Origin of the sequence: Scytonema millei VB511283, assembly GCF_000817735.3 — a bacterium.
In the GTDB taxonomy this organism is placed as follows: Bacteria; Cyanobacteriota; Cyanobacteriia; order Cyanobacteriales; family Chroococcidiopsidaceae; genus Chroococcidiopsis; species Chroococcidiopsis millei_B.
The window spans coordinates 230,687-288,357 of the sequence record NZ_JTJC03000017.1 but is presented as its reverse complement, the minus strand read 5'-3'; the positions used below and the strand labels follow the sequence as shown (position 1 = coordinate 288,357).

General features: G+C 44.3%; 44 protein-coding genes (2 of these 44 running past the window's edge). 5 read left to right on the top strand and 39 right to left on the bottom strand.

Features of this window, described 5'->3' with window-relative positions:
* The 7 genes from tuf to QH73_RS29275 all read right to left on the bottom strand — a co-directional run.
* On the bottom strand, positions 1–155 hold the 5' portion of the coding sequence (gene tuf / locus QH73_RS26885) for an elongation factor Tu (RefSeq protein ID WP_039713675.1). It extends 1,075 nt beyond the left edge of the window; 155 of the gene's 1,230 nt are visible here — the first part of the coding sequence; its start codon is at positions 153–155; its stop codon lies beyond the left edge, outside the window.
* A gap of 110 nt (positions 156–265) precedes the next feature.
* Positions 266–2,341, bottom strand: coding sequence for an elongation factor G (fusA, locus tag QH73_RS26880; RefSeq protein ID WP_039713676.1), 2,076 nt, complete (start codon positions 2,339–2,341; stop codon positions 266–268).
* Between the two features lie 133 nt (positions 2,342–2,474).
* Positions 2,475–2,945, bottom strand: a complete 471-nt coding sequence (gene rpsG / locus QH73_RS26875) for a 30S ribosomal protein S7 (protein ID WP_015156709.1) — start codon at positions 2,943–2,945, stop codon at positions 2,475–2,477.
* Positions 2,946–3,246: 301 nt separating this feature from the next.
* Entirely contained in the window at positions 3,247–3,621 is a 375-nt protein-coding gene (rpsL, locus tag QH73_RS26870) for a 30S ribosomal protein S12 (protein ID WP_015156710.1), read from the bottom strand.
* A 259-nt stretch (positions 3,622–3,880) separates the two neighbouring features.
* Positions 3,881–4,222 carry a HesB/IscA family protein gene (locus QH73_RS26865; protein ID WP_039713677.1) on the bottom strand — a complete coding sequence of 114 codons (342 nt, stop codon included), beginning with the start codon at positions 4,220–4,222 and terminating at the stop codon, positions 3,881–3,883.
* Between the two features lie 140 nt (positions 4,223–4,362).
* Entirely contained in the window at positions 4,363–4,782 is a 420-nt protein-coding gene (locus QH73_RS26860) for a phosphomannose isomerase type II C-terminal cupin domain (RefSeq protein WP_039713678.1), read from the bottom strand.
* 345 nt (positions 4,783–5,127) lie between these two features.
* Positions 5,128–7,092, bottom strand: a complete 1,965-nt coding sequence (locus tag QH73_RS29275; RefSeq protein WP_201278361.1) for a phosphodiester glycosidase family protein — start codon at positions 7,090–7,092, stop codon at positions 5,128–5,130.
* Positions 7,093–7,760: 668 nt separating this feature from the next.
* Between QH73_RS29275 and QH73_RS26850 the strand changes: the two genes are divergently transcribed.
* Together QH73_RS26850 and QH73_RS26845 are read left to right on the top strand one after the other, a co-directional pair.
* Complete coding sequence (locus tag QH73_RS26850; protein ID WP_236147192.1) at positions 7,761–9,611, top strand: GAF domain-containing protein; 1,851 nt, start codon at positions 7,761–7,763, stop codon at positions 9,609–9,611.
* A 151-nt stretch (positions 9,612–9,762) separates the two neighbouring features.
* Complete coding sequence (locus QH73_RS26845; RefSeq protein WP_132867278.1) at positions 9,763–11,049, top strand: bestrophin family protein; 1,287 nt, start codon at positions 9,763–9,765, stop codon at positions 11,047–11,049.
* A 73-nt stretch (positions 11,050–11,122) separates the two neighbouring features.
* Here the strand turns inward: QH73_RS26845 and QH73_RS26840 are convergent, their stop codons facing one another.
* From QH73_RS26840 to QH73_RS26775, 14 genes are all read right to left on the bottom strand, one after another.
* Complete coding sequence (locus QH73_RS26840) at positions 11,123–13,390, bottom strand: GumC family protein (protein ID WP_236147191.1); 2,268 nt, start codon at positions 13,388–13,390, stop codon at positions 11,123–11,125.
* Positions 13,391–13,511: 121 nt separating this feature from the next.
* Positions 13,512–14,879 carry a glycosyltransferase family 4 protein gene (locus tag QH73_RS26835; RefSeq protein ID WP_039713681.1) on the bottom strand — a complete coding sequence of 456 codons (1,368 nt, stop codon included), beginning with the start codon at positions 14,877–14,879 and terminating at the stop codon, positions 13,512–13,514.
* Positions 14,880–15,392: 513 nt separating this feature from the next.
* Positions 15,393–15,941 carry a WcaF family extracellular polysaccharide biosynthesis acetyltransferase gene (locus QH73_RS26830; RefSeq protein ID WP_039713682.1) on the bottom strand — a complete coding sequence of 183 codons (549 nt, stop codon included), beginning with the start codon at positions 15,939–15,941 and terminating at the stop codon, positions 15,393–15,395.
* A 205-nt stretch (positions 15,942–16,146) separates the two neighbouring features.
* Positions 16,147–16,743 (bottom strand): YdcF family protein, encoded by a 597-nt coding sequence (locus QH73_RS26825; protein ID WP_039713683.1) that lies wholly within the window; start codon positions 16,741–16,743, stop codon positions 16,147–16,149.
* Positions 16,744–16,773: 30 nt separating this feature from the next.
* Positions 16,774–17,994 carry a glycosyltransferase gene (locus QH73_RS26820; protein WP_039713684.1) on the bottom strand — a complete coding sequence of 407 codons (1,221 nt, stop codon included), beginning with the start codon at positions 17,992–17,994 and terminating at the stop codon, positions 16,774–16,776.
* Complete coding sequence (locus QH73_RS26815; RefSeq protein ID WP_039713685.1) at positions 17,991–19,148, bottom strand: glycosyltransferase; 1,158 nt, start codon at positions 19,146–19,148, stop codon at positions 17,991–17,993. Before QH73_RS26815 ends, QH73_RS26820 begins: the two co-directional genes overlap by 4 nt.
* On the bottom strand, positions 19,136–20,392 hold the full coding sequence (locus QH73_RS26810; protein WP_039713686.1) for a glycosyltransferase family 4 protein: 1,257 nt from the start codon (positions 20,390–20,392) through the stop codon (positions 19,136–19,138). Before QH73_RS26810 ends, QH73_RS26815 begins: the two co-directional genes overlap by 13 nt.
* Positions 20,352–21,755 (bottom strand): O-antigen ligase family protein, encoded by a 1,404-nt coding sequence (locus QH73_RS26805; RefSeq protein ID WP_201278375.1) that lies wholly within the window; start codon positions 21,753–21,755, stop codon positions 20,352–20,354. Before QH73_RS26805 ends, QH73_RS26810 begins: the two co-directional genes overlap by 41 nt.
* A gap of 70 nt (positions 21,756–21,825) precedes the next feature.
* Entirely contained in the window at positions 21,826–22,926 is a 1,101-nt protein-coding gene (locus tag QH73_RS26800) for a hypothetical protein (RefSeq protein WP_039713688.1), read from the bottom strand.
* A gap of 26 nt (positions 22,927–22,952) precedes the next feature.
* Positions 22,953–23,756, bottom strand: a complete 804-nt coding sequence (locus tag QH73_RS26795) for a class I SAM-dependent methyltransferase (RefSeq protein WP_039713689.1) — start codon at positions 23,754–23,756, stop codon at positions 22,953–22,955.
* A gap of 23 nt (positions 23,757–23,779) precedes the next feature.
* Complete coding sequence (locus QH73_RS26790; protein ID WP_039713690.1) at positions 23,780–24,652, bottom strand: glycosyltransferase family 2 protein; 873 nt, start codon at positions 24,650–24,652, stop codon at positions 23,780–23,782.
* A gap of 19 nt (positions 24,653–24,671) precedes the next feature.
* Positions 24,672–25,472, bottom strand: a complete 801-nt coding sequence (locus tag QH73_RS26785) for a class I SAM-dependent methyltransferase (RefSeq protein WP_201278360.1) — start codon at positions 25,470–25,472, stop codon at positions 24,672–24,674.
* 95 nt (positions 25,473–25,567) lie between these two features.
* The gene (locus tag QH73_RS29270; RefSeq protein WP_132867276.1) at positions 25,568–27,964 is read right to left on the bottom strand and encodes a glycosyltransferase; all 2,397 of its coding nucleotides are present in this window, start codon (positions 27,962–27,964) and stop codon (positions 25,568–25,570) included.
* A gap of 8 nt (positions 27,965–27,972) precedes the next feature.
* Positions 27,973–29,034, bottom strand: a complete 1,062-nt coding sequence (locus tag QH73_RS26775; RefSeq protein ID WP_039713692.1) for an NAD-dependent epimerase/dehydratase family protein — start codon at positions 29,032–29,034, stop codon at positions 27,973–27,975.
* A 1,501-nt stretch (positions 29,035–30,535) separates the two neighbouring features.
* On the opposite strand from QH73_RS26775, the gene QH73_RS26770 reads away from it, so the two are divergent.
* Both QH73_RS26770 and QH73_RS26765 read left to right on the top strand, forming a co-directional pair.
* Complete coding sequence (locus tag QH73_RS26770; protein WP_039713693.1) at positions 30,536–34,102, top strand: DUF4082 domain-containing protein; 3,567 nt, start codon at positions 30,536–30,538, stop codon at positions 34,100–34,102.
* A 120-nt stretch (positions 34,103–34,222) separates the two neighbouring features.
* Entirely contained in the window at positions 34,223–37,459 is a 3,237-nt protein-coding gene (locus tag QH73_RS26765) for a DUF4082 domain-containing protein (RefSeq protein WP_236147190.1), read from the top strand.
* 127 nt (positions 37,460–37,586) lie between these two features.
* Here QH73_RS26765 and QH73_RS26760 read toward each other — a convergent pair whose 3' ends face one another.
* The 17 genes from QH73_RS26760 to QH73_RS26680 form a co-directional block, all read right to left on the bottom strand.
* Positions 37,587–38,795: a glycosyltransferase gene (locus QH73_RS26760; protein ID WP_039713694.1), complete on the bottom strand. Its 1,209-nt coding sequence runs from the start codon at positions 38,793–38,795 to the stop codon at positions 37,587–37,589.
* A gap of 56 nt (positions 38,796–38,851) precedes the next feature.
* Positions 38,852–40,549 (bottom strand): glycosyltransferase, encoded by a 1,698-nt coding sequence (locus QH73_RS26755; RefSeq protein ID WP_039713695.1) that lies wholly within the window; start codon positions 40,547–40,549, stop codon positions 38,852–38,854.
* A gap of 45 nt (positions 40,550–40,594) precedes the next feature.
* A complete protein-coding gene (locus QH73_RS26750) occupies positions 40,595–41,761 on the bottom strand; it encodes a DegT/DnrJ/EryC1/StrS family aminotransferase (RefSeq protein ID WP_039713696.1) in 1,167 nt (388 codons plus the stop codon).
* Complete coding sequence (locus tag QH73_RS26745; RefSeq protein WP_039713697.1) at positions 41,754–42,728, bottom strand: NAD-dependent epimerase/dehydratase family protein; 975 nt, start codon at positions 42,726–42,728, stop codon at positions 41,754–41,756. Before QH73_RS26745 ends, QH73_RS26750 begins: the two co-directional genes overlap by 8 nt.
* A gap of 305 nt (positions 42,729–43,033) precedes the next feature.
* Complete coding sequence (locus QH73_RS26740) at positions 43,034–43,798, bottom strand: class I SAM-dependent methyltransferase (RefSeq protein ID WP_039713698.1); 765 nt, start codon at positions 43,796–43,798, stop codon at positions 43,034–43,036.
* Between the two features lie 36 nt (positions 43,799–43,834).
* Positions 43,835–44,557, bottom strand: a complete 723-nt coding sequence (locus QH73_RS26735; RefSeq protein WP_039713699.1) for an acyltransferase — start codon at positions 44,555–44,557, stop codon at positions 43,835–43,837.
* Entirely contained in the window at positions 44,550–46,133 is a 1,584-nt protein-coding gene (locus QH73_RS26730) for an MBL fold metallo-hydrolase (RefSeq protein WP_039713700.1), read from the bottom strand. Before QH73_RS26730 ends, QH73_RS26735 begins: the two co-directional genes overlap by 8 nt.
* Positions 46,126–47,223 carry a DegT/DnrJ/EryC1/StrS family aminotransferase gene (locus tag QH73_RS26725; protein WP_039713701.1) on the bottom strand — a complete coding sequence of 366 codons (1,098 nt, stop codon included), beginning with the start codon at positions 47,221–47,223 and terminating at the stop codon, positions 46,126–46,128. Before QH73_RS26725 ends, QH73_RS26730 begins: the two co-directional genes overlap by 8 nt.
* On the bottom strand, positions 47,220–48,260 hold the full coding sequence (locus tag QH73_RS26720; RefSeq protein WP_039713702.1) for a Gfo/Idh/MocA family protein: 1,041 nt from the start codon (positions 48,258–48,260) through the stop codon (positions 47,220–47,222). Before QH73_RS26720 ends, QH73_RS26725 begins: the two co-directional genes overlap by 4 nt.
* A gap of 34 nt (positions 48,261–48,294) precedes the next feature.
* Positions 48,295–48,807, bottom strand: a complete 513-nt coding sequence (locus QH73_RS26715; protein WP_132867272.1) for an acyltransferase — start codon at positions 48,805–48,807, stop codon at positions 48,295–48,297.
* Between the two features lie 38 nt (positions 48,808–48,845).
* Positions 48,846–50,141 carry an ABC transporter ATP-binding protein gene (locus tag QH73_RS26710; RefSeq protein ID WP_039713704.1) on the bottom strand — a complete coding sequence of 432 codons (1,296 nt, stop codon included), beginning with the start codon at positions 50,139–50,141 and terminating at the stop codon, positions 48,846–48,848.
* 16 nt (positions 50,142–50,157) lie between these two features.
* Positions 50,158–50,991, bottom strand: coding sequence for an ABC transporter permease (locus QH73_RS26705; RefSeq protein ID WP_039713705.1), 834 nt, complete (start codon positions 50,989–50,991; stop codon positions 50,158–50,160).
* A 286-nt stretch (positions 50,992–51,277) separates the two neighbouring features.
* Positions 51,278–51,868 (bottom strand): hypothetical protein, encoded by a 591-nt coding sequence (locus QH73_RS26700; protein ID WP_052289781.1) that lies wholly within the window; start codon positions 51,866–51,868, stop codon positions 51,278–51,280.
* 24 nt (positions 51,869–51,892) lie between these two features.
* The gene (locus QH73_RS26695) at positions 51,893–53,491 is read right to left on the bottom strand and encodes an S-layer homology domain-containing protein (RefSeq protein WP_039713706.1); all 1,599 of its coding nucleotides are present in this window, start codon (positions 53,489–53,491) and stop codon (positions 51,893–51,895) included.
* Positions 53,492–53,990: 499 nt separating this feature from the next.
* Positions 53,991–55,220, bottom strand: a complete 1,230-nt coding sequence (locus QH73_RS26690) for a glycosyltransferase family 4 protein (RefSeq protein WP_039713707.1) — start codon at positions 55,218–55,220, stop codon at positions 53,991–53,993.
* Positions 55,221–55,312: 92 nt separating this feature from the next.
* The gene (locus QH73_RS26685; protein ID WP_236147189.1) at positions 55,313–56,455 is read right to left on the bottom strand and encodes a DegT/DnrJ/EryC1/StrS family aminotransferase; all 1,143 of its coding nucleotides are present in this window, start codon (positions 56,453–56,455) and stop codon (positions 55,313–55,315) included.
* Positions 56,456–56,472: 17 nt separating this feature from the next.
* Complete coding sequence (locus QH73_RS26680) at positions 56,473–56,892, bottom strand: cupin domain-containing protein (RefSeq protein WP_236147188.1); 420 nt, start codon at positions 56,890–56,892, stop codon at positions 56,473–56,475.
* A 110-nt stretch (positions 56,893–57,002) separates the two neighbouring features.
* Between QH73_RS26680 and QH73_RS26675 the strand changes: the two genes are divergently transcribed.
* Positions 57,003–57,179 carry a hypothetical protein gene (locus QH73_RS26675; RefSeq protein ID WP_165587792.1) on the top strand — a complete coding sequence of 59 codons (177 nt, stop codon included), beginning with the start codon at positions 57,003–57,005 and terminating at the stop codon, positions 57,177–57,179.
* A gap of 377 nt (positions 57,180–57,556) precedes the next feature.
* On the opposite strand, the gene QH73_RS26670 is transcribed toward QH73_RS26675, so the two are convergent.
* A protein-coding gene (locus tag QH73_RS26670) for a 1-acyl-sn-glycerol-3-phosphate acyltransferase (protein ID WP_039713710.1) crosses the window boundary here: on the bottom strand, positions 57,557–57,671 show its final stretch. The gene runs 1,106 nt beyond the window's last position; the window shows 115 of its 1,221 coding nt (coding positions 1,107–1,221); the start codon falls outside the window, past its right edge; it ends in the stop codon at positions 57,557–57,559.

The window sequence follows — 57,671 nt, the reverse complement described above, 5'->3', positions numbered from 1 at the left end:
GCATCAATATCGTCGTATTTTCTAGCTTTCGCCTGACCCAAAGCTGCTAGGGTCATGGTGATAGCTGCCGTCAACGTGGTTTTGCCGTGATCGACGTGACCAATTGTACCAATGTTGACGTGAGGTTTAGTTCTCTCAAACTTTGCGCGTGCCATGAGTTCTCGGTTCCTTTTTTATTAAAAGCGATTAGCGATTAGCGATTAGCGATTAGCAATTAGCAATTAGAGATTAACTAAAGCTAATAGCTAACAGCTAACAACTCCATCTATGTCCCTTTGCTCTTAGCAATAATTGCTTCAGCTACGTTGCGAGGTACTTCTTCATAATGGCTAAACTCCATTGAGAAGATACCCCGACCTTGGGTTTTCGAGCGGATATCTGTAGCATAACCAAACATTTCTGCCAGCGGAACCTTAGCAGTCACTTTGGATAAGCCTTGATCCGATCCCATCCCTTCGATTTGACCGCGACGAGAGTTAAGGTCGCCCATCACATCCCCTAAGAAGTTTTCAGGGACTTCAACTTCGACTTTCATCATTGGCTCTAGTAGCACTGGCGATGCTTTTGCTACTGCTGCTTTCATTGCCATTGACCCAGCAATTTTGAAAGCCATTTCCGACGAGTCTACTTCGTGGTAAGAGCCATCGGTCAATGTCGCTTTGACATCAATCAGCGGATACCCAGCTAGTACGCCAGATTCGCAAGTTTCCTTCATCCCCTGTTCTACAGGTCCGATGTACTCTTTGGGTACAGAACCACCGACGATCTTGGAGACAAATTCAAACCCACTGCCTGGTTCGCCTGGTTCTAGATCGACGACAACGTGACCATACTGACCTTTACCACCACTCTGACGAATGAATTTCCCTTCTATTTTCGTGACGTGCTTGCGAATGGTCTCGCGATAAGCTACTTGTGGCGCTCCGACGTTTGCTTCCACTTTAAATTCGCGGAGCATTCGGTCTACCAGAATTTCTAGGTGGAGTTCGCCCATCCCAGCAATTACGGTTTGGTTCGTTTCGGGATCGACACTAACCCTGAAAGTAGGATCTTCTTCAGAAAGGGATTGCAGCGCTTTGGACAATTTGTCCATGTCCTGCTTGGTCTTTGGCTCTACTGCTACCGAGATTACTGGCTCTGGGATAAATAGAGATTCCAAAATGACTGGCGCACTGTCGTCACAAAGTGTATCGCCTGTCAAGGTATCTTTTAGTCCCAATGCCGCACCTAAGTCACCTGCACGCAATTCTTCAACGTCAATTCGGTCGTCTGCTCGCAATACTACTAAGCGAGAAATTCGCTCTTTCTTGTTTTTAGTAGCGTTAAGGACATAACTACCTTTTTTCAACACGCCAGAATAGACGCGCACGAAGGTGAGGCGACCGTATGGGTCAGCCATGATCTTGAATGCAAGTGCTGACAGCGGTGCGTTGTCGTCTGCGAAACGCTCGACTGTCTCGCCGTTGACTGTTGTTCCTTGAATTGGCGGAACTTCTGTAGGTGCTGGTAGGTAATCTACAACACCGTCTAGCAAGCGCTGCACGCCTTTATTTTTGAAGGCAGAACCGCATAACACGGGAACGATCGTTCCCGCAATTGTGCCTTGTCGCAGCCCTTTACGGATTTCAGCTTCAGTCAGTTCTTCACCTTCTAGATATTTCTCTAGCAAGGCTTCATCTGTTTCTGCTACTGCTTCAACTAGCTTCGTGCGATACTCTTGTGCTAGCTCTTGCAGATCGGCAGGGATCTCTACTTCTTGAATATCCGTACCTTGATCGTTGCCGTAGATGTAAGCGCACATCTTGACTAGATCGATCAGACCTTTAAAGTCGGTTTCACTACCAATGGGTAGCTGAATCGGTACTGCATTGGTGCGGAGGCGATCGCGCACCTGATTGTATACTCGGTAAAAATCTGCTCCAGTCCGATCCATCTTATTGACAAAGATGATGCGTGGCACCTTATACCGATCTGCTTGTCGCCAAACTGTCTCTGTTTGAGGCTGTACGCCACCTACGGAGCATAAGACTGTGATTACGCCATCTAATACCCGCATGGAGCGTTCCACTTCAATCGTGAAGTCTACGTGACCAGGAGTGTCGATGATATTAATTTGATGGTCTCTCCAGTTGGTGGTGATCGCAGCAGCAGTAATTGTAATGCCGCGCTCCCGCTCTTGAGCCATCCAGTCAGTTACCGCTGTCCCTTCGTGGACTTCACCGATCTTATGGATCATTCCAGAATAGAACAGAATTCGTTCTGTCGTTGTTGTCTTGCCCGCATCAATGTGAGCCGCAATTCCAATATTGCGGATTTTTTCCAGCGGAACGGTACGTGCCACAGCTACCTCCTTGAGTAGTTTTTGCCGCAGGTATCTCTATATTACTCTCTGTTAAGATTCTATACTTTTAGGGAAAGCCGCCACCAAAATAGGGGGATATTGCCTAGTCTTATCACTTTTTCCGAGCAACTTTTTAGTAGCGGTAGTGAGCAAAGGCTTTGTTGGCATCAGCCATCCGGTGAGTCTCTTCCCGTTTGCGGATCGAACTACCCGTCTCATTAGCAGCATCCATCAATTCGTTCGCCAACTTCATAGACATAGAACGACCGGAACGCTGTCTAGAAAATTGGATCAACCAGCGTAATGCTAGTGCCGTTCCCCGTTCTGGTCTGACTTCCATCGGTACTTGGTAGGTTGCTCCTCCCACCCGACGAGCTTTGACTTCTACTAAAGGTGTAGCATTCCGCACGGCTTTCTCGAAAGTTTCCAGCGGATCGTTGCCAGTACGCTCTTCGATTGTTTTCATCGCATCATAAATGATTCTTGCTGCCAGCGATTTCTTGCCACTGCGCATGACGCGGCGCATCATCATACTAATCAGGCGACTGTTGTATACGGAATCGGAAGGGATGGGGCGCTTTTGCGCTACAGCACGACGGGACATAAGTTATTCTTTACGTTTAGTTTGATTGGGGTTGGCAACAACAGAACTAAGTTTTCATGGCATGGTGGCTTTGAGGTAACTAGCACAAGGCAGTTGAAAAATCTAACTCCGTTTATTGCGTTGCCGCGATCGCACTTTTGCTGAGCCGAAGCTTTAGCTATTATGACGACAGGTAAAGTTTACTAGTTAGATATGCCGTTATTTTGCCTGCTAGCGCTGACTTTCATTCCGATTTTAGGCATCTCACCTCAAAAAAAGTAAAAAATCCTATAACCGCAATGATGTCAGCAGCAGAATTACCTTACTGCTTTGGTCTCTTAGTTCCGTACTTCGAGCGTCCTTGTTTGCGGTCTTTTACTCCAGCGGTGTCCAAAGTACCGCGAATGATGTGATACCGCACGCCTGGTAGATCTTTTACCCTACCACCACGAATCATGACGACGGAGTGCTCTTGCAGGTTATGTCCGATACCAGGAATATATGCCGTAACCTCAAAGCCAGAAGTTAGGCGAACCCTAGCAACTTTTCGTAGAGCTGAATTGGGTTTTTTTGGTGTGGTCGTATATACTCTTGTACAAACGCCCCGACGTTGCGGACATTGTTTCAGAGCAGGGGATTTTGTTTTCTTTTTCGCTACTTGACGTTCGTTACGGATGAGCTGCTGTATGGTTGGCATGATTTACAGCGCGTAGTTTTAGCTGCTTAAATTTAACGATCTATGATTATACCGATTTTAGTAAATTTATGTCAAACGCGCCGAGCAGTTATCGGTTATCAGTTGTCAGGGAGTGGCGCGTGGTGTGGGAGGTGTGGGAAGTGTCGGGTGTAGGGAAATTTTGAATGCGTGAATGCGTGAATGCGTGAATTTTGAGTTGCTCCCTCAGCTCCCGATCGCTCCCTCAGCTCCCGATCGCTCCCTCAGCTCTCTTCTCCCCTCACTCCTCACTCCTCACTCCTACATTAAAAGAGTTGCCACAACCACAAGTCGCGATCGCTTGAGAATTAGAGAAGCGAAATCCCCCACCCATTAAGTCTTCGGAATAATCGAGTTTTAAATTTTGAATGTAGTTTAAGCTGTCGGCATCGATCGCTACAACAATACCGTTGCAGTCTAGAATGCAATCGCCCTGCTCTGTTGCCTCGTCAAATCTCAAATCATAAAACAAACCAGAGCAACCCCCAGCTTGCACGCGCAAACGAAAGAAAGCGTCGGTGTTGCTCTGTTTAGATCGAAGTCGTTGAATTTCTTTAGCAGCAGAGGGACTAATTTGAATCATTGAACTAGGGAGCAGGGAGTCGTAGGGGCAGGTTTACTGAAAGACTTAGCTACTAACAGGTATTTCGGGTGAACCCGCCCGTACAGGAATAGGATGATATGAAGAGTATAATACTAAACCTTAATCCCTATCCTTAACCCCTAGCCCCTAGAATAGTCATCTTGAAATCGGACGATATCGTCTTCGCCCAAGTATTCTCCGTTTTGTACTTCAATGAGTATCAGGGGGATTGCGCCGGGATTTTCTAAACGATGGGAGGTACACTGAGGTACGTAGGTAGATTGGTTGTTACAAAGCATAATTTCGCGATCGCCACACAAAACCTTGGCAGTACCAGAAACAACAATCCAGTGTTCGCTACGGTGGTGATGCATTTGCAGGCTGAGGCGATGCCCTGGTTTAACTTCAATTCGCTTAATTTTGTATCCGCGCCCTTCTTCTAATACCGTAAAAGAACCCCAAGGGCGTAATTCCGTAGCGGCAATGCTTTTAGGGGCAACTGCGGCAGGAATCGGTAGAGTAGGTGCGTGAGCCTGGGAAGTTTCTTGAGTTTGAACCATGAACTTTTCTCCTGATAACTGTTATCCACTCTTAAAAATAAAAGGAAGCAAAGCAAACGACAGTGACACTAATAACCACAGCAATAGCAATAATATGTCGAGTATAGCCTTAGCCCAAGATAGCAGACTTCTTCCGAGGAGTGTCATCAGTAAACTTGCCGATTGGTATGGGCTACATCAATTCTTTACTTACTAGTCGTTAAGCTTTAAATAATCTTCATCTAGCAACTTTTTGCTAACTGCGGGAGTCGGAGTCGGGAGTCGGAGGATAAAGGAGACAAGGGGGACAAGGAAGTAATTCTAGTCACCAGTCACTAGCCGCTAGCGACTCATTCTCACCACTCACTACTCACTTTCTAGAAAAATTCCCAACCCGTTGTGAACGCGAGCTGCGGTGACAGGAGAGCGATTGACGAGTTGTCCCCCTAAGTAAAGGCTGGTGGAACTACCTCCGTCGAGATTGAGAGCATCAATACTACCCAATTGCTGCAAGAGCTTGGCAGTTTCCCATAAAGTAGAACCAGTCCCACCAACTCGGTTGTGAACTGTAGCAATGAGCAAGTTACCTGTTGCCGAGACACCAATAGCGCTACGCACGGCGGTTTGACGGCTGAAGGCATCGCTGAATCCTTCCGCTTTGGCGTTGAGAACGATTTGGCGGTTTTGAACTAATAATGGTCCAGCGCCGATTGCATGAGGGTATTGGGCAAACTCGGTCGGAACAGTGCCATCCGTCAAGCGTACCAGCGTGCTAATAGGCAGTAGGTTAGCAGTACTACCAGTCCTGAATGCGAGTAAGTAACCGTTGAGTGGGATGGGAAAGGCTGTTTTTCCGGCTAAACCGCCTGAAAGATTAGCAGTAACTTGATTATTTTGGACGATCGCGATCGCTTCGTTATTCGTCAAGGGCGTATAGGTAGTTCCCCAATCAGAGGTATAACGGGAAATTCCTGCTTGAATATAGCCGCTATTAAGATTGACGATTGGTAAACTTTGCCCCGTAGAAGCGATCGCTGTTTCTTGGCGTTGCAAGCGACCGATTTTAAACTGTCCGGCATCATTCCAAGCGATCGCACCTCGGTTGAGAATTGGACTAGACAGCCAGCGCCCCTCCCGACGAATTGCCCCCAAGGGTAATTTGTTGTTGCGGTTGAAAAATCCGGCGTTAATAGCAGCAGCAGCTGTGTAACGTTGAGCGGTGGTCAAAATCGGGGCAGTCCCAACCAGAGAATTTGCTGCACTCCAAATTGGTCTGAGGGCAAGTCCCCTAGTGCGGGGATTGACCTCTAACCATGTTACGGGAAAGCGATCGCGACCTAAATTAATATACTTTTGTTGCCAACGCAAGCCTCTAGCCCACAGAATATCGCGTTCCACCATCGGATCGGGGCGCAAATCGATAATGATGCGGTTAGGTTGGCTGAGGGTACTGACGCGGGGAAAGATGCCCACAGGTAAGCTGAGATCGATCGTCGTGAGATTCGCACTCGTGCCTAATTTAACTAGGGGAGTCGGTGAAATCTGACTCTGTTTTGGCAATTGGATCGCTAGATTGGCATTTAAGTGCTGGGCTAATTCAGGGTTTGTAGTAGCGTCAATTGCAATTTTCCATTGTTGATATGGAGGTGAGACAGTGGAGACTGCCTGAGATGGTAATTGCTGTTTTGGATCGTCCGGGAGTTCGGCAAGCGGTACTTTTGGTTTAGTGGCTGGACGCTGTTGCGTTAGTTGCCAAGGCGTAGGGCGATCCAAATCTACTACCAAGCGATCGCCCCAAGTTTGTTTACCCTGGCGCAGCGCTGTAATCTTTGCGGCTGGCGTAGTAATTCGCAGAATGTCACCTTCGCTTTGCAGTTGCCAACCTACTTTTGCTGCTAATTGAGATAGATCTAAATAACGATACGCGCCACTGTGCCAGATGCTTGAGACGAGTGGTGGAGTATCAGGAGTCGTGAACCACCGAATCGGTTGTCGATTCACATCCTGAGTATTCAGTAAATCTACCCCCAGTTGCATCAATCCTAGATCGCTAATTGTCGTTTGAATTCTGTTTGTGGCTGGCTGCGCTTCCCACTGTCGCCAAGCTGCGGATAGAATGCGACCGTTTAAGGAGATGCGATCGCCTGCTGCAAGTAGCCCATTTGGTGTAGTGGGGAGGCTAGGGGCATTTTGCGGTACGGATGATGGCGCAACAGGTGGGGTTACAGGCGGTTGAAGTTGAGCATTAGCAGCAGTGAACGTCAGCCACGGTGCTGTAGTTAGCAACCATAATAATGCTGAAGTTGGCAGCAAACAAAATTTTCGTTTCACAGCAGGAGTCAGGATCGAGCAGGGATTCGGGTGCATTAGCACAAGTAGCTATTCCTAACATAAAGATAGCTAACGGTCAATTGTATGACAGTTATCAGTTGTCAGTTATCAGTTATCGCCGATCGCGAGAGATATTAGGGGTTGGGATAGATAACTTTAATTTCTGACAACTCATTGACGACCGATCCAGTGACTGCAAAAGATGAGTGTTTTTTAATACTTAATACCAGTAAAATTTTTTACAGATAAACTTAGCAGCTCTCGCTCGGAGTTTAGTCTTTTTATCAGTTGTATAAATATTTCGATAATTCGAGCTAATAAAAACACTTTTTATACACAAAATTTTACGGAAAATACTGAAATTATTTTAGTTCAACGAAGTTAGTTATTTAACTATATTGTTCTATGCGATCGCAACTTTGTCACGCTGAATATACTAAATAATTAACTCAATCCTGGCTCGATTGAAAGGCTATGCCAACAAAAGCTATACCAAGCTAAGCTTTGTAGTAATATTTATCTACTCGTCAACCTACTAAAAACTGCAAAATTTAGCAGAAATAACACCTAAACTCAGACATTCCCTCAAAAGCGGTGAAATTTAGAATGGTATAGATAGTAGCTAGTAGTAGTAGACAGATTGAACCTAGCGCTTTATCTAACTACTGTTGACGAGAACGTTAAGTTTTGTATTTTCTAGTAATAGAGAAATTCTTGAGGTTGATGAAATGGAGGCAAATTCCTTCGAGTTCGCTCCCAAAACTGCCACGGATAAGTACAGTCTTACCTATCGTAATATCTATCGTAACTTTAGAAAATCATCTATTGATATTGAGATTTCAAATAGTTGCGGAGTGAGCCAAACTCGCAAGCAAACTGACTTGCGAGATCGAGAAATTCTCAACAGAATTTTAGCGATCGCGATTCAATCGCTCAATCGCGAAGATTGTTTAGACAATCTACTGCTAGAAATTAGACAAGCAATCCAAACCGATCGAGTACTCGTCTATCGTTTCGATCGTACTTGGAGTGGCACGATAGTAGCAGAATCGGTGACTGCTCAATTTCCCACCGCTATCGGTTGCCAGATTGACGATCCTTGTTTCCGAGAATATTACGCACAACAATATAGTGACGGACGGATGCGGGCGATCGCTAATATCTATGCTGCGGATTTGACTGATTGTCACATCAAAACCTTGGAACAATTTGCAGTTAAAGCAAGTTTAGTCGTACCAATTACAAGCGACAATGGACTGCTAGGTTTGCTAATTGCCCATCACTGCGATGCACCTCGTCACTGGCAGATAGAAGAGATCGAGTTGTTTAAACAACTTGCTACTTTAGTCAGCTCGATCCTGCAACACAATATCTCAAAACAAGAGCAGCAATCTGCTGTGGAGTATGCCCAGAGATTAAAACAAATGACTCAGATAGTGCAGCAAGCGCACTCATCCTCCGATCTGTTTGATGCTGTCACCACTACAGTGAGACAGGTATTTCAGGCAGACAGGGTATTAGTTTATCGTTTTGTGACAGATGGTAGCGGCATTGTTGTAGCAGAATCAGTTGCTCCTGGTTTGCCTCAAACCCTAAATCACCCTATCGATCGCTTTTATAGGTGCGAAAGTGAGATTCAACAGAGAGACAATCGGGGAGTACGCGCGATCGCCAACATTTACACTGCTGGACTGGCGATGGATCGAATTGATGCCTTAGAACAGTTTGCCATCAAAGCTCAATTAGTTGCGCCAATTGTGAGTAACGGCAAACTCGTAGGTTCGCTAATTGCCCATCAGTGTCATGCACCCCGTACTTGGCAACCAATAGAGAGCGATTTATTCGAGCAGATTGCCATTCAAATTGGCTTGGCACTAGATCGGGTAGCACTGCTAGAGTATCGAGCCGCAGCAGCCAAGCAAGTACAGATGCGGCAACAAATAGCGTTACAGCTGCGACGATCGCGCGTACAGTCCGAGATTTTAACAACTGTGACAGACGAACTCAAATCTGCCCTACAAACCGAGCGCGTGATAGTTTATCGCTGCGATCGCGGTAGCACAGTTATAGCTGAATCAGTTACCCCTGGCTTACCTCAAGCTTTAAATCATCGTCTTGACGATCCTTTGTGGCGGAACAATCGTACTGCATACGAGCAAATTGGTTACGCTCGTGCTATGAACAACATTTACACTGCTGGACTCAGCGATCGCTGCATTCATAATTTAGAACGCTTTGCCGTTAAGAGTAGCCTCATAGCACCTATCCTGATGCAAGATGAGCTATTCGGCTTGTTAGTCGCCCATCAATGCTTTGGTTTCAGGGAATGGCAGCAAACTGAAATCGACTTCTGTACTCAAGTCGCGATCGATGTAGGTTTTGCTTTGGAACAGGCACAATTACAGGAAAAACTAGCTCAAATTGCGCAAATTGTCATGCGCCTCGATGGCAACATTCCAACAACAGCACAACAACCAGCAACAGAAGACAAAGAACATGATGCTACGGTTGCATTCTAGTTATCAGTTATCAGTCAACTGTCAACTGTCAACTGTCAACTGTCAACTGTCAACTGTCAACTGTCTTCACGGAGTGTAGCGTAGCGTTTACCGTTAACCACCCATTACTCATGACCAAAATTATCAACCCATCTACCCTACCGGAAAAGCTATGTCCACACCAGGTAAGCTAGAACTAACTGTCAAGATCGATCGCCTACCAGATAATGTGAGAACTATTGCTAATGGCTGGAAGCAGTTTGAAATCGATCTAGATGGTCAAATAGTTACCCTCACATTAAAGCCCCATGTCTATAAAAAGCTAGAACAAGCTCAGGAAAATTATCATCAGTGGGTGGCGAAAATTATCGGACAAATGGGTGCAAAAACCGAGAAAGGTTTTTTGCTGAAAGATTGTAATATAATAGTTTACTCTCAAACTCAAACTTTGCTATCCAAGTTTAAGCAAAAGCCGCCCGATCGCCGCGATAAACCTAAAAAAGCTAACAGCAAATTTGCGGAAAAGTATCGATTATATACTGGAGAAACCTTAAATCGGTTTCAAATTGTGTTTCGCTTAACTCAAGCCGTTTTTCCTGGTGTCTTGCCTTGGGTACTTGTTTTAGGTAGCTATGGCTTTTTGATATCTGTACTTTATAGTTTTGGGATTCCTGTATCAATACCAGAAGAGAGCGATGCAATTACGCGGGCAGTTTTAATTTTCAATATTGGCTTACCTTTACTATTAGTCTTTCGTACTAATACAGCCCATGAAAAGTTTTGGGAAGGGCGCAAGCTATGGGGAAGTTTAGTAAATACAGTGCGCAACTTAACTCGCGATCTGTGGATTGGAGTCAAAGAGAAGTCAACCCAAGACCGCGTACAGAAAGAGTACACTCTAAGATTAATTGTGGCTTTTGCCGTAGCAATGAAGTTACATTTGAGAGGCGAACACGTCACTGATGAGCTTGGCGTTTTAGTAGCAGAAACTCAGTTTTTTCGATTGAAATATACAAACCATCCGCCCCTACAAATTGCTTTCTGGATTGGAGATTATTTGCAAGAGCAACACGATTGCGAACGCTTGAATATTTATCAGTTAACATCATTGCAAAAATTATTAGACCAGCTAGTAGATATTTTAGGAGGTTGCGAACGTATCTTAAAAACACCCCTGCCTTTAATTTATCCATTGATTTTGAAAAACTTGGTTTTAGTTTATTGCCTTGTTATTCCTCTAGAAATTGTAAAAGAAGTAAATTGGTTTACCAGTAGCATTATTACTTTTGTTAGCTTCGTCTTATTAAGTATTGAACAAATCGGCTCCGAAATTGAAGAACCTTTCGGACACAATGCTTGCGATCTACCACTCGATATTATTTGCAACACTATCCTGCATAACGTGGAAGATCTAATTGCTCTAGCTCCTCATCATGGTAGTAATAGTGGAGTGCGGTAACATAGTCGAGCAAATTCAATTCTGTAGCACACTCCACAAGCCAAAATCTAAAAACGGTGCATCCAAAATGAAACTATTCTGCTACCCGAGTCCGAGGTTGATAGTAGTAGTGATAGTAAGAAGATGTGACTTTATAATCTTTCACCCCGTTACAAATTGCACCTAAAACTTGAGTGCGAGATAGTTTTAATTGGTCGAGGGTCTGCATGAGCATCGCACGGTCAGTTTTATCCATCCGCGTGACGATCGCAATTCCTGCGGTTAGAGGAGCCAGCAAACTCGCATCTGCTAAACCTAATAGTGGTGGAGTGTCGTAAATTACTAAGTCATACTGCTGCCGCAACTGCTCCATGATGTTGCGCATCTTGTGAGAGGATAACAGTTTGGTAGGATCGGGAGGAATTTGCCCTGCGGTTAAAACAAACAAGTTCTCCCAGGCAGGCGATCGCTGAATTAAATCGGCAACTGGTACGTTAGTTGTAATTGCATTACTCAATCCAGTGTCATTGGATAATTGTAGAATGTGATGAATCTGCGGTAGGCGTAGATCTGCATCGACTAGTAACACCCTACGTCCCATTGCTGCTGCTGCTTGGGCTAAGTGAGTTGAGATAGTAGATTTACCGTCAGCATGGACGGAAGAACTGATGACGAGAGAGTGGATCGGTGTATCGGAACCTAAAAAGCCGATGTTAGTATACAGCGATCGGAAAGATTCTATGAAAGGGAAATAGTGGTAGCCATAAGCATTTCTGTTGGAACGCGACCTACTGTTCTCCTGCCTCTGATTCGTTTCTTCACCTGCTAGATTCTTAGCTAGGTTTTTCTGGAAAGGAATTATGCCTAATATTGGTAGCTTTGTCGCTTCTTTCAACTCATCAGGTGAATGAACGACATTATCGAGCCTTTCTACGAGTAGCGCTGCTCCAATTCCAGCTAAGATACTAGCTACCGTACCTAAGATGAGGAATCGTGGAATGTTAGGAAAGATCGGGATAGAAGGTAGCTGAGGTGGTGAAATAAGTTGCCAAGGAGTCTCTTTTTGAGCATTTTCGATTTGTAGCGATTCTCGTCTTTCTAGAAAACGATTCAAACTTTCAGTAGCAATAACTAACTCTCGCTGTAAGTCAGTGTAACGACGTGCCAAATTTGGCATTCCGTCGATTTCTCGATTTAAGCGATCGAGTGCTTGGGTATTCTTCGCTGCTCTAACTTGGAGTATGGAAAGTTGGCTTAATGCTGACTCGCGTTGATTTTCTAGTGCCTGCAAGCCCTCTTTCTGTAATAGTGGCAGCAGACTTTCCCGTTTCTGTTTCAGTGACTGAATGTACGGGCTATCTACTCGATAAATAGTTGCATTTTTGGCAATTTCAGTATCTATATTCTGTAACTGAGCGAGTAAACTCTGGTATTGAGGAGCATCTTGCTGGGCTTGCGGTGATATTGCCCGATTGGGCGAAGAAGATTCGTCTCTAGCTGCGATCGCAAGCGAGTTTTGAGAGTGATCAACTGTCGATTGTGGCTGCGAAGTTCCCATCCCATGACGAGCTTTTGCTTCTAGTTCTAGCGCTAACTTAGTGCCAGATTGACTTTGCAAGGCATTGTAGAGTTTCTGAGCTTCCGCTAAGTCTTTTTGAATTTCTAATTTCTGAAATTCTAAAGTGCTGTATTTTTCAAATAGCTGTCCCGTTTTTTCTTCTGGAGAAAATAAGCTGTACTGTTCTCTAAATCTTTGTAATTGCAATTGTAAGCTGTTGACTCGTGCTTGCAATTGAGGTAACTGAGTATTAACAAACTGAATTCCCTGACGTAGATTTGTTTGTTGCTCCTGCAAACTATATTTTAAATATCCTTTGGCTAGCTGCTCTAAAACAAATTGAATTTTCTGTGGATCGGAATCTCGATAGCTAACTTCTAAAATTTTTGTTTCTTGATAGCGAGAAATCTTCAATTTCTCTAATAAAGAATCGTAATTAATATCTGGATACCGAACAGAAATGTTTTTAGCGATAGGAACCAGAATTTCAGGGCTACGTAAAACAATAATCTGTGTATTGTAATCCAAAGATTCTTGCCCTTTTGGGCTAGCATTCACAACTGGAACGTTTGATAATCCCGATAATTTATTTTCAGCCTTGACTGGCTCTACCAATACCGATAATTTTCCTTCATACTTGGCTGGTTGAGTTAATGTCCATACCCAGGTAGTAACGCAGCAAGCGATCGCTACACTAGCGATAATCGGCGCTCGACGACGTACAACTGCCAGGAGCTGAGACAAACTCCATTCTTCTGCTTGAGGTAACTCTGAGTAGTGTGCAACATAGGATGGCAATGACATCTGTGAGTACTTCCCATTTCTTTCTGTTGCTAAATGCTGAGTTCGATATTGCTCTTCCATATTCATGTCGTTATTAGGCAGTTGATGAAGGAAAAAACAGGAATAGCCCTGCTGGTGAGCTTTAGCTTTCTTCTGTCACGGCTTCCACGCTATTATTTCTAGAACGAACAATTCGTTTCTTTGCTGTTAGAACTGCTTGTTGTAATACATTTGAGTACTGCTTGGCAATAATTTCTGGCGTGAAATTGAATTGGAGATATTGCCGACCTGCCATTCCCATTTGGTTAACAAGTTCGCGATCGCTTTTTAGGCGGCGAATAAACTGAACTAAACCACTGGCATCACCTGAATTAAAAGCAGCACCGCAACCGCTTTCTCTTAAGAGATGTCGTAAATAGGAATGGGTTTCACAAATGGCAGCGACGGGACGACCAGCTGCTAGAATGCCATAGAGCTTGCTCGGGGCGACAATTCCTTCCATTTTGGGACTAATACTGACCAAAGATAAATCGCAAGCTGTTAGCGAATATGGTAAGTCTTGTTTATCTTGATAGGGTAAGAAGCGACAGTTATTTAAACCGAGTTTTTTGACACATTCAAGACTAGATTGGAATTTTGCTCCTCCGCCAATGAAAACAAACTGAATTGGTTCGTCTTGCAATTGTCTAGCTGCTTCTAGAATTGTATCTAGTTCGTGACAGCGACCCATGTTGCCAGAGTACTGCACGGTGAAAGTATTGACCAATTCGTACTTTTGCGCAAACCAATTATTTTCTTTTTCTATCGGTACAATCCAGTTGGGATTAGCCCAATTATGAATAACTGCGATTTTCTCACTCATTTCAGGAGAGTGAGATAAAATCTTCTCCCGCATGGTTGAGCTGAGAACAATAATTTTTTCCGAGTTTTGCCAAACTTTTTTATTGAGCAACCTCCACACTCTTACTAGCCAATTCTTTTTAGAAAGAACATCTAACTCAACTGCAACATCAGGATATAAATCGTACATTAAACAAACGTAAGGGATACCAAATAAGAGTTTGGCTATGTAGCCGACGATTGGTAAAAAGGCTGGGGCAGTGGTTAGAAGTAGGAGATCTCCACGGTTCTTTTTATTTAATAAGTGTAAGATAGCTCGGAAAAAGAACAAGCAACCATTAATGGCTTTGCCTCGAATCCGTGCGTTCCACATTCGAGAAGTCCGCGATCGCCGAATCAGGATTTTTTCAGAACGTTCTATAATAGGAGCTGCATGTTTTTTAAATGCATATCCTGGCTGTCCGGTAAAAACTCTTACTTGAATCCCTAATCGTCCTAAATTCACTGCTAGTTCTTCAATGAGTTGCCCTGTAGCAGCATAGTCTGGTGGATAAAATTGCGTAATAATATTTAAGTTGAAAGAAGGTGCGAGTTCTTTACTTTTGCTCTGAGCAGGCAAAAATATTTTGAGTTTTTCAATTTGCTCTTGCTGTACGTATTTATCTAGCATCTGAAGCTCTGCCTACCTCTGCCAATGCAATTATTTTGTTTAAACAGTGAGGAGTGCAAAGGAAAAGCACTCAATTTAAGTGAAAGGCAAAGCTACACAAAGAAATGTCTAATAACTTTAAAACTCTCTCTATTAGATTAAAAGGCGATTTCGTGAGATGATTTAAGGTAGCTTTACGCGATCAAACTTGAAAAAATCTAACTTTGACCAAGCTTCATGTCCAAGTGTGGTTTTACTGAGAATTCAATTGGAGTTTAATAATCTTCCTAGTTCTTTTCAGTGGAAATACTGAAATTCAAGTGTCTGCACTAATTCTAAATCTGCCGCAAATAACCCAAGATTTTCTAGTAACACACCACAGACTTAGAGTAGTGCATTACGCCACAAGCTAATGCACCCTACGTAGATTTCAAAACTTAAATATGAATTCTATAGTAATCTTGTAGGGGCGCACAGCTGTGCGCCCCTACACATGTTACGCACGCAGTCGAGAATTGCTATGAGCTGATAGATTTACCGATCGCCGATCGCTCGTTGTTTGATTGGTTGTGCGGGATTACCGACGTAGATTGTCATAGGCTGAAGCGATCGCCCCGCTACGCTTCCTAGACTCAACACCGCTCCTTTGCCGACAGTGACACCAGGACCAATTGTCGCCCGCGCCGCAATCCAGCTACTCTGCTCGATGTGAATCGGCGCTGGAATCAGCTTGAAATCAGGAGCGCTCCAGTCGTGATTGCCAGTACAGAGATAAACACCTTGAGAAATACAGACATGGCTTTCAATTGCGATCGGCGCAACGTTGTCGAGCCAAGTATTTTCCCCAATCCACACGCAGTCACCTATAGATAGCCGCCAAGGAAACTTTACCCGTACTCCAGGTTTAATACACACAGAGCGACCAACTGTAGCACCAAAACTACGTAGTATCGAGACTTTTAACTTAGAGATAGGTAGCCAATGAGTACGAAATAAAGGCTCTCCAAGAAAATACCACAGGAGTTGTTTCCACAAAGGAGCGCCAGGAGTATAAGTTCCGAGAGTATAACGATCTAGATACATGTCATTCAATTGTTAATTTGAAGTTTCAAATATGCATGATGCCTAGAGCTTGGCGATCCCCCAACCCCCTTCACAAGGGGGCTTTGTTTTCATACATTTCAAATTTGCGGATGCTAAGATCTCGATCCCCCAACCCCCTTAAAAAGGGGGCAAGAGTTCCTTCCTTGTTCCCCCCTTAAAAAGGGGGGCTAGGGGGGATCTCGTCTTAACCGAAAAGTATTGTCAAACTAGCTCCAGTACGACCTGTAATCATCCACAGCCAAGTGCGACAAACATCACGACAAATATGAAACCAGGATTCAGCTTGTTGGTTTGATGGTACTGATATAGGAGTGACAGCAATCCCTTGGCTACCAAAGACAAAAAAGGCGATCGCCTTTGCTCTTGCCATGTGGAAATCAGATGTAATTAAGTAAACATGTTGAAAATTCCGTTGTTTGAAATCAGCAACTAGAGAGGTAAAGTTAGTTACGGTATCGACAGCACGACGGTCAACATGTATTCGCGCTCCAGAACTACCCGAATCTGAAAAATCGAAGGTTTTGAGATAAGGAGAAGAAATCCATATTTCTAAAGGTGGATGCCGTAAAGCAAAGTCAACAGCGAAAGTTTCGCGCATTGGATCGCCACCTAAAGCAATAACTGCTTGGGGCAGTGGTGTTTGAGATAGAGCGATCGCAAGTCGCAGAGGAATAATACCGAACAGTACGAATAACACAGCAGAAGTTACCAAACAGACAAAACGGTATCTCTTGTACTGAAAGCGCTGGTTTTTGCTCGCACTGGCGTTTTTTGTTGACATTGTTGGCGTTCTATCTGCGCGTGTTGCCGCTTATGGCAGCATGACAAAGTTCCCTGAATCTGAGAAGGTTGTGGGAATTGGTTGTCGCTCGATCGCTGCCGTGTAAATCGAGATCAGGTTTTGGGCGATCGCCTGCCAAGAATATCGTTGACTTGCCAACAACCGACCATTCTCTCCTAATTGCTGCCGCAGTTCTGGAGATGAGAGGAGTTGCGCGATCGCATTTGTTAAGGGTTCGATTTCACCTTCAACCACTAGCCCTGCCGATGCTGCGGCAATTTCTGGTGAAATTTGGATGTCAGGAGTCACGACGACTGGTAGCCCTACTGACATTGCTTCTGCTACAGCAATCCCAAAATTTTCGGAAAAGGACGGCAAGACAAAAAGATCCGAGGCTTGTAGGAGGAGATCTTTATCTCTACCCATAACGAAACCAGCGATGGATGTACGCGAGGAAAGCCCGAGGGATGATACTAAATCGGTCAAGTAGTTGAGGTACTGCGGCTCTCCCGAACCTGCCAAAATCAGATGAAAGTTGTCATTCTGAGCTACTAGCTGGCTGAGGGCATGAATTAACAAATCTGGACGTTTTTTAGGGTGAAGCCGCGATAGGAACAGGACAACTGGTGTGGAGGTAGGTATGCCGTAAGTTTCGTATAGCTTTTGCTTAGCATCGGGCAGTTCTATCGGTCGATTGACTCCTAAAGGTAAAGTAAAACTAGGTGTTTGAATGCCAAAATTTCGGACATCCTCAGCTTCGCCTGGAGCAGTGCAATGAATAATCTCGGCACAATTGAGATTGTGACGCTCAATCAGAAATGAATATATCCGTTTTTTTAGCCAACTTTGAGACAAAGCCCAAGGCGTTAACTGTCCCATCGTCCGAACTGCATAAGGAATTCCTTGCAACCTGGCAATTAGGGCAGCGCAAGCGGGAGCATAAGAAAAAAGATAGTGAGTTTCGATTAGATCGTAATCTCGTGCGTGTTGCCAAAGCCAACGAGTCAGAGCTGCGGAAAAAATAAATTCTTTAATTGGTGGTGAAAAACGCGGAAAAAACCAAATCGGGACTTGCTCGTACTCAACCCGTTGATTCAGCGGTACGTCTAATAGTTCTGAGCCTCGATCGTTCGTGGTGGCGATTTCGGCATCGATTCCATGTTCGCGCAAAGCTCGAACTAGATTGAGAACAACTTGAGTCGGTCCCCCTAGAGCCGGGTCGATCGAAGGAATAACATGTAAAATTTTCATTGACTGCCCAAATTGAATTTAATTAAGTTATCCATCGTTTGTTTAAATTGCTCGAATCCGAAAGTATCGATAACTTTCTGTCTTAAAACTTCAGGTCGATAAATAATTGGATGCGAATAAGTGCCTTGCAAAATCTGAATCAAAGTTCGGGCGATCGCGCTGGTATCGTCTGGATCGACTAATGCGCCTAGTTCGCCGTGACACAGCGCATCAATTGCGCCATCTCGATTTCCTCCTAGAGTCGGTTTACCACAGGCTAAAGCTTCTAGATAGACAATGCCAAACCCCTCACCTTTACTTGGCATGGCAAAGACATCACACAAGTTATAGTGATCGCTAAGTTCGGCATCGGCAATAAATCCAGTTAAAGTCACGCAATCTTTGAGATCGAGTTTCGCGATTAACTGTTCGATCCGAGGGCGATCGCTACCCTTGCCAGCAATCAGATAACGAACGTTGGGAATCTGACGGCAAATCTCAGGCAATGCTTGCAGAATTTGGTCGTATCCTTTGTAACGTTCGCGGCAATCTAACCTAGCAACGGTCAGAATCACTGGTTGTTCTGGTGTCAGTCCGTAACGCTCTAATAAGTATTGGGGCTTTGGCTGAATTTTAAAGCGCTCGACATCAAAAGTGTTGGGTAAAAGCGAGACTTTTGCCGGATCGAGATTTTGCTCTTGGAGCAAGCGATCGCGTGTATAGCTACTGACGGCAAGAATGCGATCGGCATGGTGCAGGGCTTTTTGTAAAGCAGGTCTATTAATATCCCAAGCTTCCACACCGTGGGCGATCGCCCAGTAACGCATCCCAGTTAGTTGTTTTAGCCAATAGGCAGCAACCGTAAAATTCAGGTGAGTCGCGATCGCTAAACTCGGTCGCTGCCACAGTCCTGCTCCACAAATCTGAGCGGCAAAGCCAACTGTTCGCAATGGTAAAGGTAAAGCACCACTACAGTAAAACTGAGTATTGGGCGATCGCGCCAGACTGGATGGCGATCGAATGTCGTGCTTGAGATAAACCTGATAGTGCCAATTCGGATATAAGCTTTCTAAGGCATTGAGCAAGAAAGCCGAATAGACTTGAATTCCGCCTTTAAATTCAAAAATATTCGGAAACCACAAGTGACAGTGAGTTTGACCTGCTAATTCTGGCATAAAAGCTCCTGGACGCGACTGGCTAATTGCTGTCGATACAATCCCCAAGTTAATTGCTCGGCTTTGCGGCGAGCCGCTCTTCCCATTTGAGCTAATTCTTCGGGGTGGGAATAACACCATTCCAGTTTTTCCTTCAGAGCTTCGACATCGCGAGTGGGGATAATGAAACCTTCTACCCCGTCTGTCAGAATATCTGGACCAGCAGTGTTGGGTGTCGTAATCACGGGAATCCCGCAAGCCATCGCCTCTAGCAGTACGAGTCCAAATCCTTCTACAAGGGAGGGAAACACAAAAACGCTGGCGGCACTATAATACTCATTCAACGCCGCGTGAGGCAGAGATGGAATATAGCGAAAAGTATCTCTATATTGAGTTAGCCAGTTGTCGGGAAACTCGTTAATCCCGATCGCTAATAGTTCGGCATTGGGTAAGTGTAGTTCTTGCCAAGCTTGTAATAAGTAGTGGAAGCCCTTGCGAGGTCCGACGCGACCGACAAACAAAGCGCGAAACAGATTATCGGGTTTAGTTTGCGGGTGAAAGTAATCAATTGGTGCGCCGTAGGGGATAACGCTAATTTTTTCTGGTTCGACACCTACATCTAATAGCGATCGCTGAGTAATAGAAGATGCGACAAATATATGGTCTGCCAGTTGAACTTCTCTTTCCTTGCGCTCGATCTTCCATGCAGGCTCTTTAACTGCCTGTAATGCTGGCGCTAGTTCTGGAAAACGTTCTGCTTCCTGGGCTTGGATATCCCGACTCATGCGATAGAAAGGAATTGGGAGATCGTACAAACAGAGAATTCCGCGTTGTTTGGCAGTTTCAAATGCGATCGCTGCACCATCTTCGTAGGCATAGACTGCATCTAAGTTGTGCAAATGATGCTTGGCAACGTGACGGTCTAGAGAGACATACACCCAATCGATCGGTCCTTGATGACCTAAGTTTAGCCAACGATTCAACTTAGTTTTGACTAATGCTAGACGTATGACTTCTTGCCAAGGGTGCGATCGCATGGATGCATTAGCGGGTGCAGTCCACGCCCTCCTACCTAATTCCAGCGCCAAGCGACTGCTAATTTTCTGCGGTAGGAAGTTTAAGTAGCGCGATAATACTCCCTTGGGATTGTAGGCAATTGTCGAGATCGCTTCTTGGAGTAAGTTAGCTTCCCCCAAAGCCAGTGCAGCATTGCGGGCAAAGGGATTACTGGTAGGGTGAATCAGGGAGATACGCGGATGAGACATTGTGTTGTTGCAATAGTTGTTGTTCTCGATACCAATCTGTCCACTCTAATTGAGGTAAGAGAAAGATAAAGCCACTAAAAAACCAGTAGTAAGGCAAGAAGGTAGGTTGAGTCACTAATTGGTCGTAAATTCCAATTGTCTGTATCAGTAATGCTGTCAGTGCTAATTGACGTAAAAATGGTTTTTTCAATTTACAGAAAACTAGCCAAATCGCGATGAGAAGACTAAATCTCAGCCCGTACCATAGAAAAAAACCAATCGGACCTAACTCCAAAACTATTCTGCCCGGTTCTTCTTCATAGTAGGTTGGAATAACTGCACCATCAGGAAGATTTAGCAATCGGCGCAGTGTTTGACCCCCTGGTTGTGTTGCTCCAGTACCATAACCATCGAGACCTTTATATTGGATAAACTCGAAAGGCTGGGTAAAGGTTGCCGTAATACGTGCAGTCACATCTTGATTAGAATTTGACCGCAACAAGAAGGCGTTAATTGCTGGTTTAAACCAGATCGAAGTAACCAGAGAAATACATATAGCTGGTAATAAAAAATTGCTTAACAAAGATATTTTTTTTTCAGTTTGAGTCAATCCTTTTAAAACTATAAAGCTTAGAAAAAATAAAACTAAGGCAAAAACAACACTGCGAGAGCCAGTCATGCAAGAGTTAACAACTATCAAAAGCAGTTCAAAACTAGAAATTAATTTCCAAAAACGTGGTTGTTGGAGTGAGAGGAACGCAATTAGTAAGCCAAAGCAGATTAATAGATATACTGCATAACCATCTATGTATGAAAATGTGCCTGTGACGCGGGTAAACTGAGTTGCTCCGGCAACCCCAAATGTAGCTACTTCCTTTAATTCACTAGGAGCATACACGTTGATTGGACTGTTAGTAGGACTAAAGAACTGAGCAATGCCTAAAAGACCAACAGGAATGACTAATAAAAGATGGAAACGTAAAAATTTAGATAAATCTTGCTCCGACTGAAATAGAGTTGGCAGCATCCACATTAAGGGAATATAAAAGATATAACCTCTGAGTCCAAAAAGTCCTACCAGAGGTGAACCTAAACTAGGGTTAAAGACTTGTAATACACACCATATAGTTACAAAAATAATTAAGATAGAAATAGTACGGTTTTGAATTGCAAATCTTCTGTTTGAGAAGATAAAGTATTGCAGATAAGCACCTAAAAGAACCAAGTCTTTTAAAAAATAAATTGCGTCGCTAGCTTGAGGTAAAACCCATTTGCGTAGTGCGCCCTCAATTACGAGAATGAGAAACACAGCTTTAACAGAGCCGCGCCAATTTAGTGCTGAGACCCCAATAATACATAAAACCGCGATCGCAGCAATTAACATTTCCACTCGATAGTCCTCTCAAAAATATGTAGATACACCTTGACGATTTACTTTAAAGTTTGAAACAAAGTCATCCTATTTTTGTGCAGACATTGCCCAATCCGTGTGTGAAAAAGTTCTGAGCCTGGACTGATAAATTATGAGATTGATACCAGGTATAAGCATGACTAGCGATTGCCTGCGCCTCGACGAAATCTGTTATCTCTGTGATGCGATCGCTGAGAAACCAATAATGTTTTCCTGGTTCTATGCCATCTTGTAATGATGCATAAACTCTAGGACTCACAGTTAACATGCCATGAGCGCAGTAAGCAGCAAATATGCCAGATTTTGCCAAATATTCCAGATAGTAGTCAAAGAAACCTGCGAAGGAATTGAGCAGGATTTCACTAATTTCTGGAGCAGACAATTTACCTGTTTCTATTATTGGTATGCCTTGAATTGAAGATAAAACTAAACCTGTTGGCGCTCCGATATCAAATATCTCTTGAATATCGAATAACCGACAGACTTGGCTAAGTTCTTTCAAGGATTGGCGATAAGCTCTTTTGCGAATGCTAGGACTGCCAAACACCACTAAGCGCCGAGAACGCTCTGTCAAGCGTGGTACTTGCTTTGGTTCTCCCACATTAGAAAAGACGGGTAGTATAGGAATTCGAGTATGTTTTCCCTGATTTAACTGATACAGAACTTCTGCATAATTTTGATTACTTGTCAAGCAGCGATCGCTAATTTGAGACAAACGAGCCGCTAGTTTTTTTTGCCAATCGGACAACCAAAAAGAACTCGTCCAAGGTAGCTTTCCAGAAGCATAAACTTCATGGAACATCGTGATTAAATGTGAGTTAGGAGTATTTCTTTTCCAACGTTCTAAGCCTTCAATTAACCAAGTCGGACAGCCTCGCTTAGCATAACCATAACCGACATAATGCAATAAGATTGTAGCTGATTCGCTCGGTAGTAAGGATAATAAAGCTGTGGCGGAACGTTCGGTGACTGAGTTAATTAAAAAATCTTCAATTTGGGTATTTCCAGTCCAAGCTGCATCACCAATCGCAAAATGAGTTTTGAGATTGAAATCATTGTGAAGCTGCCGTGCCAGATTTAAGGCGTAATCTCCCAAGCCATCTATTGCTGGAGGAAGCCGTGGGACAATCTGAATGATATCCATTAAAGTCACTGCACTAATTTTTGAAACTAGGCTAAACGAGTCAGTAAAACAGCAACTCCAGTGTGAATTTTTTTTCGCAAAACTAATGGCAAAGCTTGCGTAAAACTTTCACAAGCATCAACCCAGCTAGGAGCGAGAAAATTCAATAATTTTCCTAATTTTAAATGACCGTTAGTTAGTGGATTTGTAAAAATTCTTGTCTCTTGAATCGATAATCCAGCTTCATGAACTATGTTTTCTATTTCATCTAAATGTAATAAAAAGATATGACCGTCTGAATTGGGCTGAAATTGTATTGCTTCAAACTGGCTGGGGTCGGGACAATCCGAAAATTTAGGCAGACGATTTTGAAAATATTCGCCATTTGGCGTACTCATGACTATGTGACCTCCAGGCTTCACCATCTGAGCTATTTTCTTCAAAAATAGATCGGGATGAGCAACGTGTTCGATCACTTCAGTAATTAAAATAACATCAAATTCAGCATTAAATCCTAGTGTGAAAACATTTCCTGGTTTGTAATGAATAGTTCCATATTCCCACTTCAATCTGACATAATCAACCAATTCTTCACGCAAATCGTTCCAGGTGACTTCATAGCCTAGCTCTGCCAAAGCCAAACTAAAGTTTCCCTGGGCAGCGGCTACATCTAAAATCTTTGCCCCTGGTCGTGTAACTTTTTGAATCAACTCTAAAGTATGCTTATATCGATGGGCATACGCATAGCTATATCCACGATAACTAGTTTCTCCATACATTTCTATTAAATCGTATGAATAACTTTGTTTCCAACTCTCTGACCAATGATGTTGAAGGGTAATTGTTTTCATTTTTAGGATAGAATTTTGGTTTTTTATTGATTCTTAAGTGATTTCATGCTTGTCAAGCTATAGCGCCATAGTAGTACGCTCATGTATAAATATGCAAAATGCTCCAAAAAAGCTTCGTTAATTCCAGTGAAGTTAAATTGCAAAATTGCAGGAACTGTTTGATTGACAAAACTCCGTAAAGCAAACAATAAATAATATACAGAGTTAATATTTACCAATTCTTCGGCATGAATAGATAAGTAAATAAATGTTGCTTCTCGATGTTGTTTGATTTTGTTCCACCCTCCCTTGGCTCTCCAGGGATGGCACACGGACGCAGTTTTCACAAAAGAAAACTTGTATCCGCTCTTTACAAGTCTTAATCTGAAATCTACATCTTCCATCGCAGCATAGGGAAATCGTTCGTCAAAACCAGTGAGAGACTCGAAGAGTTGCTTTTTTACGGCAAAATTACATGACCATAAATAACCACCTGACTCATTCACAGGTGAAGTTTCTGCAAGGCTGCGCCTTGGGCGATCAACATAAGTTCGCCCCTCAAAGACTAAACAAGCAGGTTCGGCAACTATAGCTTCAGCGTAAGCTTCTAACCATTGAGGATCGGGTAGGCAGTCGTCATCTGTAAAAACTAGCCACTCACCTCTTGCATACTTAGCACCATTGTTTCGGTTAGCGGCTGGACCTTTGCGGGAACCAGCCACCCACTTTACCCAAGGATAAAACTCGCGAATCATCTCCTGTGCAGTTATCTGAAAACCATCATCGGTAACGATGACTTCATATTGCTCTGCTGGCAATGTTTGAATTTCAGGTATTAAACAATCCAAGCATTTCGCCAGTAAGTCATTGCGTTGATAAGTAGGAACTATGACGGAAAAAAATGAAAATTGAGTCATAGTAAGGACAGTGAGAAGTTTATAATGACTTTTCTAAAATCAGACCGAAATGAGTGTAGCAATCGGGATCGAGTTCGGTAATATTGGTAAAGTGAATTACACGCACTGTGCGTCCTGCTGCTTTTGATGGCTCAACGATCCGTTGCAGTAATGTCTCAGGACTATAAAAACGTCCATGTCGTTCGCCCCATCTTGGTAAAAAGTGGATGATAGTATCTGGACTGACACATAAGTTGAATGCCCAGGCTGGATCGCACAGCACAAAAGCATACTCTCCTAAATAAAGAGGCACGATACAGACTCTTCCTCCAGGGCGTAATACCCGCCCTGCCTCGCGCACAAAACCAGTATCGGCATCACCCTCAAAATGTTCAAAGGCGCAGTGTAGAGTCATGGCATCAACTGATGCATCCGGTAGGGGCAGTTCAGCAGCCGAGCCGCCAATTTGGCGATCGTGGATTCCTGGAGGAAAGATTAAATCCTGCGTGTAAATATTAGTAGTTTTGGCTAGGAGATTGACAATTTGTTGGTAGGGACTGTTAGTAGTAGAGGCAACGTCAATATAGACCGATTGAGGATTTTCTAAAATTGCTTGAATAGACTTCCACGTAAAATAATACTGGGGGATTTTCTGCCAAAATGATTCAGAATTTACTAATCCATCCAGATGCTTACTTTTAGGACATAGACTATGCCAAAAGCTCCAACAATCTTCAACATCAAAACTTAACTGCTCGACAGAAATACCTAAATCTAGAAGTGGCTGTGCTTCAGTCAGTCTTGGTCCATGCCCAAGTTTACCCCGGTTAATACCACTCATAACTTGTGAGAGGGCTGGAGAGACTTGGTAATTAAATCTGTAGGTGATACTACGTTTCACTTTATCTAAAAGCATAATTTTTGTCTCTGTTTGAACTAATTTTTCAAGGACAAGCTAGCATTGACGATCGCTCGTGCTGTGTCAGCACTTTCAACACAATGTCGAATCATTTCAACATAATTTGGGCGTAATTTCTCCCAGCTAAAGCGCTCGTATGCGGAACGATGAATCAGCTGGCGATTGGATTCATTTTGCTCTTTTGTGAATACTTTTGAAATTAAACTGGCTAAACTTCCAGCTAGTTCAAAATTAGCTAAATATCCTTCTTGACCTAGTACATAGCGAGTAATTTCGTAATCATGAGCTAGGCATGGCAATCCGTAAGAACATGCCTCTAGAAGCACTCGTGGTAATCCTTCACCCAGCGATGCTAAAACGAAAGCATCGGCTATTTTGTAGTAATCTGCGATCTCATGATGAGCAACAGTAAGAATCTGAAAGTTATTACAGCCTAATAATTCTTGACCTAGCTGAATAATTGCTGGTGATTCAGAATCTTGTTGCCCTAGCAGTAACAGGTAAGGACGGGGTTCAGGTAGACTAGCGACTTCTCGAATCACATAGTCCATGCGTTTATGGGTTTTATTAATTGCTCCTACAGAAAGAAGTAAGGGGCAATTATCAGGTAATCCAAGCTTATACCGCAGAGAATTCCGTTCTGAAAATGTCAGTGTTTGTAACTCCGAATTCATTTGAATTCCATATGGAACCAGGCTTTGTTTTTCAGCCGGAGTATCGGCATTCAAGGCTACTTGCAGGTGAATGGGAGCTACTTGCTGCACGCGATCCCAACGAGAAAATGGTGGAGTAATAGGACCTCCGTTAGAGAATAGAAGCTTATATTTCTGCTTTGTCAAACGCCGCCAATGCCATAGCAAATTTCCTAGGTTAGCATCGCTAAAATAAATGACATCTGGTTGCTGCCTAATTAAATAAGGTATGAGGCTTAAAAAAAATGAGCTTTGTTCGATATGATAGCTATCTCGACTAATTAGTTTTCCGATTTGACGACTCGCCCAGGTATTTCGTGGTAAATTCCATAGACTAATTTCTTTTGCTTGAGAAGTCCCACTTCCTTTGAACAGAGTAACGTCTAACTCTGGATCTTTTGATAGAATTGCAAAACACTCTTGAGTAAAAGATTCAAACCCACGCTTCACACGTCCAAGACCAGAGCAAATAATAAAAACTTTTAAACTATTATCCTCAGTAGTTCGAGCGGCAATGTTCCTTATAAACGTTTTTAAACCCTTGTTGACAACTTCTATCTCGAAATTATTCTTTAAAACTTCAAAAGCTGGAATTGCTATTTTTTGTTGTAGATCTTGTCGATCGAGAACGGCGAGTAAGAAATTTTTGATTTCATCGCTCTGAGTTGTCTCGCAAACAAGTCCACACTTCCATTTTTTCAAGAATTGATTACAAGCAGAATAAGCTGGACCACAAGCTAAAATTGGTATACCAGCAGCCATATAGTCAGTCAATTTAGTTTGCACTGATGAGCGCGTCATGTGTGCGTATTCAGGTAAAAACGATGAAGCGACAAGTAGTAGATCGGCACGCTGGAGATAGCAATTGAGTTCGTGATAGGGAATTATATCGCCAAACGTGACTTGCCACTGTTGCCATTTTTCTCTGTATGGATTCCAGAAACATCGATCTGTATGCAGTATTAATTCAATATTTTTTCCATCGCATCTGAGTTGATAAATTGCTTCTGCGATCGCGGCTAATGCATCATAGTGCATCGACCAAATTGAACCCGCATAGACAATTTTAAACGTACCTTCATGGGTAGTAGATATCGTATCAGGTGGTTGCTTGTCTGATAAGTCAACCGGATTATGAACGATCAGCGAACTTTGAGGTTTTATCTGATAGCGTTTTGACAATTCATTTTGTAATTGCTCGCTAATCATCAACCAGCCATTTGCCTGTTTTAAAAGTTGAGTAGCCGTTTTTTGAACGCTGCTAGATAACCATCGCGAGTTATCGATCGCGATCCAATCATCCATGAAGTAAATTAAGGATGGACGTTGAAAGTATTGAGTTAATTTATAACCCATGAGTAAACATAAAGATGTAACCGGACAAATTAAAATAATTTCTGGGTCAAAATCTTCTAGTTTTTTTAGATTTGAAATAGGAAGCCAATCGAGTAATTGTAGATTTATCCGAGCGATCGAAGGATTCAGAAATTTTCCTAAGCGATTATGTAATATGGGTAAACGATGCCCAGAAAAAGAAAACACTTGGCGATCGAATGGCGAACTTGTCGGGTTAGACTGTAACTCGTGTTCGGGACAAAACAACATTAGTGATTCAGCAGGGTAGTTATCAAATAAATTGACGAGAGTTCGATTAACCCCCTTGCCTTCTTGACTTAAGGTTGCTTCAGTAACTAATAAGATGCGAGGTAGAACTTCAGACATAATACGATCTATGCAGCCTCTTGAAGTCTTTTTACCCAAGTCGTTACAATTTCTGAAAATATCAATTTCAAAGGTTTTGTAATAGACCAATCAGAGTAGTGGCTTTGCATTTTACGAAGATCGCTGTAATAGCAAATATGATCTCCTTCACGATTTTTATCTACATACTCGTACTGCATCTTTTTATGAGTCAGCGCAGCTACAAGCTCGAAAGCTTCCAAAATAGAACAAGTATTATCCTTACCACCACCTAAGTTGTACACTTCACCACAACGGGGTGCTTGGATAAACTCTTCAATGAAACGAGCGACATCATAGGAATGAATATTATCTCTGACTTGTTTTCCCTTATATCCAAAAACTTTGTACGTGCGATTTTCTAAATTACATTTCACTAAGTAACTGAGAAATCCATGCAGTTCTACACCAGTATGATTCGGTCCAGTCAAACATCCACCGCGCAGGCAGCAAGTTTTTAACCCAAAATATCGACCGTACTCTTGAACCATGACATCAGCGGCAACTTTAGAAGCACCAAAAAGAGAATGCTTTGATTGGTCGATGCGGAATGATTCAGGAATACCATACTCATAAGTTGGCTCGGCATATTCCCATCGAGTTTCTAACTCCATCATGGCAATCTCATTCGGTGCATCTCCGTACACTTTATTAGTAGATAAATGTACGAAAGGAGCTTCCGGTACAAATTGACGTGTTGCCTCCAAAAAGTTCAGCGTTCCTACAGCGTTGGTGTCAAAGTCATCGAAGGGAATTGCTGCTGCTCGGTCGTGACTGGGTTGTGCTGCTGTATGTACGATCGCCTCTGGTCTGAGGCTTTCAATCAGATCCAGAACTCGTTGGCGATCGCGAATATCTATTTCATGATGCACGAAACCTTTAATCAAAGATTCTAAGCGCTTTTGATTCCAACGAGTATCTCCTTGGGGTCCAAAGAAAACAGCTCTTTGATTGTTATCAACACCATGAATTGCCCAACCTTGGCTAGCAAAATGCAGGCAAACTTCAGATCCAATAAGTCCCGACGATCCAGTTACCAGTAATTTTTTCATTCAAAATTATGCCCTCTTACTTTTCACGAAACTTTGTATTTCTAGTACAGCAAAGTCTCGGATTTATCTTGGTTCAAGGAGAATAACGTAAGATTTTTTAGTAGTATCAAACTCTCTCTGCCAGCGTTACCTACATTGAAGTATGAGAGATTTTAAATCTCACAGATTTCTAGACTTCAAATGTAGATGAATTACGAAGTAAACAAACTTTTTATTTAATCCTTACTCAGTCAATTTACGAATAAACTGTAATGCTTTCTTTTCCGCGTATCCAACCGCAATTTTACTGATAATTATATCTAGCTCGATCGCAACCGTAAATTTACTTAAGTAAATGTACGGCACTTAAATTGTATGTATCTCCATAAAATCCTAGCTGTAGCGATTCTATTTGAGTCATGAACCGATCGTTGTGGTGGTTGACGGTTAACAGTTGACAGTTAACCGTTAACCGTCAACCGTCAACAAGCAATATTCCAGATTCACAAATCATTTAGGCTCGCTATGATAGAAATGCTGCCCTAGAAATACTGCGCGATCGCTGCACCGAACTGCAAGTAAGTAACACTTGTGGCTAGTGCATTCAACATATATATATTAATGACCCCCATAGATAGGTTTATACAGTTAGCAACAGTGACGATCCAGGTCTTGAACTTAAGCCCGCGTCTCATGCGCTGACCAAACACGCTTGACTGATAGCAATTTTCGATTGTGTGCGTGGCACGGATAGGGGCGCACAGCCGTGCGTTCCTACGGACGTGTATTTTACCCAATTGACAACCGCTATGAGGTTAGCCTACCTATCCGTAAAATCTATGGGTTTTACTACGCTTCCATAATTTACGTCCCTATTCCCCTCAAGACCTTTGTACAACCAAACTTAACCAGCCTGCCAAGCCGCTTTCTTTACAGTTTATTTAACATTTAGCTGCGCTTCTTCACCATTTTTTGCTTTGCAAGCTAGTTTTTTAGTATTTAATGTAACTATCACTAGCAGTAAAAACACGGAAGGCAAAAATGATAATTTTCTATTTTAGATAAAAAATATCTCTCTATAATTTCAAGCTATTGACTTCAGTTAGGAAGTACTAGAGTGCCTGCGGATACAACTGCTATCTTGACAAGAAACATGATGCATTTATTGATAAAAATAATGTGGTATCCTCATCAACTTCTTTAAACAAATCATTTTGCAGTTGATATTGAAAAAATTATATAGGAATCCAGTTTGTTTATTGAAAGAAATCTCAGTTTAACGCACCAAAAACTAAGCGTGATGCGTTAAGCCAATGGCTAACGCATCCTACGGGGATTTCAAAAACCAAATATGAGTCCTATATTTCCTAAATTATTTTTACTCTAAATTCTATAAATAAGCCAGTATTAAATGCCTGTGAATTGGGCAAATTTTGCCGTGTGAACTAATAAAAAAACCGAACAGAAAGTTCTGTTTAACCTATTTATTTCTATTCATATTTGTAATTTGGTAAGGATTCCAATGAAACGACATCTCAAGTATTTCACATTATCTTTATGCACATTTCTCCTGAGCGCGGGTCAAGCATCTGTACTCATGACAACATTGCCTTTGCCAGGGTTGCAAACATCAACTGCTGTTGCTGCGACATCGCTCAACGCAGGACCAGGTGGACCGATCCTAGTCATCACAACGACTTCCGACCCTTTCAGCAACTACTACGCCGAGATTCTGCGAAATGAAGGGCTGAATACATTCAGTGTCAGCGATATTTCCTCAGTTTCCTCAGAGATGCTGGCTAACTACGACGTAGTTATTCTTGCCAAGATGACCCTTAGTCCCGCTCAGGTGACGATGTTTAGTAACTGGGCGGCTAGTGGTGGTAATCTGATCGCAATGCGTCCTGACAAGCAGCTTAGTAATTTACTTGGTCTTACTGATACAGCCTCCACACTCTCCAACGGTTACTTACTTGTAGACACGTCAAAAGCTCCTGGTAATGGCATTGTTAACCAAACTATCCAGTTTCACGACACAGCCGATCGCTACACGCTCAACGGTGCTACCAGTCTCGCCACGCTTTATACAAATGCGATCGCAGCAACTTCCAATCCAGCTGTAACCTTACGTAATATTGGTAGCAGTGGTGGTCAGGTTGCAGCATTTACTTACGATTTAGCGCGCTCGATCGTCTACACCCGTCAAGGAAATCCTGCTTGGGCTGGGCAGGAGCGCGATGGTTTCTCGCCGATTCGCGCTAATGACATGTTTTTTGGTGCGGCAAGTCACGATCCTCAACCAGACTGGATCGATATGAACAAGGTTGCGATTCCGCAAGCTGACGAACAACAACGCTTGCTAGCAAACTTAATTCTGACCATGAACTCGGACAAAAAACCCCTCCCCCGTTTCTGGTATTTTCCGCATGGTAAGAAAGCGGTTGTGCTGATGACTGGAGACGATCATGGGAATGGAGGGACAGTAGGTCGATTCAACCAATACAAAACCATGAGTCCGGCTGGTTGCTCTGTAGACGATTGGGAATGCGTTCGCGGCACTTCATATATTTATCCCAATACACCAATCAGTAATGCACAGGCAGCCGCTTTCACTGCTGATGGTTTTGAAGTGGGGTTGCATGTCAATACGAACTGTGCGAACTATACGCCCACCTCACTTCAAACTTTCTATACACAGCAACTTAATGCGTGGAGTAGCCGCTTCCCCAGCATACCTGCCTCGCCTAGCCAACGCCATCACTGCGGTGTTTGGAGTGACTGGGCTACCGCGTCCAAAGTAGAGCTGAGTCAAGGAATCCGGCTCGATACCAACTACTATTTCTGGCCGCCTAATTGGGTAGGCGATCGCCCGGGGTTCTTTACTGGAAGTGGTATGCCAATGCGCTTTGCCGACCTAAACGGGACGCTCATTGACGTTTATCAAGCAACTACCCAAATAACCGATGAGTCGGGACAAACATACCCTTTCACAGTCAATACTCTACTCGATCGCGCACTGGGAGCAGAGGGGTATTACGGTGTTTTCACGGTCAACGCCCATACTGATAGCAACCTCTCAACAGTTTCCGATGCAGTGGTTAGCTCAGCACAAGCCCGTGGTATACCGATTGTTTCCGCCCGTCAAATGTTGACTTGGCTTGATGGTCGCAACAATTCCTCATTCAGCGGGTTGGCATGGAATAACAATACTTTGAGCTTTGCGATCGCGCCAGGTACAGGCACAAGAGGGCTGCAAGCAATGTTACCAGTGCGATCGACAGTTGGAACAATTGCCAGTATTACGCTTAATGGCAGCCCAGTTACTTACACAACCCAGCAAATCAAAGGTATTCAGTACGCCTTGTTCTCAGCTGCTAGCGGCAATTACGTTGCTACATACACTAACGCTACTACAGACACGATTCCACCTAGCATCAGTTCTACTTCTCCCAGCAACGGAGAAACAAACGCCAGTCTTGGATCGAGTCTCACAGCCACCTTCAGCGAGGCAATCGATCCAGCCACAATTAACGCTAATACCTTTATATTGCAAGATTCAACCAATGCGATCGTCCCCGCTACCGTCACCTACAACGCCACTACCCGCACCGCCACATTGCAACCGAGCAGTTCGTTAGTCACGGGCAGGACCTATACCGCTACCGTCATCGGTGGGACGAGCCAGCCTCGCGTCCAAGACTTAGCAGGTAATCCCCTAGTCGCTAACTTCAGATGGTCTTTTACGACAACATCGTCTAGTTCGTACAGCTTCTGGAATGACACGACAACACCCGCTGTAGCAGCTAACTCTGACGCTCAAGCTGTAGAACTGGGAGTCAAGTTCAAATCCGATCTCAACGGCTATATCACTGGCATCCGCTTCTACAAAGGCAGTGAAAATACCGGCACGCACGTTGGCAACCTCTGGACGAGTACCGGGCAGCTACTGGCAACGGCAACATTTAGCAATGAAACTGCTACTGGTTGGCAACAAGTCAAATTTTCGCAACCAGTCGCGATTAACGCCAACACTGTCTACGTCGCCTCTTACCACACCAGCAGCGGACGTTACGCCATCAACGAAGGATATTTTGCTACCGCTAGCATCGATAGCCCACCACTGCATTTTCTGCGCGATGGCGAGAGCGGAGGGAATGGGGTGTACAAGTACGGTACAACTGGCTTCCCCAGCAACACCTATCGCGCTAGCAACTATTGGGTTGATGTCACCTTTACTACTAGTGCTACAGATACGACTCCACCCAGCATCAGCGCTACTTCTCCCAGCAACGGCGCGACCAGTGTTAGTACCAGCACGAACATTACTACTACTTTTAGCGAAGCGATCGACCCGGCGACGATTAACGTCAATACTTTCGTGTTGCAGGATGCCACTAATGCTGTCGTCCCTGCCACTGTCACCTACGATGCCGCTAGCCGCACCGCCACTCTGCAACCAAGCAATCCTCTGGCAACTGGTACAACCTATCGCGCTACCGTCAGAGGTGGGACAACTCAACCACGAGTACAAGACCTCGCTGGCAATGCTTTAGCAACTAACTCTACCTGGTCTTTTACCACCACAGCCACAGCATCGACTTCCTATAGCCTTTGGAATAGTTCGACCATTCCTTCCCAAATCGCCACCTTCGATCCTAGTGCTGTAGAGCTAGGAGTCAAGTTCAAATCGAATGCGAACGGCTACATCACTGGTATTCGCTTTTACAAAGGTAGTGGTAACACGGGTTTGCACAAAGCAACTTTGTGGACTAGCGACGGACAACAACTAGCAACGGCAACATTTACGAATGAGACTGCTACAGGCTGGCAGCAGGTGAACTTTACCCAACCAGTGCCAATTACTGCCAATACCGTCTACGTTGCCTCCTATCACACCACGACTGGCAACTACGCTTATGCGCTGAACTACTTTGCTAATTCTGGGCTTGATAACGGACCATTACATGCTCTGCGCGATGGGGCTAACGGTGGCAATGGCGTTTACAAATACGGCAACGGTGGCTTCCCCTCTCAGACATTCCGGTCGAGCAACTATTTTGTCGATGTCGTTTTTACTCCAAATAACTAAATCTAACTAAATCTCTGTAGCGAACGGAGAGCCGCAATTTATCTAAAGCCAGGGAATAGGTTTCCTTGGCATTGTCTATCCACAACTACTCGAACAGAAAATCAAATGAAAAAAAGATTGATGAGATTTATTTCAATTGCAAGTGCAGCAATGTTTCTGGTCTTAGGACTGGATGTAGGATCTAGACTGCAAGTGCAAAGTGCGATCGCTGCTGATATCTGTGCTGCTCCCACAAATGCGATCGTCGCCGAGAATTGTTTAACGGGCAATCCTGCTACAGAGTGGGACATTAGTGGTGTTGGCGATACGAGTATCCAAGGTTTCGCCAGCGATATGAGCGTTAACCGAGGCGAGACAGTCAACTTTAAAATTAAAACCAATGCTTCTAGTTATCGCCTCGATATCTATCGCATGGGTTACTATCGGGGCATGGGCGCTCGCAAAGTCACAACCGTTCAAGTGTTAAATCGCCCTCAAACCCAACCAAACTGCTTAAATGACGCGGCAACTGGATCGATCGATTGCGGTAACTGGGCGGTGTCTGCATCGTGGGCAATCCCGACAAATGCCACTTCAGGTATCTATTTTGCTAAAGTCGTACGTACCGATACTGGGGGAGCCAGCCATATTGTCTTCATTGTCCGAGATGACGCTAGTACGTCCGATCTACTGTTCCAGACTGCCGATACTACCTGGCAAGCTTACAACAACTATGGTGGCAATAGTCTCTATAGCGGATCTCCAGTCGGTAGAGCCTACAAGGTTAGCTACAATCGTCCATTCACCACGCGCGTAGTTGATGGCGGTCAAGATTGGCTGTTTGCCACCGAGTACCCAATGGTTCGTTGGCTGGAAGCTAATGGATATAACGTCAGCTACTTCACTGGAGTTGATAGCGATCGCTACGGTAGCCTGATCCGCAATCACAAAATCTTCTTATCGGTCGGTCACGACGAGTATTGGTCGGCAGGGCAACGTGCCAACGTAGAAGCCGCTCGCGATCGCGGCGTGAACTTGGCTTTCTTCAGCGGTAACGAAGTCTATTGGAAGACTCGTTGGGAAAACGCCATTGATGGATCGGGGACATCCTATCGTACTCTAGTCGCTTACAAGGAAACCGTAGCTAATGCCAAAATCGATCCGCAAGCAGGAATCTGGACTGGTACTTGGCGCGATCCGCGCTTCAGCCCACCAGCCGATGGCGGTCGTCCTGAAAATGCCTTAACTGGCACTCTCTTTACAGTTAATGACGGAGCGACAACTGCCATCAAGGTACCCGAAGCAGACGGTAAGATGCGCTTGTGGCGTAATACGAGTGTTGCCACCCTCGCACCAGGAAGCACTGCCACACTATCCGATCGCACGCTAGGTTATGAGTGGGATGAGGATATTGACAATGGTTTTCGACCCGCTGGCTTAATTCGGCTGTCAACAACTACTGTTAACAATGCACCCGTTCTACAAGACTATGGCTCTCGGTTTGGGCGGGCTACAGCAACTCACCACCTGACATTGTACAAACATAATAGCGGTGCGCTCGTTTTTGGCGCTGGGACAGTCCAGTGGTCTTGGGGCTTAGATGGGAATCACGATCGCGGTAGCTCGGTTCCAGATGTGCGGATGCAGCAAGCGACGGTTAACTTATTTGCTGACATGGGCGTGCAGCCTCATACATTGCAGACTGGATTGGTGCCAGCCACTGCTTCAACCGACATAACCGCTCCTACTTCAACAATCTCATCGCTACCAGCTGTTAGCGTACAGGCAGGCAACGCAGTCACGATTAGTGGCACGGCAAGCGATATCGGTGGTGTTGTCGGTGGTGTTGAGGTATCTGTTGATGGTGGTACGACATGGCATCCAGCTACGGGTCGCACGAACTGGAGCTATACTTGGACACCTCAAGCAACCGGATCGGTAACTGTTAAAAGCCGGGCGATCGACGATAGCGGTAATCTTGAAACTGCTGGGGCAACCACTACCGTTACAGTTGGAGAACGTACCTGTCCGTGCAATACCTGGAATGACACGGCAACCCCGACCACAGCAGCCAGCTCTGACACTCAAGCTGTAGAACTGGGAGTCAAGTTCAAATCCGATCTCAACGGTTATATCACTGGCATCCGCTTCTACAAAGGCAGTGGAAATACTGGGACGCACGTTGGTAACCTCTGGACGAGTGCGGGACAGTTGCTAGCAACCTCTACCTTTAGCAACGAAACTGCTACAGGTTGGCAACAAGTCAAATTTTCGCAACCAGTCGCGATTAACGCCAACACCGTCTACGTCGCCTCTTACCACACCAGCAGCGGACGTTATGCCATCAACGAAGGCTACTTTACCACCAGCATCGATAGCCCACCACTGCATTTTCTGCGCGATGGCGAAAGTGGCGGGAATGGAGTGTACAAGTACGGCACAACTGGCTTTCCCAGTAACACCTATCGCGCCAGCAATTATTGGGTTGATGTCACCTTTACAACCAATGCTAGCAATCCAACCCCACCAGCCACAGATACGACTCCGCCTAGTGTCAGTGCAGTTTCTCCCAGCAACGGCGCGACTAATGTGAGTACTGGGACGAGTCTCACCGCGACTTTTAGCGAAGCGATCGACCCCGCGACAATTAACATCAATACTTTCGTGTTGCAAGATGCCACTAATGCTGTCGTCCCTGCCAGCGTCACCTACGATGCCGCTAGCCGCACGGCAATCCTACAACCGAGCAGTTCGCTAGTAGCTGGTACAACCTATCGCGCTACCGTCAGAGGCGGGTCAACTCAACCACGGGTACAAGACTTAGCTGGCAATGCCCTCGTAACTAACTCTAGCTGGTCTTTCACCACCGCAGCCGCAGCATCGACTTCTACTTATAGTATTTGGAGTTCCAATGCAATGCCCGTTGTAGTAGCAGACTCCGATACCGCAGCCGTGGAACTTGGCATTAAGTTTAGAACAGATATCAGCGGTTATATCACTGGCATTCGATTTTACAAGGGTAGTGGAAATACGGGCGTACATGTTGGTAACTTGTGGACTAGCAGCGGACAGCAACTGGCAACAGCAACATTTACCAATGAAACTGCTTCAGGTTGGCAGCAAGTCAACTTCGATCGCCCTGTAGCAATTAACGCCAATACTGTCTATGTTGCTTCTTATCACACCAATGTCGGGCGCTACTCCAGTGATGAAAATTACTTTGCTGTTTCTGGCGCTGATAACGGTCCGCTACACTTTCTTGTGAATGGAGCTAGCGGAGGCAACGGAGTTTACAAGTATGGCTCTAGTGGCTTCCCCAACCAAACATATAAGTCGAGTAACTACTGGGTTGATGTCGTGTTTACTCCCAATAACTAAATCCTCTTTAGGAAATTATCGTTCCACGCTTCCCTAGTTCAAAACTTCCTAGCGATCGCACCCTCCAAAGGGCAAATGCGATCGCTTTTACTTTGCAATACCAAACTCGCAAGCTTTCAAAATGGGGTTACAGTTGCAAAAATTCTTGGATGGCAGACCAACGGGCTTCAAAGGTATGGCACGCTTGCATCAAAGCTAGGGCATTGCTGCGGAGGCGATCGAGTTCGCCAGGAATACTATAAAGGCGCACTAGCGCCTCTGCCATCAGTTCGGGGCGATATCGGGGTACGAGGACACTGTTGAAGTTGTCTTGGATCGTTTCGCGGTTGCCAATAATATCAAACGCAATGACAATACCTCCAGTGGCGAGGGTTTCAATTACAGTTCTGGGGCAGCCTTCCCCCCACAAGAAATCCTTGCCAATATTCATGCTGAGGAAAACTTCGCAAGAGCGCATACCAGCCAGAACCTCCGCTTCAATACCCTGAATTTGCTGAAATTCTAAGTCGAGACCTTTCGCTTGAACGGTTTCACGGATAATTTTGAGATAGGCTTCTGTGTGGGAACCTTCAACCATGTAACCAACGCGACGAGGTTGCCGTTGCTCTGGAGTCGGAAACCAAAAGGCGCGATCGATCAGATTGGGCAGGAGGGTACAGGAACGCTGGAAGTGAGCCATGTGCCAAGCCTGAATCGTGCGGGAGATAGCAGCAACACCTTGAAGCTTATTTTGATATAGGTTTGCTAAAGCAGCAAAATCTTGATGCTCGGTAATTGCTAGCTCCATATCCCAAAGGTAGATTTGCTGACACGGTTGTATGAAGGCTTTAGCACCTGCAAGGGAAGTCACACAGCGTACATTCTGAGCTGACTTGAGTTTCTCCCGATACTCAGCGATGGAAAGATGAGGTTGACTATCGAGCAACCAAGGTTCGTAGCTGCCGTCGTAGGTAACCATATAAGCTTCGTAACCCTTTTGACGCAGCAGTTTCACCAGCAGATTGAGTTCTTTGGTGCCACCACAAAATTTTAAGTTGCCTTGAAAGCTTGCATCGATGCAATAGGAAGCAAAAATAATAGGTTTGCTGACTAGAGTTGCCAATTGTTGAATTGGTGACTTGTCTGAAATCTGAGGGATAGTATTTTCTGGAGCCTTAACAATACCAAGTTTCATTCCAAGATGTTTCATGTTGGCATGAATGCCAGTGAAGCGAAGGAGATTACTAATTTGATGAATAAATCCGCCGCGTAAATCCTCAAAGAAATAGGGAATCGAACGAGAAATTGCTAGTTTGATCCGAGTGCTGCCATTACGGGTACGCCAACATGTCCACATAATAATATGTCCGCATAATTTTAAGATAACTAAGAGAAATTATTAAGAAACGTTCTTTACTTAAAGGGTTTGAAAGTTTGAGCGGGAAGATATTGACAAAGCCGCTTTTTCAGCAAAGCACGCCATTTTTGTAAGCGATGGTAGTAGTGCCAGTAAAACCATTCCGGCAACAAGACGTTAAGCCGTCCAAAACCCTGCTGCTTGACTAATTCGACCCAGCTAGAGAAACGCTGCTGCAAGGGCATAAGTCTCAGGCGAGATTGCACGATCTCCTCAATTTCAATATCTCTTGTGCTAAAAACTTTTTGTAAAAAAACATCTGGTTCGCCGACAAACATTCGATCTGCCGTTGGAGTTGATGTAATAGTTAATCGAGGCACAGTTGTCGCACGGAAGTACACATCTTCTAGGCAGCGCTGCCAGTTACTCCCCATGTGTCTCTCTATAATTGTTTGTTTAGTGGCTTCCCCAAGCGATCGTCGCAATTCTTCATCTTCGACTAAGCGAGATAGCACTGCCATGTACTCTGGAAGATTGCGAGCAAGGAGCAGCTGGTCAGTCAGACCTGGTGCATCGGCACTCAGGAGCGCAGACGCACTAGAGTATGGATAGCGGCTGACTAGAGGCGTACCATAGCTTCCTGCTTCTAATAGCGATGTAATCGAGACGAAAGGAAATGAATCAACGTAGATATCAGCAGCCTGGTAGAATACGGCAGTATCTTCGCGCTGCCCGAAAACTTTAATTCTCCCCTGCGATCGCTGGATAGCTGCCGACCATTCCTCAGACTCGACTGGACCAATGACTATGAGAATCGCTCGGTCGTATTTTTCCAATAATGGGACATGTGCATCCGCAAAGCTAACTCCATCAATCGTTCTGTACTTAAGCGATCTAGCAATAGAGAGCAACACGACGCTATCTTCAGCAAAACCAAGCTTTCGTTTTGCCTCAGTTCTGGAAAGTACTCTTTGCGTGGGATTTAAAATAATCGGTAGGATTACGGTGCGATCGCTCGCGATACCTCTACGCTCCTGGGATAAACGCATACCAGATTCGCGCAGATTAGCCACGACATCGCCGATACTAACTCCTTGCCAAAAGCAATGATCGCCGTAATCTACAAAAATAATCGGTGGAGATTGTTCCCTATTTGCAAATGCAATAGTTGGAATCACATCGTAACTCCATATATGGAGTACGACCAGATCTGCTGATGTCGCAATTTTACGTAGTCTTTTAGCCCAAGAAACAAGGTTCCCGATACTCCGATCCAACACGGATACTTTGCCGTGACTGTTATTCACAGCATCAATGAGAAATTGAGGGATCTCGTTCGATCCCTGCCGTGTTAACACAAGCGAGTGGGAACGCTCAGTATCCTGCCCAATCCAGCGCCACAGCATTCTAGAATGTCCGCCAACGCCCATGACAGCAGTAGAAACATGTAGTATGTTTTTTGGTGCTTGATTGAATGAGGCATTCCGATCGAGAGTAAAGTCAGTCGATATAGCCTTTTGTCCGATTGTCAGGAGAATCTGCTCTAGCTCAGGGCTAACAAAAAGACCGCAGTGTTTCTCAGTTGCATACAAAGCTGCAATTTCTGCATACACTGCCGCTGTGTGATATTGACCTTTTTGTACAAAGTCTCTCGCCCGATCGACTAGGCTGCGAAATGCCTCGAAGTTTTGGGGAATCAGGCGGCTACCTTCTTCTCGCCAAAGGCTGAGTGTATCGCTAGCTATTGTCTCCATACAAAACTCTTTGTTATCTCCTACTCATCTTTGCTGGCACTATACTCAAACCTGACAAGCAGTCTTCAAAACCGCGATCGCGCGCTCCTGCTCCTCCTCGGTCATCTGATGGAAAAGTGGCAAAACAATAGTCCGATCTTGAGCTTGCTCGCTTTCTAGGAGGCGATCGCCACCACAAGACCAAGCTTCACTTTGATATGCCTCTTCGCGATGGGCGCACATAATCCCGCGTCGCGTGGAAATCCCAGCATCAAGCATCGTCTGCATGACTTGCACCTGGTTGCACTGCTTAGGCAAGCGGACGCAATAACCTTGCCAATTACTCCGCGCCCAAACTGGCTCTGTTGCTAATTTCAATCCCCGCACATCTGCCAGCTTTTCCCGATATTGCTCTGCTAAGTAACGGCGACGTGCCACAATTTCTGGTAGGCGTTTGAGCTGTTCCCTTCCGACTGCCGCTTGGATATCGGTCATGCGGTAGTTGTAGCCCAACATCGGGTAGGACTCGAAAATCACTTGTTTCGCACCGTGACGCACCGTGTCAGAAACACTCATTCCGTGCTGTCGCCACAGACGAAATTGTTTGTCCCATTCAGGATTGCTGGTGGTTAGCATTCCACCATCACCAGTCGTAATTATCTTACGGGGATGGAAGGAAAAACAGGCGATGTCCCCGTGTGGCTTGCCGATCTTTTCCCACTCCCCATCCCAGAGAATTTCACTCCCAATCGCGCAAGCGGCATCTTCGATGACTGGCAAATTGTAGCGACGGGCAACGTCCAAAATCGCTTTGAGGTCGCAAGGCATTCCCATTTGGTGGACGACGAGAATCGCGCGGGTGCGATTGCCGATCGCGGCTTCAATCAAAGTGGGATTGATATTGTAAGTGTGCGGTTCGATATCCACAAATACGGGGATCGCACCGCAATAGCGAATACTATTGGCAGTGGCAATATAGGAGTGACTGACGGTAATTACCTCATCCCCAGGTTTTACGCCAACAGCTAATAAAGCTAAATGCAACGCCGTGGTGCAATTAGACACTGCACAAGCATAGTTTGCTCCTACGTAAGCGGCAAACTCCTGCTCGAAGGCGGTGACTTCGGGTCCTTGCGTTACCCAGCCGGACATGATTGCTCGCTTAGCGGCATCTGCCTCGGCTTCACCCATCCAAGGTTTAGCAATTGGAATATTCTGCATCTGCTCAGACATGGCATATTTCCTTTGCTTGTTTTTCATCGCTCCACCATTTGACGAGCCGACGCAACCCCTCTTCTAGTGAAACCTGTGCCTCAAAACCCAGCAATTCTCTAGCTTTGCTCGGATCTGCTAGTCGCCGCTGCACGGGGTTCACTTTGCGTTCTGCACCATACTCTGGCTGCAAATCTGACCCCATCACCCTAGCCAAACTGTAGGCTAGGTCGTTCAAACTGCTTTCTACACCACTGGCAATGTTAAACACTTCATCTGTAACATCAGCCTGGGCAGCTAAAATGTTTGCTCTAGCGATATCTTCGATATAGACGAAATCCATTGTTTGCTTGCCATCACCGAAAATCAGTGGCGGTTGACCTGCGGCTATGCGATCCATCCAGCGGATCAGGACTTCGGTGTAAACGCCATAAATATCCATGCGCGGACCGTAAACGTTGAAGTAGCGTAAGGCTACGTAGTCCAACCCGTACATGTCATAGAAGCTGCGTAACAGTCCTTCGTTAAATGTCTTAGCTGCACCGTAAATCGTGCGGTTGTTGTAGGGATGGTGCGATTCTGTGGTAGGAAATGCCTCTGCCATACCGTAGATTGAGGCGGATGAAGCTGCAACTACTTTTTTCACTCCAGCACTGACCGCAGCTTCTAAGACGTTGAAAGTCCCATTTGCTAAAACTTCTAACGCCAAGCGCGGTTCTTCAGCGCATTGGTTAATCCGAATTGCTGCTTGATGAAAGACGACATCGACACCTTGCATGACATCGGCAAGCAGTAGGCGATCGCGTATGTCACCTGTCACAATCTTCACCGAGCCGCGCTCTAATGCCCAGCTCAGATTTTTTTGATTCCCGCGCGTGAAGTTATCAAGAATAACAATCTCAGCGACTCCCTGCTTGACCAACAGATCGGTAATGTGGGAGCCTACTAAACCAGCTCCGCCCGTAATGAGTACTTTGTTAATCTGCATTTGTTAAACCTAAAACCTAGTAGAGTCAGGAATTACGCACTTGAAGTTTCAGATCTTGACGATCCCCCCTAGCCCCCCTTAACAAGGGGGGAATAAAGCTCCCTTTTTAAGGGGGTTGGGGGATCGACTGCGTATCTCCTGAGAGTATTTGTTTGAATTTTGCAACTGTAACTCCGAAGCGATCGCAATCTAAGCTTGTGCAGCAAGGCAGAAATAGATCGCGTCTTGAGCCACAGCATCATTTTTTTGACTTCTGACTTCTGACTTTTGACTTTTGACTTCTGACTTCTGACTTCGTATACCAGTCATCTACTTTTTGCCTCTGCTAAAAAGTAAATAGTTGTTGAGTATTCCATCGGCAGATCTAGACCTAACTCAAACAAGCCACATAGCTGCTTGTCGCTACAGGCAGCAAGCGTACTATTAGGTAATACCTTGGCAAACATGCCTTTCTGCTCAACGATCTGAAACCCAGCTTCTACGAGTAGCTTTTCCATTTCGTAACACGTAAAAGCATGTTTATGTCCCATGCGTCGGTCTGTCTCACCCAATTCTCCCGGATAGGTCGCTAGCCCCATCTTGACAGCCAAGCGTCGGTGTAAACTGAGTGCGTGAGGTACGACAACTGCTAATTTCCCCCCTGGTTTGAGCCAATTCTGCCTAGCCATCTGGAGAATCAGCCCAGGATTATCTACGTGTTCGAGGACAAAAGTTGCTAGAACGGTGTCAAAAGTTCGATCTGGCTGGTAGTCTTCAAATAAAGAGCAAACTGGTGTCCAATGCTTGCCATCAAGTTTGCCAACAAGATCTGCTTGCATAGCAGCTAGCAAACCTGACGAGCCATCTACACTCGTCACGTCGGCAAATTTGTCGATTAACTTTGGAGTCCAGATCCGATCGCCTACACCTAACTCTAGGATGCGATCGCCATCAAGCCTAGATATCACCAAATCTGAAACGAGATCTAATACTTTCTGGTCAACGCTTCTGTCTGGCGTGGGATTGAGGTATTCAGCCGTTATTTGCTCCAATTCTTTTGTCGATTCCAACCGCTTCGATGTTTCTAGCACTTTTATTTCCTCTCATCACAACAGCCAACTGCCTTGTTACACTCCGTAGCTACTTGCATATTCTGTTAACTCCTCTGAGGATTCGTATCCATCACGCCAGCGGAGAAAACGAGCGGGAACGCCAGCAACGATCGCAAATGGTGGTACGTCCTTAGTTACAACTGCTCCAGCACCGACAATACTGCTTTTACCAACAGTCACCCCAGGAAGAATAACGGCATTCATCCCAATATCGGCTCCGGCTTCAATTTTGACTGATTTGATTTCCAGGTCTGTTTGAATAATGGGAACGTCAATCGGTAATCCGGTATGGGTTGAACCCAGAACTTTTGCACCTGGTCCCCAGCCAACATTATCTTCAATCGTTAAGTCACGCGCATCAAAGTAGCTTTGCGGACCAATCCAAACGTTGTTGCCAATGACGCACCTACCGTCAAACCGTCCCTGAATGTAGCTCTGCGAACCAATGAAAACGCGATCGCCAATCTCAAATGTTTCTAGATGCTTAAAACCGACTCCACTCTCAATCCGAACTCCATGTCCAAATTGCTGTGCGACCGCTCGCCAGATCGCTCGTCGCATCAGTCCATCAAAATCTCCATCACTAGTAGCAAAGCGCGAGTACAACTCAAGTAATGCCGATCGTTCGTACCGTTCGAGGAGATATTCTGCTAGTCCAATTTCAAAATCAGGATCTGGTTGAAAGTCTTTCAAGCCATGCACGGCTTTGACGATTCTAGTTCTATCTAGTTCAAACATTAACTTCCTCAGCTGTTTTCTGACTAGTTATTTCACTTGATTGATAAACTTTCAAAGGCATGTTGCCACCAACTATACATTTGCCTTGACAACGAAGATCGAATATCCAACGATGTCTCGGACAAACTAACTTATCGTCATGAACCTTCACCTGGGAAAGATCTGCTCCTGCGTGAGGACAATAGCGTTGAACGTGGTATTCTTTTTCTCCATCTCTGACGATAAATTCTTCGTTCTCGGCTGCTTGGAGCGTTTTTTCAACTTGAGCAATAAGTTTAGGTTCATTACCGTAGCGCAAGATAGCAAATAAGGGCCAGTTGTAAGCATCTGGTCGGCGTTTTGCCTTGAACCTCATACTTAAGAACAAGCTTTCCCAATGTTCTTTGCCTTCTACTAGAAGGTTGGCGATCGCAGTGTCTATCGTAAACTCGTAGTTTGGCGTTTCCGTACACGATTGCATAATCGCAAATTCGCGATCGCGAGTTTCAACATACACAGAGCCACCATTCACACCAGTCAGGGTAAATTTTACGAGAGCGTTTACTTTCTCAGTTAAGTAAATGCTAGCAGAAAATAATTGCTGAATATGGACGCTAAATTTCTGCAAAAATTCTTTGCTAGGTTGAGGCAAATTACTGAGATAGGATTGAATAACGGTAGCTCTTTTCTGCTTGTAATTATCTAAAACTGACGCTTTTTGCGAAAGTCCAAGCGAGATAAACTGGCGTGTAATTTCTAGTTGCCTAGCGGATGATAATTGCACGATATCTCCGGGCAAAAGTAGGGTTAAATCACCATTAATTTGCTGAGAAAGGTCTTCGTACACATCCCACTGATCGGGAAAAATGCTGTTTTCTTGGAAATTTAGGTGAAAGATATCATCTTCCAGAAAAGCAGGAGGTCCAGCATAATGAAAAACATGTTTGGCACAAATGTTATTAGCAAAGTCAACAAAACTATCTAACATATTCTGTTTGAGTTTTGCTGTTATTCGTTGTTGTTTTTTAGCTTCATATGCATAAGTCGCTGGATACCACATTGCTCCCGAAAACTGGGCAAAGAGAAAATCGATCCCTAATTCCCTGTATTTAGGAATATCTTCATCTGGGATATGACAGTCATTTTTGTGCAAGATCTTCGTGTTGCCAACTTCGATCAGTAATGCAGAATCTATTTTGTAGAGCGACTTGTCTTTAACAACAGCAACGCTGAAGTTTTCAGCCAGTTGATACGATTCCCAATCTTTGAGTTCCAATATGCGGGTAAAACCAAGCTTGGCAATTTCTCTAGCAAAGGTATCTGTCAAAAATTCAGCAATAATGACAGTGACTTTATGCTTGGGAAAGTCTTTTAGAAAATCTCGGTCGAAATGATCGTCATGATCGTGGCTGATATACAAATAATCTGCATCGTATAAGTCTTGCCGTTCGAGAAAATCATTCGGTGGGTATTGATGCCAACTATGCAAGAAAGCACCGCTCTCGCTCATCCAAGGATCGCATAGTAAAGTCACACCATCAGCTTTGAGGAGAATACCAGCGTGACCGAGAAATTTTAAGGAAAAAGTGTCAGACATATTCAGCAATCACCGCATTGATAATCTGAGTTTGTGAATCTGCGATCAATTCTGCATACATTGGCAAGGATAAAACTTCCTTGGATGCCGCTTCTGAGTGAGGAAACGCGCCAGCTTGATAACCTAAGTCGGCATAAGCTGGTTGTAGGTGTACGGGAATCGGATAGTGAATGCCTGTTTGGATTCCTTTCTCTTGTAGCTTTTGTTGTAAGGTATCCCGTTGAGGAGAACGAATGGCATAGACATGATAAACGTGATGGCTGTAAGGCATCGCTGTGGGAGTTTTCACGCCTGCATTTGCTAGCGGTTTGTCATATCTGGCGGCGTGCGCTCTGCGTGCCTCAGTCCATTTGTCTAAATGGCGTAACTTCACCCGCAAAATGGCTCCCTGGATGCCATCCATGCGGTAGTTGTATCCCTTAAAGACGTGGTGATACTTGCGTTCCTGTCCCCAATCGCGCAGCATCCGCATTTGGCGCTCGTACTCGGGATTGTTGGTGACGACCATACCGCCTTCACCACATGCTCCTAAGTTCTTGCCGGGATAAAAGCTGAAACAACCAATGTCGCCCAGACTGCCAACTCGCTGTCCCTTATACTCAGACCGATGAGCTTGAGCGGCATCCTCAATCACAATTAGACCGTGACGGCGAGCAATTTCTAGTATCGGTTCCATGTCGGCTGGTTGACCGTACAGATGTACAGGCAGAATTGCTTTCGTCCGCTCGGTAATTGCTGCTTCAATCTGGGTTACGTCAATCGTGTAGGAAACCGGATCGATATCAACGAATACGGGTTTAGCTCCGGTGTAACAAATTGCTGCCGTAGTAGCAACAAAAGTGAAAGGCACGGTAATCACTTCGTCACCCGCACCAATACCAGCGGCTAATAATGCTAAGTGGAGCGCGCTAGTTCCTGTGTTGACAGCAATGCCATAGTCAGCATTACAGTAATGAGCGAACTCTTCTTCTAAAGCAACAACTTCGCTGCCTAGCACAAATTGCGTGCTTTCTAGGGCTTTGAGGACAGCAGTATCGATTTCGTTTTTAATGCTCAGGTATTGTGCTTTTAAGTCTACAAATGGGATCATGCTGCTACCTCCACTGTGTTTAATTCAATTAATCGCCCTTGCTGCTTGATGGACTGGGTAGCAGCCTCCAGAATTTTTACGACCCGCAATCCTGCTTCCCCATCAGTGATAGGGCGATCGCCTTGCTGGATACAATCAATAAAGTGCAGTCCTTCTGTCCGTATTGCTTCTGTCATATCTAAGTGCGGCGCCCACATATCTCCTGCACGGTAGCCAATTAGCATTTGATAGACGCTTTCGGCAGAGTTGCTATTGAGGGTAATTCCTTTGTCGTAAATTTTGACTTTCTCGCTCGGTTCTAAGTCATCGTAGACAATCATGCGCTGGCTGCCACCAATTAACGTGCGGCGAACTTTGACTGGTGCTAACCAGTTAACGTGGAGATGAGCCATCAAGTTGTTTTCAAAAAATAACGTTAAGTAAGCAATGTTTTCCGGTCCTCTGGGAACGTGGCTAATACCTGTAGCAGAGACGGCATAAGGTTGGTATGGCAGTAGATAATCCATAATCGAAAGGTCATGGACTGCCAGATCCCACAACACGTTCACGTCATGCTGAAACAGTCCGAGGTTAACGCGCACTGAATCGTAGTAATAGATATCGCCGACAACCTTTGTCGTAATCAGATCGTGCATCTTGCGAACAGCACCCGTGTAAACAAAGGTGTGATCTACCATCAACACTAGGTTGCGCCGTTGAGCTTCCTCAATTAACCTCATTGCCTGTTCGGAGGAGGTCGTCATCGGTTTCTCTACCAGTACGTGCTTGCCAGCTTGCAATGCTGCTAGAGCTAAATCGAAGTGAGTCGAAACTGGTGTGGCGATCGCAACTGCATCAATCTTCGGATCTTTTAATATGTCTCGATAATCGGTCGTGACTTTCAAGGTCGGATATCGCGTTTGCGCTTTTGCCAGCAATTCTGGTTTAAAATCGCTGACAGTTCTTACCTGCGCTCCTGGGATTTCAGAGAAATTTCTCACCAGGTTTGGACCCCAGTAGCCATAACCAATTACACCTATATTAATTAGATCTTGCATGACAGCCTCTAAAACAATAATGAGTTATTCATATTTAGCTATTTAGCGATCGCAAAATCTGCCGCGTTTGCTTGCATTCACGCACATCGTTCATAGCACGAGCAGGGACCCCCGCCACAACTGCATAATCGGGAACATCACGAGTTACTACCGCTCCAGCTCCAATTATGGCTTTTTTTCCAATTGTTACTCCTGCAAGAATGGTGGCATTACTACCAATAGAAGCACCGCACTTTACCCAAGTCTTGACTACATGCCAATCAGTCTCAGTTTGCAGACTTCCATCTTCATTAGTTGCTTGCGGATAAAGGTCATTAGTAAACATAACGCCATGACCGACAAATACTTCGTCTTCTAAAATGACACCTTCACAAATAAAAGTATGAGATGAGACTTTACATCTAGCTCCAACTAAGGCGTTTTTTTGGATTTCCACAAAGGAACCAATTTTTGTTTCATCTCCAATTACACAACCATATAGATTTACGAGATGAGGATGAAAAATTCTAACTTGAGTGCCTAACTTAACATCATCATTTATTGCCATAATTTTATTGAAATTTGCTTGCTAGATCAAACTTAAATTTAGGATTTCGAGGAGATTTCCAATGGCTGTTCTACAACTTGCCAAATAGCATCTTCTAAGTAAGTGCATTCGTCTTGTTGCCACGGATAATCCTGTCGCTCAATACTGTGCATTGTGACTTCAAACGGACAAATATGAGTCAAATTTTCTAATAAATTACTACTGCGTCGCTCAGCAAACCATGTTCTTAAGGTGAACGAACCCATGTAGAGTCTAAATTTTGGAATCTCGCATCTGATAACAAACAATCCTGCCTCTCGACGAAAAGGTATTTGGTCATCGAATTTCCAAAAAATACAAATGGGTTGTTGAAATTCATTCAGTACCTGAAAAGAGAAACATAGGCTTTCATGCGGTTGAGCCACGTTTAATGCAAATTCAAATGTAATCGGTTTTCCCCAGCAGTGGACTCCTTCCTCTTCAGATGTATGTACCTGCGCCCAAGCTATGTAGTTACCAGTTTTATCCGCAGAAGCTTCGTAATATGCAGGCTGCTCGTCTGAAAATTTTGCTCCAGCAATATATAACTGCACCGCTTTACTAGTATGACCGTCAAATTGAACGTTTCCCTTGGAAAGCAGTATGCAACGCTGAGTCAGTTGGGCAATAGCTTGCATACTATGGCTGACAAACAAAACTGTTCGTCCTTCTTTGGTTGACACATCACCCATTTTTCCCAAACATTTCTTTTGAAATGCTGAATCGCCTACTGCTAAGACTTCATCCACAATCAAAATTTCTGGTTCCAAGTGAGCAGCAACAGAGAAAGCAAGGCGAACGTACATTCCAGAAGAATAACGCTTGACCGGAGTATCTAAAAACTTTTCAATTTCAGCAAAGGCAACAATTTCATCAAACTTTTTTTTAATCTCAGCTCTACTCATGCCTAAAATAGAACCGTTAAGATAAATATTTTCTCGTCCAGTTAGTTCTGGGTGAAATCCCGTTCCTACTTCTAGCAAGCTGGCTACTCGCCCTTTAGCAATTATATTTCCTCTAGTAGGTTCAGTAATGCGACTCAAAAGTTTTAATAGTGTCGATTTCCCTGCCCCATTGCGTCCGATAACACCAATAGCTTCACCTTGTTTAATCTCAAAAGAAACGTCTTTTAATGCCCAAAATTCTTCACGAGTTGGATGATAAGTTCTGCGATCGCGCTGCTTTATAAAGCGATGTTTAAAAGATTTGACTCCGTTAGCTAGCGTGTCTCGCAGTGTGGTGTAACATTCTTGCTTTTGATGGCCGAGAATGTACTTTTTGCCTAAATTTTCGACGCGAATTACTGAATCTGACATGGTTTAAAGTTTTGACTTAAATTACGTCTGCAAACGATCGCTCTACCTTGCGAAAATACCAGATGCTACTGGCAAATAGTAAAGTTACTAATCCTACAGACAACATAAATCCTTGCCAATAGAGTTGAGTCTCTCCACCAAGAATTGCCCAACGAAAACCATCAATCACACCTACCATTGGGTTAAGTGAATAAACCAAGCGCCATCGTTCGGGTACGATACTGCTACTAAATCCAACCGGAGAAATATACAAACCAAACTGGACGATGAACGGCACAATAAAGCGAAAATCGCGGTATTTAACATTCAACGCCGATAGCCACAATCCGCCACCGATAGCAGCGACAAAAGCGATCGCCATAAATAATGGTAGTGTCAAAATTCGCCAGGAAGGAATAAAGTTATACCATGCCATCAGACCTAACAAAATCATGCCTGAAACTAGGAAATCTACAAAACTGACAACAATTGCACTAGCAGGCACAATTAAACGGGGAAAGTAAACCTTGGAAATCAAATTAGCATTAGAAATAAGACTATTGCTACATTCTGCAAGAGCGCTAGCAAAAAATTGCCAAGGTAACATAGCTACAAACACCATAATTGGATATGGTGCGCCCTCAGCAGGTAGTTTTGCTAGTTTGCCGAATACTACTGTAAAGACAATCATGGTTAAAAATGGGCGCACTAATGCCCACGCAATACCGATTGCAGTCTGCTTGTAGCGCACTAAAATGTCTCGCCAAGCCAGGAAGTAAAACAATTCGCGGTAGCGCCATAAATCTTTCCAGTACTGGTGTTCTGTTCTACCAGCTGCAATAATTAATTCAGATTGACCGTGGTTTGTCACAAGTAGTCAGAGTAATTACTTAGTAAATGTCTAATGTCAGCTTGTATGAAAAGCAGGCTAGAAGCCTACCCATGAACACTTGATGTTCTTCTTTGAAATGGATATTTTGCTTGCTTCATAGCGGTTCTCAATTGGGTAAAATATACGATCTGTAGGGGCGCACGGCTGTGCGCCCCTACAAGTGTCACGCACGCAATCGAGAATTGATATCAGGAATTATTGGTGCAAGATATCAATGGAAAAACATCTTGTTTGAAAGCAGTCTGTAATGTTACCCTCTAAAAAACTAGGGACGAGCATTAGCTTTTGGAGAATTAGCTTTTGTCAAAGCTTCTGCTAGTTGTAATAGTGCTGCTTTTACCGCTTGCAATTGTGGTGCAGCAACTTGCAAAAAGTTTCCATTCCCACTATTAACTAAAGCGTTGTAGGCTTCTATAGCCCCTACTAATTTACCAGGAGAAATTACATTCCCAGCAGTTAGCCCTTGCAAACTTTTAACAAATCCTGCTGCTAATTTTGAATCTGCGCCTGCCGCAACTAAAGTGTTTTGAAATTGAGTGGCAGCTGAAGTAGGATTTCCAGTTTCAGTCAGTATGCTTGCTAGTGCTTGCTGCGTCTCTGGGGGAATACCAGCGATCGCCCCTTTTGCTAGTAAACCGTTAAGCGCAGCAGCAGCTCGATCGATCGCAACTTGAGCAGCAGGATTAAAACCGCCATTCGTTCCTGGGACAAAAGCACCGCCAACAATATCGCCGGTAGTTATAATAGCGCCCGTGACATCTGATTGGTTGTACTTCTGAGCCAGAGCGGGTAACGAACTAACTAGCAGAAATGATCCTAAAGCTAAACTAAGAAAGAGCTGGCGTTGAACATTCATGATTTTGATTCCCTTCGTCACGACTTAGAAACGACCGACATAACCGACACCGAGAACAAATCGGACACCATCACCAGCATTGCCAGTGACATCGGCAAGAGATGGAGTAATGACTAGAGGTAGACTTCGGAAAGGTACGACAGATACACCTAAGTTCAGATCTTGACCCGTCCAGTCTGCAATTAGGGAAAGTTGTTCAGTCGCTTGCAAGCCCATGCTGCCAAAAACATTAACCGTATCGTTACCGTCTTCTACGTCCTCTTCCGAACGGAAGCGACCACCACCTAGACCTACTGAGGTCGTAATCTTACTAAAAGGCTTTGCTGCATCCTCGGTGAGACTGAAAACTTTACTGACTACGCCGTAAAGACTGCTACCACCGTCAGTCTCGCCCCAAATAATTGCATTCTCTACCCCAACCGCAATTCCAAAGTTCGCAGGCAGAAGTCGATGCAGTTTGAAACTAATCGTCCCATCCCCGAAAGTGTTTCCATATAAATCGACAGCTGTAGCCGCAATTTCTAGACCAACGGCTTTACTTGCATCGCCTAAACCAAATCCAAATGAAGCCGCTCCATCCGATTTGCTCGTATCGCGCGCTCTACCTTGAAAACTCGTACCGAAGAAGGCACTACCCCAACCCGCACCATATGCCGTGGGCGAACCAACGCTCGATCCGCCACCTGGTACTGACGGTCTAATCAGAGCTGTTAACGGTGTCACTTCGATACGATACTGTTGACGCAGTTTTGCCACTTGCTCGGGTGTTAGTGGCTGCGGTTCTGGCGTGGATGCTGCTGGAGGAGTTGCTGGCTGCAAACCAACGACATATTCAGCTATTGGATCGTCAGCTCTCAGTTGCGGCATTTCACCCTGGTTCGCTAAAGCTTGGTAGATAAATGCTGCGACATCTGCACGGGTTGCCGTTTGATTTGGATGCAGTACATCCTTATTGGGATAGTTTACGACCAAGCGATTTGCTGTTGCCGCTGCCACTGGACTACGGGCAAAGTCGGGAATTTCTGCTGCATCTTGATACAAGGTATCGAGCAGGGTGGAAGATTCCGTTTTTGCCGACAAGTTCAGTCCGTTGGCTAGAGCTACTAATACTTGGACGCGGGGAATGTTTTGCTCTGGTAAAAAAGTGTTGTTGGGATATCCAGCCAGAAAGCCTGTTTGATAAGCTGTCTGAATTGCATCCTTCGCCCAGTAATATTCCGGTACATCTGCGAAAGCGATCGCGTTGCGGTTAGATTGTTGTGGAAATGCTTTAGTGACAATTGCGGCAAATTGAGCGCGAGTTACTGGCTCGTCTGGGCGAAAACTACCATCGGGAAAACCTTGAACGATACCCCGCGATACTAATCCGGCAATAAAACTCTGCGCCCAGCTACCCTGAATATCATTTAAAGTCGATACTTGCGCTAAATCGGAGGCTTTAAACTTTCGACTTTGCAACACCTGTTCTAATGCAGTTGCACTATTTTGCTTCAGTGCCATAGCGCGATCGCCTAATTGTTTTTGGGCGATCGGCACAGGATTGGCATTGGCTTTGTAGCTCAACTCGCAACAAGCAAGAGTTGCCAAGAGAATAGTGGTTGTAGCAGCTTTAACAATACACATTACAAGTAGCTCAGTGACTTAGAGAAATTTACCAACTTCAAGACAGACGTATCCGCAGGAATTACCTTGAGTTAGTAACTCCTCACACACCTTTGAGGCAAAATTTACTGATGAAATGAGCCTAATTTTTCAGATAAGTTGTCTATCTAGAAGAAGTTAAAAGTTAGCCTGAACTAACTCAACTTCAAACGAAGTTTAGCCGCCTTTTTCCGTATCCCCATGCGTGGTTTCACTGAATTAACTTTTGGTTTACGGAGCGATCGCAATGACCATCAGTAGATCCACAGGATGAGCTTATATATACGTAGGGGCATACAACAACTCTTGCACGCCCCTACATACGTAAGTGAAGAATAACTTTTCTGCGTGCCTCCTACCTGCTTTGGCGATCGTAAGGTTTTACCTACTCCAACAGCAATACGGTTCAGATAAGAAGATCCCCCCAACCCCCCTTGTTAAGGGGGGCTGGGGGGATCTTTGAGGATCGAGCGCTTTTAACTCAACCGTATTGACTCCAACAACGCCGCAGCGATTCAAATTCAGTAATCATTTCAAATGCAGCCTTGACGTAATCTTGTCCCGTCCATTTTGCCGCTCGTGCTAATCCTCGTTGTACCAATGTTTGCCGCAAAATTGGGTCATCGTAAAGTGACTTAATCGCCAAAGCAACCTGCCGTTCGTCTCGCTGGTCAACTAGTAAAGCGGCATCTCCCAACTGCTCTGGAGCGCCTGACACGTTGGCAGCAACAACCGGACAACCTAAAGCAAATGCTTCCAAAGGAGGTATGTTATCAGGTCCGCAAAAAGACATAAAAGCTAGAGCAAATGCATGGCGATACAGGGGAACTATATCGGCTTGCGGTACAAACCCTAGAAAGTGAACTTGGCTAGATAAGTCGAGATCGGCAACAACTTGCTGAATATAGTGCTTGTTTCCCTTTTCCGAGCCAACAAATACTACGGGTAAAATTAAATTGAATTGCGATCGCAGCCATTTAACCGCCATTAATAAAGCGACATGATTTTTGTGCGCCCAAAACTGTGCGGGATAAAATAGGTAATTTTCCGGTATATTGTACTTCTCTAGGATGTAGCGATCGCTGTTATATGGAGCATTCAACGCCCATTCAGGCGTGGGAAAAGGCAAGATCTTAATTCGGTCAGCTGGTACTTGATAAAATCTTTCGACTTCGGCTCTACCTGCCTCTGTACCAGTCACGACAATGGAAGCACACCTCAGTACTTTTGCGTAAAACTGTTCTCGCTCGTCCCATTGTCCTTGGGTGCTGAGTTCTGGAAAGCACGGCTGTACCCGATGCTGTAGATCCCAAAGTGTAGTAATGTAAGGAATTTCAACTGTGCGAGTACTCGGTTCTAAATACCAGACTAGATCGATTTCATTACCCAAGATCGCAACTAAAATTACGTCTTTGAATACGCTGTTAAGTTTGAGTAGGTTTTTTGATTGTCGTAGTCTTTTCAATAGCTCTTTGGCAATTTTTAATGGCTGAGACAACAATAAATTTCTGATACTGTGATGCAGCGATCTATATTCAATATGTTGCCCCAACGAAGGTGCTTGAGATAATTTTTTGTCCCAGCTATAGACGATAAAAGTATGACCGCTTGCCCCACCAAATTCAGCGATCGCTCGAAATACTTCGTTTTCAAACGTAAAGCCTCCCCCAATTTGGGGAGTAAAATTTGATAAAAAAATCCCAACCCTCATTGAATCTCCTATAGCGCAAGAAATGCTGTAAGTGAAAATCAAATATAGGGTGGACATTGCCCACCCTACTATTTAACTAATTTGGTAAAAAATTATGGCGATCGCAAAATTTCTTTGACGACTTCGACGACTCGTTCCATCTGTTCGTCAGTTAAAGCTATACCACTGGGAATGTAGAAACCGCGACGAGCGATATTTTCTGCTACTGGACAAGACTCGTTAGTAAACAATCCCATTTTGTGGAGAACAGGTTGTTCGTGCATAGACCAAAAGAAGGGACGGCTACCAACTTGATGATGATGCAAGCGCCTCATTGCCTCTTTAGCATCAAATGGAATTTCATCTTTTAGGACTAATGCATAGACCCAGTAAATATTATCGGCGTAGTCAGTCTGTGGAATTGGCAATTGTAAGCCAGGTATATCTGACAATAGCTCGGTGTAACGTTGTCCCATCCGGCGTTTACGAGTAATGAATTCGTCCAATCTTTCGAGTTGCGCTACACCTAAAGCAGCTTGAATATTACTCATCCGCAGGTTCCAGCCGAGTTCTTCATGAATGAAACGCTGCTGGGGTTGAAAACATAAATTTCGCAGAGAACAACAACGTTCAGCTAGGCGATCGTCATCGGTGAGAATCATCCCACCTTCGCCTGTAGTAATATGTTTGTTCGGATAAAAGCTAACGGTACTAATATTACCAAAACTACCGCAGGGACGATTTTTATAAGTTTGTCCGTGCATCTCAGCTGCATCTTCTATAATTTGCAACCCATACTTTGCTGCTAAAGCAAGTATTGGCTCCATATCTACAGGTAATCCATAAATATGAACTACCATGATTGCTTTGGTTTTGGGTGTGATATTAGCCTCAATCTGTCTCACATCCATATTCCAGGTATGAGGATCGCAATCGACAACAACGGGTATAGCACCAGCACGAACAATTGCTGCCGCGCAGGAAATAATTGTGAAAGTAGGTAGAATGACTTCATCACCCGCACCAATACCTAGTGCTAATACAGCAGCGTCTAAAGCTACGGAGCCATTACTAACAGCAATGCCATATTTACGCCCTACTCTTGCCGCAAACTGTTCTTCAAATTGTTTAATAAATGGTCCTTCAGAGGAAATCCAACCAGTATCAATACATTGATTTAAATACTTTTTTTCATTGCCATCTAACAGTGGTTCGTTGACAGGAATATAATCAAGCATATGTTTGTCATTTGTCATTTGATATTTGATATTTGTTACTGGTTGTTGACAAGGAGTAAGCGATCGTCGGCTAGCTGAGCTTGTTCTGCTTGAATTCCCACAAATCGAGTTTTATCTAAATCGCCAACGTAGGGTCCTTGCTTGACTTCAAACATTTCAATTTCTTCTAATACTTCAAAGCCATGTCCTCCTGCAATTAAAAGAATCACGTCGCCAGTTTCGAGAATATAGCTTTCTAAATATTGCTGAGATTCATTATAAAAATCTACCCGCAGTCTACCTTTTTTGATTAAAAGAACTTCTTGGGTATACTGCACTTCGCGTTTGACTGGATTGTGGACGTGAGGCGGAATAATTTTTCCAGTAGGATGACGCATATAAGCTAATTGTTGTGAAAAATCGCCCGGAGTAAAAAAATGAATTCCAGGCGCTTGAAATTTATGAGAAACAATCATGGCTATTAATATATTTTCGTACTTAATTTCTCGGATCATACTGCTGTTCTAAATAAGATATATGGTTGATATAGTTGCGATCGCACTTAGTTATAGCAATGTTATTTGTGATGTACGCAACTCCCGCTGCTGTGAAGATAGTCAGTTGTGAAGATAGCCAACAGCTAACCATCAACCGTCTAGCACGATCGCGAGATCTGCCTGAATTCAGCACAAATGGCTATATATTTGGAAAATCTCCATGCCAAAGCGATCGCTCGCATGAAGAGATAGTTCTTTTTCAGTAGATACCCTTAATTCAGTTGATGTAAGGTATTTTTTGCACTAAGTAATAATAGTTACTCTGTCACAGCTCACGGCTGCATACAATCTAACCAAATAATTTCATACAAGCAAAATTACAGAAATACGCTTCTTCTAGGCGCTGTCACTTACCGTCTGTTCAGTTCGATCTTGTCACCGGAGTATAGAGTATTTTCTGTTTCCTCGCATCGTAATGAATATTTAACTTATGTGTAAATCTTATCACGCTCAACTAGCGAATGTCATCCTTGCTAACATTGATACCATACTAGATTTTAAGTCACTAGCTATAACTATACTGAACGAGCCAAAAAACTCGACGATATACATCTATCGCCAACTACTAACTACCAACTACCATTTACCAATTACCATTTAACAAATTAAGATTTTGCTGTACTGTTTGTTGAACTTTGAGCGTAACAGCATCCACAGTGTTAGCACGATCGCGTTGATATTCTGTAAAGAAGTCTTTA

What these genes read in the sequence shown, in the direction of transcription:
- QH73_RS26830 (WP_039713682.1), bottom strand. Translation starts at nt 15,941, where the DNA reads ATGTATCTAGATCGTTATACTCTCGGAACTTATACTCCTGGCGCTCCT.
- rpsG (WP_015156709.1), bottom strand. Translation starts at nt 2,945, where the DNA reads ATGTCCCGTCGTGCTGTAGCGCAAAAGCGCCCCATCCCTTCCGATTCC.
- QH73_RS26715 (WP_132867272.1), bottom strand. Translation starts at nt 48,807, where the DNA reads ATGGCAATAAATGATGATGTTAAGTTAGGCACTCAAGTTAGAATTTTT.
- QH73_RS26690 (WP_039713707.1), bottom strand. Translation starts at nt 55,220, where the DNA reads ATGAGGGTTGGGATTTTTTTATCAAATTTTACTCCCCAAATTGGGGGA.
- QH73_RS26810 (WP_039713686.1), bottom strand. Translation starts at nt 20,392, where the DNA reads ATGTCTCATCCGCGTATCTCCCTGATTCACCCTACCAGTAATCCCTTT.
- QH73_RS26720 (WP_039713702.1), bottom strand. Translation starts at nt 48,260, where the DNA reads ATGCAAGATCTAATTAATATAGGTGTAATTGGTTATGGCTACTGGGGT.
- QH73_RS26760 (WP_039713694.1), bottom strand. Translation starts at nt 38,795, where the DNA reads ATGTGGACATGTTGGCGTACCCGTAATGGCAGCACTCGGATCAAACTA.
- QH73_RS26845 (WP_132867278.1), top strand. Translation starts at nt 9,763, where the DNA reads ATGTCCACACCAGGTAAGCTAGAACTAACTGTCAAGATCGATCGCCTA.
- QH73_RS26775 (WP_039713692.1), bottom strand. Translation starts at nt 29,034, where the DNA reads ATGAAAAAATTACTGGTAACTGGATCGTCGGGACTTATTGGATCTGAA.
- QH73_RS26750 (WP_039713696.1), bottom strand. Translation starts at nt 41,761, where the DNA reads ATGTCTGAGCAGATGCAGAATATTCCAATTGCTAAACCTTGGATGGGT.
- QH73_RS26765 (WP_236147190.1), top strand. Translation starts at nt 34,223, where the DNA reads ATGAGATTTATTTCAATTGCAAGTGCAGCAATGTTTCTGGTCTTAGGA.
- QH73_RS26820 (WP_039713684.1), bottom strand. Translation starts at nt 17,994, where the DNA reads ATGAAAATTTTACATGTTATTCCTTCGATCGACCCGGCTCTAGGGGGA.
- QH73_RS26785 (WP_201278360.1), bottom strand. Translation starts at nt 25,472, where the DNA reads ATGAGTGGTATTAACCGGGGTAAACTTGGGCATGGACCAAGACTGACT.
- QH73_RS26700 (WP_052289781.1), bottom strand. Translation starts at nt 51,868, where the DNA reads ATGAATGTTCAACGCCAGCTCTTTCTTAGTTTAGCTTTAGGATCATTT.
- QH73_RS26825 (WP_039713683.1), bottom strand. Translation starts at nt 16,743, where the DNA reads ATGTCAACAAAAAACGCCAGTGCGAGCAAAAACCAGCGCTTTCAGTAC.
- QH73_RS26835 (WP_039713681.1), bottom strand. Translation starts at nt 14,879, where the DNA reads ATGCTAGATAAATACGTACAGCAAGAGCAAATTGAAAAACTCAAAATA.
- QH73_RS29270 (WP_132867276.1), bottom strand. Translation starts at nt 27,964, where the DNA reads ATGTCTGAAGTTCTACCTCGCATCTTATTAGTTACTGAAGCAACCTTA.
- QH73_RS26735 (WP_039713699.1), bottom strand. Translation starts at nt 44,557, where the DNA reads ATGTTTGAACTAGATAGAACTAGAATCGTCAAAGCCGTGCATGGCTTG.
- QH73_RS26790 (WP_039713690.1), bottom strand. Translation starts at nt 24,652, where the DNA reads ATGACTCAATTTTCATTTTTTTCCGTCATAGTTCCTACTTATCAACGC.
- QH73_RS26800 (WP_039713688.1), bottom strand. Translation starts at nt 22,926, where the DNA reads ATGGATATCATTCAGATTGTCCCACGGCTTCCTCCAGCAATAGATGGC.
- QH73_RS26770 (WP_039713693.1), top strand. Translation starts at nt 30,536, where the DNA reads ATGAAACGACATCTCAAGTATTTCACATTATCTTTATGCACATTTCTC.
- QH73_RS26840 (WP_236147191.1), bottom strand. Translation starts at nt 13,390, where the DNA reads ATGTCATTGCCATCCTATGTTGCACACTACTCAGAGTTACCTCAAGCA.
- QH73_RS26710 (WP_039713704.1), bottom strand. Translation starts at nt 50,141, where the DNA reads ATGTCAGATTCAGTAATTCGCGTCGAAAATTTAGGCAAAAAGTACATT.
- QH73_RS26730 (WP_039713700.1), bottom strand. Translation starts at nt 46,133, where the DNA reads ATGTCTGACACTTTTTCCTTAAAATTTCTCGGTCACGCTGGTATTCTC.
- QH73_RS26815 (WP_039713685.1), bottom strand. Translation starts at nt 19,148, where the DNA reads ATGCCAGAATTAGCAGGTCAAACTCACTGTCACTTGTGGTTTCCGAAT.
- QH73_RS26860 (WP_039713678.1), bottom strand. Translation starts at nt 4,782, where the DNA reads ATGGTTCAAACTCAAGAAACTTCCCAGGCTCACGCACCTACTCTACCG.
- QH73_RS26755 (WP_039713695.1), bottom strand. Translation starts at nt 40,549, where the DNA reads ATGGAGACAATAGCTAGCGATACACTCAGCCTTTGGCGAGAAGAAGGT.
- QH73_RS26675 (WP_165587792.1), top strand. Translation starts at nt 57,003, where the DNA reads ATGTACGCAACTCCCGCTGCTGTGAAGATAGTCAGTTGTGAAGATAGC.
- QH73_RS26680 (WP_236147188.1), bottom strand. Translation starts at nt 56,892, where the DNA reads ATGATTGTTTCTCATAAATTTCAAGCGCCTGGAATTCATTTTTTTACT.
- QH73_RS26725 (WP_039713701.1), bottom strand. Translation starts at nt 47,223, where the DNA reads ATGATCCCATTTGTAGACTTAAAAGCACAATACCTGAGCATTAAAAAC.
- QH73_RS26695 (WP_039713706.1), bottom strand. Translation starts at nt 53,491, where the DNA reads ATGTGTATTGTTAAAGCTGCTACAACCACTATTCTCTTGGCAACTCTT.
- QH73_RS26795 (WP_039713689.1), bottom strand. Translation starts at nt 23,756, where the DNA reads ATGAAAACAATTACCCTTCAACATCATTGGTCAGAGAGTTGGAAACAA.
- QH73_RS26685 (WP_236147189.1), bottom strand. Translation starts at nt 56,455, where the DNA reads ATGACAAATGACAAACATATGCTTGATTATATTCCTGTCAACGAACCA.
- rpsL (WP_015156710.1), bottom strand. Translation starts at nt 3,621, where the DNA reads ATGCCAACCATACAGCAGCTCATCCGTAACGAACGTCAAGTAGCGAAA.
- QH73_RS26805 (WP_201278375.1), bottom strand. Translation starts at nt 21,755, where the DNA reads ATGTTAATTGCTGCGATCGCGGTTTTATGTATTATTGGGGTCTCAGCA.
- QH73_RS26865 (WP_039713677.1), bottom strand. Translation starts at nt 4,222, where the DNA reads ATGATTCAAATTAGTCCCTCTGCTGCTAAAGAAATTCAACGACTTCGA.
- QH73_RS26745 (WP_039713697.1), bottom strand. Translation starts at nt 42,728, where the DNA reads ATGCAGATTAACAAAGTACTCATTACGGGCGGAGCTGGTTTAGTAGGC.